Origin of the sequence: Paraburkholderia sp. RHO2, assembly GCF_050955445.1 — a bacterium.
Lineage (GTDB): Bacteria > Actinomycetota > Actinomycetes > Mycobacteriales > Mycobacteriaceae > Prescottella > Prescottella agglutinans_A.
On record NZ_CP162617.1, the window covers coordinates 746,859 to 802,592 of the forward strand.

The following is a 55,734-nucleotide window of genomic DNA, read 5'->3' on the forward strand; positions in this document are numbered from 1 at the left end:
GTGAAGGAGTCGTAGATGACCAGCGCACTCGACATCTCCGTCGGAGACAAGCTGCCGGGCCTGTCGATCTACGGGGACCCCACGTTCATCGTTTCTACGGCGTTGGCCACCAGGGACTTCCAGGACGTCCACCACGACCGGGACAAGGCGCAGCAGCGCGGGTCCAAGGACATCTTCGTCAACATCCTCACCGACACCGGGCTGGTGCAGCGGTTCGTCACCGACTGGGCGGGCCCGCGGGCACGGATCACGTCGATCAAGCTGCGCCTGGGTGTGCCGTGGTACGCCTACGACACGCTGAACCTGTCCGGTGAGGTCGTCGCCACTGAGGACGGCCTGGTGACCATCAAGGTGGTCGGCACCGACAGCCTGGGCGACCACATCACGTCCACGGTCACTCTCGTCATGAACGGAGACGGCGCATGAGCGGGCTGTCCGGCAAGGCCGCGATCGTCGGCATCGGTGCCACCGACTTCTCGAAGGACTCGGGACGCAGCGAACTGCGACTCGCCGCCGAGGCCGTCCAGGCGGCGCTCGACGACGCGGGACTGAAGCCGTCGGACGTCGACGGTCTCACGTCGTTCACGATGGACACCAACACCGAAGCGGCGGTTGCCCGTTCGGTGGGCATCCCGAACCTGAAGTTCTTCAGCCGGATCCACTACGGGGGCGGCGCGGCGTGCGCCACCATCCAGCAGGCCGCGATGGCCGTCGCGACCGGTGTCGCCGACGTGGTGGTGGCGTACCGGGCGTTCAACGAGCGCTCGGGCGCCCGCTTCGGCCAGGTCAATGCCGGGCTGGTGCAGCAGGTCAACTCGTCGGGCACCGACAACGCGTTCTCGTACCCGCACGGGCTGGGCACGCCGGCGTCGTTCGTGGCGATGGTCGCCCAGCGGTACATGCACGTGTACGGCGCCACCAGTGAGGACTTCGGCCGCGTCGCCGTCGCCGACCGCAAGCACGCCGCCACCAACCCCAAGGCGTTCTTCTACGGCAAGCCGATCACCCTCGAGGACCACCAGAACTCACGGTTCATCGCCGAACCGCTGCACCTGCTGGACTGCTGCCAGGAGTCCGACGGCGGCATCGCGATCGTGGTGACGTCGCCCGAGCGGGCCAAGGATCTGCCGAACAAGCCGGCGATCATCGCGGCGGCCGCGCAGGGCAGCGGGGTGGACCAGTACATCATGACCAGCTACTACCGCGACGGCCTGACCGGTCTGCCGGAGATGGGGCTGGTCGGCGATCAGCTGTGGGAGCAGTCCGGGCTGCGGCCGTCGGACATGCAGACCGCGGTGCTGTACGACCACTTCACCCCGTACGTGCTCATGCAGCTGGAGGAACTCGGCTTCTGCGGTCGCGGCGAGGCCCGGGACTTCATCGCCGACGGCGCCATCGAGCTGGGTGGACGGCTGCCGATCAACACCCACGGCGGCCAGCTGGGCGAGGCGTACATCCACGGCATGAACGGCATCGCCGAGGGCGTGCGGCAGATCCGCGGCACCTCCGTCAACCAGGTGCCGGACGTCGAGAACGTCCTCGTCACCGCCGGAACCGGTGTTCCCACTTCGGGACTGGTGCTGAGGGCATAAGGCGCCGGCAACGCCCGTGCGCCTTTCTGGTGGTCCCCACTAGGCGGATTCATGCGGTCGTTGCAACGAGGGCCTCGTCGAGACGCTCGGCTGGAGTATGCCAGTCGAGCGTCTTGCGGGGCCGTTCGTTGAGTTCGTCGGCGACGAACTGCAGGCGCTCGGCGGTGTGAACGGCCAGGTCGGTGCCCTTGGGGAAGTACTGGCGCAGCAGTCCGTTGGTGTTCTCGTTCGAGCCGCGCTGCCAGGGTGAGCGGGGGTCGCAGAAGTAGACCTGGACGCCGGTGTCGACGGTGAACTGGGCGTGCCGGGTCATCTCGGTGCCCTGGTCCCAGGTGATCGAGCGGGCCAGTGCAGCGGGCAGTTCCCGGATCTTGGCGGCCATCGCGACGTTGACGTGTTCGGCGGAGTGACCGTCGGGCAGGTGCAGCAGCATCACGAACCGGGTGGAACGTTCGACCAGGGTGCCGATCGCGGACCGGTTGCCGGCACCCATGATCAGATCGCCCTCCCAGTGGCCGGGCACGGCCCGGTCCCCGGCCTCGGCGGGACGCTCGGAAATGTTGATCATGTCGGGGATCCGGCCCCGCCGCTCGTCGGGCTTGCGGCTACCCTGACGCAACACCCTTCCGGTCCGAAGATGCTGTGTCAGTTCCCGTTTGAGTCCTCCGCGGGCCTGGACATAGAGCGAGAGGTAGATCGTTTCGTGGGACACACGCATCTCCGGATCGTCGGGGAACTCACGCACCAAGGCGCGTGAGATCTGCTCCGGAGAATGATTCTTCCCGAGCCGGGACTGCACGAACGTCCGCAGCCGCTCGCACGAGTTCAGCTTCGCTGGTTTCGGTCGTTTCGCCCGCGCTTGGGCGGCCCGGTGCGCTGTGGAGGCGATGTAGTAGCCACGCTTGTTCGTGCCCCGGGCGATCTCTCGGCTGATCGTCGACGGGGACCGCCCCAACGCCGCGGCGATCTCGTGTTGCTTCTTTCCGGCCTGCAGCAGTTCGGAGAGCGTCTCACGATCCTCGAGGGACAGGTACCGGCCCGACGGTGGTGGCGTCCGGCGGGGACGAACCCCACCGGACGCCACCAGCCACCGCTGCGCCGTCGAATACGCCACCGATGCCGCACCCGCGGCCGCTGCCGTCGACGCGCCCTCGCTACGGCACTGCCAGAACTTCAGCCGAGCATGCGCCGGCGCCGGCGGCCGACCGATCCACACCATCTGCAACACCCTCCAGGATCAGGGATGTTGCAACGACCGATTGAACTCGCCCTACCGAAAGGCGCACGGGCGCGTAGCGCCTAGTGCGTCGCCAGCGCGACTCGCCGCCGCTCGTCGGCCGTCTCCGGGCGGTCCTCGCCCGGCAGATCGATGCGGACGTGGTGCAGGCGTCCGGTGAACGCGAACCGGCCCACGATGTCGTCGCACACCGGGCTGCCGCGATTGACGCCGATGTCGAGTTGCTCGTTCATACTGAAGATCGCGCGCGTGGTCTGTTCGATGCGGGCGCTGCCCACCTCGACCCCGTCGACGGACAGGCGGGCCGTGCCTCCGAGTCCGATTCCTCCTCCGTCGTAATCGAATTCGAGGCGAACCTCACGGGTGTCCGCGGTCACTTCCACGTCCGGCCGCACGAACGTCTGCCCGCCGCCGCTGAAGTTGTAGCAGAACACCGGCTTCGAATCGGTGACGTACAGCGCGAGGCCGCCGAAACGGCCACCGAGACTTGCCAGGATTCCCTCGCACGGACTGCCGCCGGTCTCGAGCGACGCGGTGATCACGTACGACCGGTTGAAGAACGGCGGCGCCGCCTTCTCCGGCAGGCCGTGCATGTGCGGGTACAGAGTGATGCTCGTGCGTCCCCGAAGCGGATGCGGCGGACGATCATGCGGCGCAGCGTTTCTCGTCACCGTGCGGTCGTCGAGCGGCAGCACCTGGTACCGGGCGGCCTCGACCAGGAACTTCTGCTTCAGCTCCTCGAGCTTCTCGGGGAACTCTGCGGCGAGGTCGCGGGCCTGCGACCAGTCGACACTCGTGTCGTACAGCTCCCACCGATCTTCGTCGAACGTCGGCAGATTCACGTTGTACGCTGCCACCAGCCACGGCGCCCGGTGCAGAGTCACTGCGGTCCACCCGTGATCGTAGATTCCGCGGTTGCCGAAGATCTCGAAGTACTGGGTGGTATGCCGGTCGACGGCGTCGGCATCGGCGAACGTGTAGTTCATCGCGACACCCTCCATCGGCTTCTGTGGCACACCATCGACGGTGCCCGGCGCCGGGACGCCCGCCGCCTCCAGGATCGTCGGCGTGATGTCCACGCAGTGATGCCACTGGTGCCGGAGGCCGGTGTCGGTGATTCCCTTGGGCCAGTGCGCGATCAGGCCGTTGCGGGTGCCGCCGTAGTGGGACGCCGCCTGCTTGGTCCACTGATAGGGGGTGTCGAGCGCCATCGCCCACGATGCCGGATAGTGCGGGTAGCTCGTCGACGTGCCGAGTTCGTCGAAACGCTCGAGCATCTCTGTGGTCGTCTGCTTGTAGCCGTTGAGCCCGGCGAGGTAGTTGAACGAGCCCTCCATGCCGCCCTCTGCGGAGGCGCCGTTGTCGCCGAGCATGTAGAGCACGAGCGTGTTGTCGAGCGCGCCCAGCTCCTGCAGCCGGTCGACGAGCCGTCCGACCTGGTCGTCGGTGTGCTCGAGGAACGCCGCGTACAACTCCATCAGGCGAGCGGAGACCGTCTTCTGGTTGTCGTCCAGCGTGTCCCAGTGCGGCAGATCCGGGGCCCACGGGGCGAGTTCGGTCTCCGGCGGGACCACCCCGAGCTGCTTCTGCTTGTCGAGGGTGATCTCCCGCTGCCGGTCCCAGCCGTGGTCGAATTCGCCCCGGTACTTGTCGAGGTAGCTGTCGGGCACCTGCAGCGGCGCGTGGCAGGCGCCGAACGGCAGGTAGCAGAACCACGGCTTGTCCGGGTCCATGGTGCCGACCGACTCGATCCACTCGATCGCGCGGTCGACCAGGTCCTCCGACATGTGGTAGCCCTGCTCGGGTGACCGGGGCGGATCGACGACGGTGAAGTCCTGGTAGAGGACCGGTGAGAACTGGTCCGACTCGGCGCCGAGGAAGCCGTAGAAGCGGTCGAAGCCCTCACGGGTGGGCCAGCGGTCGAACGGCCCGGCCTCGCTGATCTCCCACGTCGGTGTCTGGTGCATCTTCCCGAAGGCGCCCGTCGCGTAGCCGTTGCCCTGCAGGACGCGGGCCACCGTCGCCGCCGAGTCGGGACGGGTACCGTTGTAACCCGCTGCAGCCGTGGCCTGTTCGGCGATCACTCCGAAGCCGACGCTGTGATGGTTACGTCCCGTGAGCGTCGCGGCCCGAGTCGGCGAGCACAGGGCGGTGGTGTGGAAGCGCGTGAACTTGACGCCGTAGGCGGCCAGCCGCTCGGCGGTGGGGGTGCGGCACGGGCCGCCGAACGCGGACGGGGCGCCGAAGCCGACGTCGTCGAGCATCACGAGCAGGACGTTCGGTGCGCCGGCCGGCGGCCGGACCGGTTGCGGTCGGGTGAACGGTTCCTTCTGGTTGCGGTAGTCGACCGCAGTCGAGACCGATGGTTCGGTGCGGACGATGGGGATCGTATGACGGTTCACGGTGCACCTCTCTGGGCGGTGGAACGGGGTGGGTACAGGCTGCGCCTTGACCCTTAAAGCGCTGCCTTACTAGTCTCTCGGCGTGTCGAACCCTGGAAACGCGAAAAGCGCCATGATCGAAGCCGCCGAGCGGATGTTTGCCGAGCGCGGCATCGACGCCGTGTCGATGCGCGACGTCGCGGCCGCCGCCGGCCAGAAGAACAATTCGGCCGTGCAGTACCACTTCGGGGGGCGGGAGGGCCTCGTTCTCGAGGTCTTCCGGAGGCGGATGCGGGATATCAACGCGACTCGGTCCGCGTACCTCGAGCGGTTGGACGAGGAAGATCGCGGGCACGACGTGCGGGCGCTGGTCGAGGCGGTGGTCGTGCCGCTCGCGGACTACCTCCGGACCTCGGGAACCGACTCGTACTATGCGCAGTTCATCGCTCGCGTCTCCCCGTCGGTCGACATCGTGAGCTCCGATCTGTCGGAGGTTACAGAGTCCAGTCGCGAGGTGTCCGCCCGGTTGATCCGGGCGCTCGATCATCTGCCGCGTCGGGTCGCGGTCATCCGCGTGGACCTGATGCTGAACATGGCAGTCTCGGCGCTCGCCGCCTTCGAGCAGCGGCGCAACAGCGGGAACTCGCTGGTGGACGCGAACTTCGACGAGACTGTGCGTCATCTGGTGGACATGTCGGTGGGAGCGTTGGAGGCCCCGGCCTCGGCCTCGGACTGACCGCCGTCCGATATCGAGGACTCCAGTCCCCCCGTTGCTGGCCTGCGGCCGTGCTTCATCGCGAGCGCGACCGCGATGCCGACGAGTCCGACCGCGCCGGCGTAGAGGAAACCGCGCGTGATCGCCTCGTCCGCATAGAGGACCGCGTGCGTCTGCGGGTTGACCGCCAGGACGTAATGCGACATCACCAGGCCGGTGACCGTCACGGCGATCGCCGTGCACAGCTGCATCGCCACGCCCGCGATCGCGGTGCCCACACCGCTCGACTCGGGCGGCAGCGCGTCCTGCACCAGGTTGGCGTTTGACGAGTGCAAGAAGCCCACCGCGAATCCGGCGATCGCGCTCAGCAAGGCCACCTGCCACTGCAACGTGAGGAATTGGCTACCGAGGAACATCGTCATCAGGAAGAAGGCTCCGGAAGCGAGCAGAACCTGGCGCGCCCCGATCCGCTTGGCGAGGTAACCGCCCAGCGGCCCAGAGAACATCGCCGTGATGCCGAGCGGGCAGGTCCACAGCGCCCACTGAAGAGCGGAAAGTCCTGCACCGTAGGAGATTCCGGGCAATCCCGCGGGAGTCTGCAGCATGGTCGGCATCAGGATCGAGTAAGCATTCATCATGTAGGTCAGTCCGGCGACCGCCAGCAACGTGGGACCGAACTTGCGACCGAAGAGGATCTTCAGGTCGATGAGCGGGTGCGGAGCCACGCGCTGCCACACGACAAACGCCACGAGCATCGCCACGCCGAGCAGGAGGAGACCGCGAGTGCTCGTCGCCGACCAACCCCATTCGCCGCCCTTCGTGATACCCAGGAGCAGAACCGCGACGCCGGGGCCGAGAAGCGTGGTGCCGAGGTAATCCACCGGGCGGTCGGTACGCACCGAACTCTCCGGCACCACTGCCCAGTACAGGGGGATCAGCACGGCGAGGTAGATCGCCATGAACCAGAAGACCCCGTGGAACCCGAAGCCGTCGATCAGCCAGCCGGCGATGAACGACCCTGCCACCGCCGACATGCCGATGCCGGTCGCGACCATGCCGAGCGCGACTGGCACGAAGTCGCGGGGCATGATGTCGCGTACGAGGCTGTACGAAAGCGCGACGATCCCGACCAGCACACCCTGCATTGCGCGACCCGCGAGCAGGACGGCGAACGTGGTCGCGGTCGCGCACACGAGACTGCCGAGCACGAAGACGACGGCCAGGCAGAGGATCACGCGTTTCTTGCCGAGCTTGTCCGATGCCTTTCCGATGAGTGGCATGAGCGTCGCGCCGGTGAGCGTGACGATCGAGACCACCCAGGCGATGTTCAACGTCTGGAAGGCCACCGCCATGTGCGGCATCGCCGGGTACACCATGAGGATCTCGAAGGTCGCGATCTCCGAGAAGAAGATGATCACGGCGAGTACTGCGAAGATTCGGGCTCGTGGAACCTTGCCTCGAACCGGGGTGAGGGTGAGCGCCATCGTTGTCCTTTGCTCGTGTGGCGATCGACGAGTACTGCAGGGAGTCTGCCTCCCAGCGTGTTTCGTCGGAGAATGGGAGATGCCTGGCGGGGGCGCGGTCGACGAAGTCGGGGGAGGGCGGGAAGCCCGCCCCGGTAGCGAGACGGTAGTCACACGCCCCGCTTCAATGTGACGCGGATCCCACTCAGCGGAACGTATCACTTCGTCGGCCCTGGGGGTCGACTCTTTCAATCATCCTATCGGGCAGGGGATTACGTGCTTTAAGTCAGTGTCTTGACGATTTAAGTCACTGACTGATATCTTCCCGAAGACGTTCTCGACGCCTGCATCGGGTCGCGAGGGCGTCGGGCGGTGGCGCGTTCGGAGCGGGATCTCTCGAAAGCAGGAGGCGTGCATGGCAACACTGACCAATAGTCGAACGGTCGACATCGGTAGCCATTCGATCGAGTTCGGTCCCCGTGGAATGCGAAGGTGCGCTGATGGATTCGAGTCGCGCCCGTACGAACAGTTCGAGGTGCGGCCGGTGACGCCGTACATCGGGGCGGAGATCCACGGTGTCGACCTCCGCGATCCGAGCGACGAGGTCGTCGAGGAACTCCGCCGCGCACTGCTCGAATGGAAGGTCGTGTTCTTCCGCGATCAGCGGATCACGGGTGCTCAGCACCGGGACTTCGCCAGGCACTGGGGGGAACTCGAGGTCCACCCACTCCTGCCGCAGGGGGACGTGCCCGAGGTGGTCCACTTCGACCGCGGCGAGGACAACCCGGGCACCGAGAACATCTGGCACGTCGACGTGACGTGGCAGAAGCGGCCGCCGCTCGGATCGGTGCTGCGCGCGTTGGAGGTCCCGCCGGCTGGTGGCGACACGCTGTGGGCCGACATGGGCAACGCATACGACTGCTTGTCCGACGAGGTCAAGGAGAAGATCGACGGGCGCGTTGCGGTGCACGACTTCGTGCCGTCGTTCGGGCGTTCGATGGGTCCCGAGAAGCTGGCCGCGATGAAGGAGCAGTACCCGCCGGTCGAGCACCCGATCGTCCGGATCCATCCCGAGACCGGACGCCGGACGCTGTTCGTCAACAGCCTGTTCACCACCCACATCCCGGACATGGATCCCGTCGAGGCCGAGGCGTTGCTGCGCCACCTCTTCGATCAGGCCAAGGTGCCGGACTTCCAGTGCCGGTTCCGGTGGCAGCCCGACTCGATCGCGTTCTGGGACAACCGCGCCACGCAGCACTACGCGGCGAGCGACTACTTTCCGCACCGGCGAGTGATGGAGCGCGTCGCCATTCTCGGTGACGTTCCGGACTGACCAACGGTCGAACACCCGGCCGGTGCGGGAGGCCCACACTCGTCGCGACCTTGGGTACCGGCGGAATCACGTTGCAGCACAACGAAGTGCCCGAAGTGATCGTCGGACCGGACGGCCGGGCCGCGTCTCGATCGAACGGGCAGACGGCATGTTCCGGTGCATCTACCGCCGGTGGCTCGCGTCGCCCGGCGATCTTCCGGCGCCGACCGTGCGTAAGGTGAGGTTCACAGATGCTGTGCTGAGGCGTTACGTCTGTCGAATGGATCGACGAGCAAGGAGGACCGGGCGCGGTGACGATGCGAGGGTGGCGACCGAAGGCGTTCCGGGAAGGGGACGATCCGGACCCGCGGTTCACGCTCGCCAACGAGCGGACCTTCCTCGCGTGGGTTCGCACCGGGCTCGGATTGATCGCGGCGGCGGTCGGACTCGAGGCGTTCGGGACCGACGTCGTCGGACCCGAGGTCCACACCGTCCTCGTCGTCGGTCTGCTCGTCGGCGCGGTCCTGCTCGTCATCTTCGCGTTCGCCCGGTGGATGGCGGTCGAGGCGGCGATGCGCAAGGGGCGTAGCCTGCCGGTGCCCGCCATCGCGGCGCTGCTGTCGTGTCTGATCGCCGGCGCCGGCGTCACCCTGCTCATCGTGGTGGTGCGCTGACCGTGGCCGCCCCGGCCCACCAGGACCCGGGACTGCAGCCCGAGCGCACGACACTCGCGTGGGTGCGCACCGCCGCGAGCCTGGCCGCGGTCGCCTTCCTGTGCCTGCGGTACGTGCCGGGATCGTCGGTCGTGGTGCAGGTGATCGGGATGTGGGCGATAGCGTCGGCGTCGGTGGTCGTGGTGACCGCGCGCCGCCGGTACGAACGGGCCAGTGAGCATTTCGGCGCCGGCCGCGTCGTGTACCCGTTCGTGATCATGCTCGGCCTGACCGTCACGGTGATCGCCCTCGCCGCGGTGTCGGCGGTCGTCATTCTCGTCGTCGGTCGGTGACGTTCGCGTCGCATTCCCCAACGGGACCGTCAATTGTGGTTCCGTGGGGGCGCGCAAACTTCCCGCTGGCCGGGACCTGTGTCCGGTGTCACACCCTGGGCGGGTAGTGATAGATGCGGACCCCGTGTGTCGTCACGGTCCCCGATCTCGAGGAGAGCAGCAGCATGGAGGAGTTCGAAGGCAAGGTCGCACTGATCACGGGCGCAGCCCGGGGGCAGGGCCGCTCGCACGCCGTGGCATTCGCCGAGCGCGGCGCCGACATCGTCATCTGTGACCGGTGCGAGGACAGCGATTCGGTGTTCTACCCGCTCGGCACCGAGGAGGACATGGCGGAGACCGTCCGTCTCGTGGAGGCGACCGGCCGCAAGTGCATCGCGGTCAAGGCGGACACTGCCGATCGCGGGGCGATGGACGACCTCGTCAAGCGCGCCGAGTCCGAATTCGGCCGCGTCGACATCGCGGTCGCGAATGCGGGCGTCTCGGTGGCAGCCCCGGTGCAGTCGATGACGTCGGCGCAGTGGGACGAGGCGATCGGGAGCAACCTCACCGGCGTCTTCAACACGATCGGTGCGGTGTCGCCCGGCATGATCGAGCGCGGCTACGGCCGGATCGTCACGATCTCCTCGATGCTCGGTCGCGCCGGCAACACCAACATGGTGGCCTACGCCGCGTCCAAGTGGGGCGTCATCGGCATGACGAAGAGCGCCGCACTGGATCTCGCGCGGAACGGCATCACCGTCAACGCCATTGCGCCGGGGAACATCTCGACCGGGATGATCCATAACAAGGCGCTGTACTCGATGATGCGTCCCGACCTGGAAGCGCCGACGATGGACGACGTCGCCCCGGTCTTCCAGTCCCTGCACGCGCAGCCGGTTCCGTGGCTCGACCCCTTCGAGATCACCCGCGCCGTGCTCTTCTTCGCCGCCGAGGCCAGTGCGCACATCAGCGGCACCGTGCTCCCGATCGACGCTGGTAATGCCGCCCGCGTGACCGGGTGATCACCGACCCGTCGCCCGCTCCGCGCACCGCGCGGAGCGGGCTCGTCATCTGGCGTTCGGCACGGATACTCCCTCGTTCACGGGGGAGAGGAAGCGCCCTCGGCCAACAGCGTCAACAGCCTGGTTCGGGCGGTCGGCACGTCGTCCGCGAGTGCCGTGGGCGCTGCCGTCCTGGCCTCGTCGACCGTGATGGTCAGGCGGTCGCCGTGCCGGCGACAACCGGGCGGGATCGGCTCTTCTGGTTGGGAGCGGTGGTCCCGGTGCGGTGAGTGCCTACCAGTCCATCGGTCCGTGGCGGTGCCAGTTGTCGTCGTAGCCGCCGTGCGAGATCCACACCGCCGCCATGACGATGTAGGCGATCGCGACCAGCACGAGGATTCCGCCGAGGATCCACAGCGACAACTGACCGAGCTTGCGGACCCGATCGGACGCGTACTGGGCACCGGCGTAGTCGCCGCGGGCCCACCTCGGGTACACCTCGAACGCGTTGCTGAATGCCGCGAATGCCAGCGGCCAGAACGCGACCAGCGCGGCGACCGCCCAGCCGGCATTGCTCGACGGCGGGCCCGGCGCCTGCTGCGGGGCGGCCGGTGGTGGCGGAGGGGGCGGAGGCGGAGCGGGTTCCGTCGGGCCGGAAGAAGACTGGGGAGGAACGGGGTCCGGATTGCTCGATGTCATCTGATGTTTGGCGCGGATACTCCCTCGTTTCCAGGGGAATGGAAGCGCCGTCCCCCTTTCTGTCGGTGGTCTCGGTTAGGTTGCCGCGTGTGGAGGAAGTGGTGCGGTACACGCATCGTCTGCGCCCGGGGGCGCGGGCGCGGCGGGTGCTGGCCGACGAATGGCATCGGTGCCGGTTTTTGTGGAACGAGGCTGTCCATCAGCAGCAGTCGGGTGGCAGGCCGTCGTTCGGGCGATTGTCGAAGCTGTTGACGGCAGCGCGGTCCCACAATGCGTGGTTGCGGGACGGGTCGCAGGTTGCGCAGCAGCAGACGTTGCGGACGTACGCCCAAGCGTTGGACCAGTCGTTCGCGGTGAAGGGTCGGGGCCGGCCGGCGTTCAAGTCCCGCAAGAAGGCACTGTTGTCGTTGGAGTTCACGCGCCGTGGGTTCCAGATCCGTGACGGCCGACTGCTGCTGCCGAAGAGCGTTTCTGTGGCAGCGGTGTGGTCGCGGGAGTTGCCGTCGGAGCCGACCAGTGTCCGGATCATCCGGGATGCGCTGGGGCACTGGGCCACCACGACGGATGAGGCGTTCGATTTGCCGTATCTTGGCCACCGTAAACGGTGCGCTGCGGAACTCGGCAAAGCGCAGCGGAAGATGGCTCGCCGTCGCACCGGCAAGCGTGGCCCGCAGTCGCGGGGTTACGGGCGTGCGCGGCGGGAGGCGGCGAGGCTGCACAGGAAGGCGGCCCGACAGAGCCGGCACGACACCCGTGTGTGGGCGAAACGCGTCGTCGGGCGCCACGGCCTGATCGCGGTCGAGGACTTCAAGCCGCATCGTGGTGTGCGGGCCGGCCGGAGGGTGATGTTGGTGCGGCCCGCCTACACGACGATGACGTGTTCGAGGTGTTTCGCGAGAGCCAAGCAGCACCTCGGACTCGCCGAACGAACCTTCCGATGTCCCGGCTGCGGTTTCGCCGACGCTCGGGATCGGAACGCTGCCAGGGTGATCCTGGCTGTGGCAGAACGCGGTCACACGAGTGTCGACGACGTCAGACAATCTGATCACCCCCTCCAGGGTGGATGTCCGGTTGCGGTCTGAGCTTGAAATCTCCTACCTCTAGGCAGGAGAAGCGTTAAGAAAGCTCCCTCGTTCGCGTCTGTCACCGATCACTCTCGACGGTACGCCGACGGCGGGTCGCGCGTGGATACGACGACGCCGGTGGCGCGTGCGCTTCGTGTGCGCGGCGCCACCGGCGTCGGTACCAGGATCTGCCCGGGTTACGGGAGCAGCTGATCCATGAAGGTGTTCGAGAAGATGCGGTGCGGGTCGAGCTGGTTGTACCGCGCCCGCGCGGTGTCCCAGTTGTCCGTCGTGGGAACGCCCTCACGGTAGGTGGCGGGCATCTTGTTCGTGATGATGTCGGTGTCGGTGTACGGGTTGGGGCCGAACGCCCAGCCCTTCGACCACTCGGGGCGGAACGTGGCGGTGTTGTTGTTGTAGTGCGACCGCATCCACTGCTCCATCTCCTGGTAGAACTCGAACATGCCGGGGGTGCCCGGGACGCCGAGAACGTTCAGCCAGATGGCGACGTCCCAGTCGGGATGATCGGGACGCGGACGGGTGGCCGCGATGGTCGGCGAGCCGGCCGACGCCACCTTGACGTCCGAGGGCTCGTCGAGGCCGCAGCAGCGGATCTCGACCGGACCGTTGAGCGGGAACTTGCCCTGGGCGCGGTAGAACTCGATGCGCTCGTGGAACCACTGCGTGAAGTCGTGGATCACCGTCGCGATGTTGGCGCGGCTCGTCACGACGGCGCCGCCGCCCTCGGTGAGACGCAGCGTCGTCGCCTTGATGTAGAACTGGACGTCCTTCGACCAGCCCCAGATGTCGCTGGAGTTCGTCGCGGCCAGGCCCAGCTTGGTGATCTCGTACATCGACGGACCGAACTGCTGTGCGATGGCCGGGTTTCCGGCGTTCATCGCGGCGATCATGTCGGTGATCGGCTCCGGCAGGTTGTCGGAGAACACGTAGTTGTACGGACCGGTGACCTCGCGCGATCCCGCAGGCTTGCCCGCGAGCGAGCCCAACGAGCCCAGCGAGCCCAGCGAGCCGGAGCTACCGCTCCCGCCCTCCGGCTTGTCCGGCGTGACCGTCCACACCTTCATCCAGGGCTTGTCGGTGAAGGGGTACCAGATCGCCTCGGCGCGACCGGACTCGGCGACGTACTTCTCGAACGTCCGGCCCGAGGCGCCCTTCGCGGCGAACAGCTCCTCCCACGGGATGTCGGTGAAGCTCTGGCACCGCATGCGCACGTTGGGGCCGGCCTGCATCGTCACCGAGGTCAGGAAGCAGCGGCCCAGGTTGGTGAGCATCGGCAGGATGCCGGGATCGTTGCGCTGGTAGGTCTTCAGCGCGTACTTGTTGCCGTCCCACACCACCGCGGTGAGCTCGGTGACGAGGTTGCTCAGCGAGCCGAAGGTGGCGCCGGGCAGCGTCTGTTCACCATCGGCGGGCAGCGCCGCGCCGTGCGCGTTGACCGCGAGCGCACCACCGATGGACAGCACACCCGGAGCCGGCAGGTTGGCCCATCCCAGGCCGTGCTTCTGCAGCTCAGTCACGATCGCGTCGAGGGTGGCGCCGGCACCCGCGGTGACGGTGGCCGGCGACCCGCCCGTGTTCACGCTGACGCTGTTCAGGTGCGTCATGGTGTCCGCGAGGATCACCTTTTCGACGTTGGAGCCGTTGACGACCGTCAGCGGCGTCCAGCCGTGCATCGCGCCGCGGGGACGGATCTTGTAGCCGTTCTCGTGCGCCCAGTTGACGAGCCGCACGACGTCCTCCGGCGTCTTCGGCGAGCAGACCCAGGTTGCGTCCAGCATGATCTCCTTGGACCAGTTCTGGTACGCCTGCTGGAAGAGCGAGATGTCTTCCGGGAAGTTCGGCGGAGTGGGCAGCTGGGTGGCCCCGCCGAGGGATCCGAGGGAGCCCGAGGATCCGGCGCCGAGGGATCCGAGGGATCCGGCCGGGACCGCGAACGCGGGGGTCCAGCCGCCGACCACTGCGCCGGCTGCCAGCGCGCCGGCGCCTGCCGCGAGGAATCCTCGCCGCGACAGCCGAGGCTGCTCGTCGATTGACGTCATTCGTGTACTCCATGGTGTCGAGGGGGAAACAGCAAAGGGTGCAGTTATGTCCGGTCGGGTCGACGAGCACGTCGACCCGACCGGTACAGCTGTTCGGGCGTGCGCCCGCTACGCAACGGTGAGCACGACGTCCGCCAGGGCCGGCGAATCGTCGCGCTCGGGGACCGTTGCCGAAAGCAGCAGTCGGTCGCCGTCGCGCCAGATCCGGGTCCGAAGCGTCTCGCCGGGGTAGACCACACCGGCGAACCGGGCCCGAAATCCCTTGACCCGGTCGGCATCACCGTCGAGGACGGTGTCGGTTGCCGCCTTGCACACGATCCCGTATGTGCACAGCCCATGAAGGATAGGCGCAGGGAAGCCTGCCGCGGAGGCGAATTCGGGATCCGAATGGAGAGGATTGCGATCTCCGCACATGCGGTAGAGCAGCGCCTGCTGCGGGAGGACGGGCGAGAGCACCTCCGCGTCGGGCGCACGGTCGGGGAGCGCGACGGACTCCGACGGTCCGCGTTCGCCCCCGAACCCGCCCTCGCCGCGCGCGAAGATCGACGACCGCGCCGTCCACAGCGGCGATCCGTCGAGCGTCACCGTCGAGGACTCCTGCACGATCACCGCGGCCTTGCCCTTGTCCCACACCTCCACGATGCGGGTGGTGGTCCGCGCCGACCCGCTGGCCGGAATGGGCTGGTGCACGGTCACTTCCTGGCTGCCGTGGACGACCTTTGCCAGGTCGATCTCGACACCGGGGAACGACACGCGCGGGGCCTCGGTCGCATGGATGTTCGCGACGACCGTCGCGAACGTCGGCAGCACCTGTGGCTTGGCGTCGTCGAGGTAGCGCAGCTCCTGGGACTCGAGTGGGCGGGCTCCCGCGCCGATCCCGAGGTGGTAGAGCTGCACGTCCGACGGGGTCCAGGAGAACTCCTGGGCGGGGAGCTCGGCTCCGATCGCGATGGACGGATCGATAGGCACTGGTGTATCTCCTGTCAGTTCGCCACGGATTCCGCAGCGGCACGGGCGCGGTCGGCGATGTCGAGCACGGCGAGGTACGCGAACGTCATCGCGGGACCGATCGTCGCGCCGGGGCCGGCGTAGGTGTGTCCCATGACCGGGGAGCTGCAGTTGCCCGCGGCGTAGAGGCCCGCGATCACGGAGCCGTCCTCGCGGAGCGCGCGGCCGTTGACGTCGGTCACGATGCCGCCCTTGGTGCCGAGGTCGCCCGGGACCATCTTGATCGCGTAGAACGGCGCCTTGCTGATCTCGGCGAGGCTGGGGTTCTTCAGGCGCGGATCGCCGTAGTAGTGGTCGTATCCGCTGTCGCCGCGGCCGAAGTCCTCGTCCTTGCCGTTGCGGGCGAAGCCGTTGAACCGCTCCACCGTCTCGGTGAGGGCGTCGACGGGCAGCCCGGTCTTCTCCGCGAGTTCGGCGATCGTGCCGGCCTTGACGATGATTCCGGCCTTGAGCCAGCGGCCCGGGAACGGCGAACGCGGGGTGATGCCGGCGAAGGTGTACCGGTTGCGGTAGCGCTGGTCGAGGATCATCCAGGTGGGGATGTTCTCGCCAGGGCCCTCGCCCTGGCCGTACTCGCCGCCGTACATCGTGTGGACGGCTTCGACGTACGGGGCGGCCTCGTTGCCGAAGCGCTTGCCGCGGGTGTTGACCATGATGCAGCCGGGCAGTGTGCGCTCGGACAGCGCGAACCAGGGGCCGCCGGTGAGCGGAATCGACGGACCCCACCACGCGTCGTCCATGAAGTCGACTGCCGCGCCGAGCTTCTGACCGGCGACGATTCCTTCGCCGGTGTTGGCCTTGGCACCCACGGTCCACTCCGTGCCGATCGGTGCGCGCTGGTACTTCTTGCGCATCTCGTCGTTGTGCTCGAAGCCGCCCGAGCCCAGGACCACACCGTGGCGGGCGTGGATGATCTGCTCCTCACCGTCGACGAGCACCTTGACGCCGCGCACGACGTCACCCTCCGTGTAGAGCTCGGTGAGCGGGGTGTTCAGCAGGATGGGGACACCGGCGTCGCGCAGACCGATCCGCAGACCGGCCATCAGGGCCTGGCCGCGCACGAGCAGATCCTTGCCACGTGCCTTCGCGGCCAGGAAGCGCATGCCGACCTTCATCGCGCGCACCGGGCCACGGCGGTTGCGCATCAGCAGGTTGAGCCAGCGGTAGTCGGCCTGGGTGATGACGAAGTTCTTGGGCGCCTTCACGTAGTCCGGCTCGAGGTTCTTGCGGTCGTCGCCGAGACGGTTGCCGTCGAACGGGGTCGGCTCGACCGAGCGCCCGCCGAGGCGTCCGCCGGGTGCCTCCGGGTAGTAGTCCGAGTAGTTCGGCACCCACTGCAGTTCCAGCGCGCTGTTCTTCAGCACGAACGAGAGCATCTCCGGGCCGCGGTCGATGTAGGTGTCGATCTTCTGGGGGTCGACGACGTCGCCGATGATGCTGTGCAGATAGGTGCGTGCCGCGTCGGTGGTGTCGGTGACGCCGTCACGCTGGAGCACCTCGTTGTTCGGGATCCAGACACCTCCGCCCGACCGCGCGGACGAGCCGCCGTAGTGGGCCGCCTTCTCGACGACGACCACGCTCAGGCCCTGGTGTGCGGCGGTCAGGGCGGCGGTCATACCGGCAGCACCACTGCCGACGACGACGATGTCGTATTCCTGCTTGCTCATGTAGAACACGTTATAGAATGGGGGGGCTGCCAGTCCATGCTTTCTGCCAGTAAGTATGGCTGGAGGCATCCGACCGTGGCGTTGGCAAACGAACACGCGTTGCAGTCTCGTTCGTGGTGTCGGTGTTCGTCTGGGCTCGTCGCGGAATCCTGCGGTTCGAGTAGGAGTTCACATGACGAAGGCAAGTGTCGCGATCGTGGGTTCCGGCAACATCAGCACGGACCTGCTCTACAAGTTGCAGCGATCCCAGTGGCTCGAGCCGCGCTGGATGATCGGCATCGATCCTGCCAGCGAGGGACTCGCGCGGGCCCGCACGATGGGGCTCGAGGCGTCGGCCGAGGGCGTCGGCTGGTTGCTGGGCCAGTCCGAGAAGCCCGACATGATCTTCGAGGCGACGTCCGCGTACGTCCACCGCGACGCCGCCCCCAAGTACGCCGAACACGGGATCCGCGCAATCGATCTCACCCCGGCGGCGGTCGGCCCGGCCGTCGTGCCGCCGGCGAACCTGCGCGAGCACCTCGACGCCCCGAACGTCAACATGATCACGTGCGGGGGTCAGGCCACGATTCCGATCGTGTACGCGGTCTCCCGCGTCGTCGACGTGCCGTACGCGGAGATCGTCGCGTCGGTCGCGTCGGTGTCCGCCGGTCCCGGCACGCGCGCGAACATCGACGAGTTCACCAAGACCACCAGCCGTGGCGTCGAGGTGATCGGCGGTGCCCGTCGGGGCAAGGCCATCATCATCCTGAACCCGGCGGATCCGCCGATGATCATGCGCGACACCATCTTCTGCGCCATCCCGGAGGACGCGGACCGCGGCGCGATCACCGAGTCGATCCACCGGGTGGTCGCGGACATCCAGCAGTACGTGCCCGGCTACCGACTGCTCAACGAACCGCAGTTCGCCGACCCGACCGTCGTGTCGGGCGGGCACGCCACCGTCACCACCTTCGTCGAGGTCGAAGGTGCGGGCGACTTCCTGCCGCCGTACGCCGGCAACCTCGACATCATGACCGCGGCGGCAACCAAGGTGGGCGAAGAGATAGCCCAGCAGCTTCTGAGTGTGGAGGCATGAGCGACATGAGCGACAGCGGCGGCAAGACCGCGAACCGGCCGGGCGACATCCACTTCGACGGCGCATGGGACATTCGGATCACCGACACCTCGCTCCGCGACGGATCGCACCACAAGCGGCACCAGTTCACCGGTGCGGAGGTGCGCGACATCGTCACCGCCCTCGATGGGGCCGGCGTGCCGGTCATCGAGGTCACCCACGGCGACGGTCTCGGTGGCTCGTCGTTCAACTACGGCTTCTCGAGGACCCCCGAGCAGGAACTGATCAGGATCGCCGTCGACACGGCGAAGCGGGCGAAGATCGCGTTCCTCATGCTGCCCGGCGTCGGCGTCAAGGAAGACATCGTCGAGGCGCAGGGCAACGGTGCGTCGATCTGTCGGATCGCAACGCACTGCACCGAGGCCGACGTCTCCGTCCAGCACTTCGGCCTGGCCCGAGACCGTGGTCTCGAGACGGTCGGCTTCCTGATGATGGCGCACACCGTGTCGCCGGAAAAGCTGGCCGAGCAGGCCCGCATCATGGCCGACGCCGGCTGCCAGTGCGTGTACGTCGTCGACTCGGCGGGAGCGCTCGTTCTCGAGCAGGTCGCCGAGCGTGTCGAGGCTCTGGTCCAGGAACTCGGCGGCGATGCGCAGGTGGGCTTCCACGGGCACGAGAACATGGGTCTGGGCGTGGCGAACTCGATTGCCGCCGTCCGGGCCGGCGCCAGGCAGATCGACGGCAGCACTCGCCGTTTCGGGGCCGGCGCCGGCAACGCCCCGGTCGAGGCGCTCGTCGCGGTGTGCGACAAGATCGGGGTCAAGACCGGCATCGACTTCTTCGCGATCGCCGAGGCCGCGGAGAACGTCGTCCGTCCCACGATGCCGGCCGAGTGCCTGCTCGACCGGCAGGCCCTCATGATGGGGTACGCGGGCGTGTACTCGAGCTTCCTCAAGCACGCCGAACTGCAGGCCGAGCGCTACGGCGTCTCGGCCGCGGAGATGCTGGTGCGCGCCGGCAAGCGCAAGCTCGTCGGCGGCCAGGAAGACCAGCTCATCGACATCGCGCTCGAGCTGCAGCGCGAGTCCGCGAGCAGCTAGTTCCGCACCCGGAACGAGAAGGAAGGGGCGCGCATCCGCTCGGATGCGCGCCCCTTCCTTCTACCGCCCCCCACACCTACTACGACTGGGTGTCGCGCACCTCGAGGATGCCCTCCATCACCGCGTGGTTGATGCTGTTCAGCAGACGTGGGCAGGTCTGCCGCGACCCGGTCCGGCCGCCGGATCCGGTGAATTCCGGACACACCTTCGCCGGGTCGTCCTGCCACTGGATGCTGGTGTGCTTGTAGCTGTTCTTGCGAACGAGCACGCACGTCCCGCACGTGCGGCACTCCACCTCGTCGAGTCCCTCCTCGAGGTACGAGTGCAGATCGGCTGCGGTCTGTGCGCGGACGGCCTCGACCCGGGCCGGGCTGTCTGCGTAGTTCGGGGCCTTGGCCCAGGTCGAGGTCATGTCACACCCCCGTCTTGTGCTCGGCGGCCTCGGCGGCAGCCTTCTCAGCGGCCTGGCGCGCCAGGTTCTCGTCGACCTCGCGCTGCCACGCCTCGACGGCCTTGGTGGTGTCGATCTCGAACTCGAAGCGCTGCGTCGACTTCTCGTCGATGTCCGCGACGTCGACGTAGAACTGGTCGTACCAGCGACGCAGCTGGTAGACCGGGCCGTCCTCCTCGCACAGGAGCGGGTTCTCGATCTTGGTCTTGTTCTTCCAGATCGCGACGTCCTGCTCGAAGCCCATGGCCACGCCCTCGGTGAACTTGGTCGCCAGCTTGTCGCTGGTGGCGTCGTCCAGGCCCTTGGGCTTCTCCACGCTCACGCCGTACATGAGCACGAACGAGTCCTGCGTGACCGGGTAGTGGCAGTTGATCAGCAGGCTCTCGACCTTGTACCCGCTGTAGTTGTTGTGCAGCCAGTTCACCATGTAGGACGGACCGAAGTACGACGCCTCGGAGTCCAGGACCGACTCGCCGTACTGGGTGCCCATGTTCCCGACGTCGGGACGGCCGTGGTTCTGCAGGTACTGCGTTGCGACGTGGCCCTCGAAGACGTTCTTGAAGTACTTCGGGAACCCGAAGTGGACGTAGAAGAAGTGCGCCATGTCCACGACGTTGTCGACGATCTCGCGGCAGTTGGAGCCCTTGACGAGGATCCGGTTCCACTTCCAGTCGGTCCACTCGTCGGTGAAGACCTGCGGCAGATGCGGGATCGTGACGTCTTCCGGCGGCGGGTTGCCCTCGGGGTCGTTCCACACGAACAGCTGCTTGTTCTCCTGCAGCGTGATCCACGAGCGGGTTCGCGCGATCGGCGGCACGCGACGGGCGTAGGGGATGTCGGTGCACTTGCCGTTGCCGCCCCAGCGCCAGTCGTGGAACGGGCACGCGACCGAGTCGCCCTTGATCTCGCCCTGGCTCAGATCGCCGCCCATGTGCCGGCAGTACGCGTCGAGCACATGGAGCTTGTTCTGGCTGTCGGCGAACACGACGAGCTTGGTGCCGAACGCCTCCACGGCGTGCGGCTTGCCGTCGAGGAATTCGCTCTCCAGGCCGATGCAGTGCCAACCGCGTGCGAAACGCGTCTGCGGAGCTCCCACATCGATCTCACGAATCTGCGCCATCAGTACCTCACATCCCTTCTAGCTGTTGGTAGAACACGTTATAGAACTTCGCTCGATTCCGCTAGATTTCGCGTGCCTGGTATCCGCACCGACTACCGATTACCTGTGGAATTCAGGTTTTCTCGACATGGAAGAGAACGTGTTCTAGTCTCAGGAACAAGTGAACATCGATTACAGACGGGAGCGTCCAGTGGGTGACCATGACAGCCGCGAGGTGATGCAGCGGATCGACGCGCTACTGCCGGTGCTGCGTGAACGCGCGCAGGAGACCGAGGATCTTCGCCGCATCCCCGACGAGTCCATCAAGGCTCTGCAGGAGACCGGTTTCTTCCGGTTGGTGCAGCCCAAGCAGTGGGGAGGCATCGAGGCCGATCCCGTCACCTTCTACACCGCGGTGCGCAACATCGCGAGCGCGTGTGGATCCACCGGTTGGGTCGCGGGCATCCTCGGCATCCACAACTGGCATCTGGCGCTGTTCGACCAGCAGGCACAGGAGGACGTCTGGGGCAAGGACACCGACGTCCGGATCTCGTCCTCGTACGCGCCGATGGGCGCCGGCGAGGTCGTCGACGGCGGCTACAAGGTCAACGGTGCCTGGGCCTGGTCGTCGGGCAGCGACCACGCGACGTGGGTCGTCGTCGGCGGACCGGTCATCAAGGACGGCCGCCCGGTCGACTTCGGCAGCTTCCTGATCCCCCGCGAGGATTACAAGATCGACGACGTGTGGAACGTCGTCGGCCTGCGCGGCACCGGTAGCAACACGGTCGTCGTCAAGGACGTGTTCGTGCCGCGGCACCGCTTCCTGAGCTTCAAGGCGATGAGCGACCTCACCGCTCCGGGCCTGCAGCAGAACACCGCACCGCTGTACAAGATGCCGTGGGGCACCATCCATCCCACGACGATTTCCACTCCGATCGTCGGCATGGCGTACGGCGCGTACGACGCGCACGTCGAGCACCAGGGCAAGCGTGTGCGGGCGGCCTACGCCGGCGAGAAGGCCAAGGACGACCCGTTCGCCAAGATCCGTATCGCCGAGGCGTCCAGCGACATCGACGCCGCGTGGCGTCAACTGTCGGGCAACGTCGCCGACGAGTACGCGCATCTCCTTGCCGGCGAGGACATTCCGATGGAGCTGCGCCTGCGCGCTCGTCGCGACCAGGTGCGTGCCACCGGGCGCGCCATCGCGTCGATCGACCTGCTGTTCGAGAACTCGGGTGCCACGGCACTCGCGAACGGCACTCCGATCCAGCGGTTCTGGCGTGACGCGCACGCCGGCCGGGTCCATGCGGCCAACGACGCCGAGCGCGCCTACGTGATGTTCGGTGGCGCCGAGTTCGGCCTGCCGCTGACCGACACGATGGTCTAGGGGCAGCGCATGACGACAACCGAGGAAATCACGTACGAGTCGACGTCGCGCTTCGCGCAGGTCCGCCCGGACCTGAAGCTGCACTACCACGAGGCGGGCGTCGGCAACGGGCCGACGATCGTGCTGCTGCACGGCGGTGGTCCGGGTGCGTCGTCGTGGTCGAACTTCGCGAAGAACATTCCCGTTCTGGCACGGCAGTTCCACGTGCTCGCGGTCGACCAGCCCGGCTACGGGCGGTCCGACAAGCCGACCGAGCATCCGCAGTACTTCCGGCACAGCGCGTCGGCGCTCAAGGACCTGCTGGACACGATCGGTATCACCGAGCGCGTTCACCTGCTGGGCAATTCGCTCGGCGGCGGCGCGGCCGTGCGGTTCGCGCTGGACTACCCGGACCGGGCCGGCCGGCTCGTGCTCATGGGACCGGGTGGCCTGAGCGTCAACCTGTTCGCGCCGGACCCCACCGAGGGCGTCAGGAATCTCGGCAAGTTCGCCTACCAGCCGACGCGCGAGAACCTCGAGGCGTTCCTGCGCATCATGGTGTTCGACCAGAATCTCATCACCGACGAGCTGATCGACGAGCGGTTCGCCGCGGCCAGCAGCCCGGAGTCGCTCGCGGCGGCAAAGGCCATGGGCAAGTCGTTCTCGAGCTCCGAGTTCGAGCTGGGCATGCTCTGGCGCGACGCCTACAAGCTGCGGCAGCGGGTGCTGCTGATCTGGGGCCGAGAGGACCGCGTCAACCCGATCGACGGTGCCCTGGTGGCGCTCAAGATGATTCCGCGGGTGCAGCTGCACGTGTTCGGTGGCTGCGGGCACTGGGCACAGCTCGAGAAGTTCGACGAGTTCAACCGCCTGGCAAGCGACTTCCTTCTGGACGGGAGCAACCGATGAGTATCCGTTCACTGGCCTACCTGCGCATCGAGGCGACCGACATGGCCGCCTGGCGCGAGTACGGGCTCAAGGTCCTCGGCATGATCGAGGGCAAGGGCGCCAACCCCGACAACCTGTACCTGCGCATGGACGACTACCCGGCGCGCCTCGTCATCGTTCCGGGTGAGCGCGACGGTCTCTACGCCGCCGGCTGGGAATGCGCGAATGCCGAAGGTCTGCAGGAGATTCGCGAGCGCTTGGTCAAGGCCGACTGGGAGTTCGAGGAGGGCACCAAGGAGGAGGCGGCCGAACGCAACGTCGTCGAGTTCATCACGTGCCGCGACGCCTCCGGCGCTCGCCTCGAGATCTTCCACACCATCGCCCTGCAGCACCGCCGCATCGTGAGCCCCTACGGGCACAAGTTCGTCACCGGCGAGCAGGGTCTCGGCCACGTGGTGCTCGCGACCAAGGACGACGTGGCGGACCTCGAGTTCTACCGTGACGTGCTCGGCTTCAAGCTGCGCGACTCGATGCGACTGCCCCCGCAGGTCGTCGGCCGTCCGGCGGACGGTGAACCGGCCTGGCTGCGCTTCCTGGGCTGCAACCCGCGCCACCACAGCCTCGCGTTCGCGCCGCTGCCGAACCCCTCGGGGATCGTGCACCTGATGGTCGAGGTCGAGAACTCCGACGACGTCGGACTGTGCCTCGACCGCGCGCTGCGCAAGAACGTGAAGATGTCGGCGACGCTCGGCCGCCACGTGAACGACCTGATGCTGTCGTTCTACATGAAGACCCCGGGTGGATTCGACGTCGAATTCGGTTGCGAGGGTCTCGAGGTCGAGGACGACAAGTGGATCGCGAAGGAGAGCACCGCGGTGAGTCTCTGGGGACACGACTTCACGGTGGGGTTCAAGTAATGTCCGCGCACGAGACGTCCGAGGTGGGAACCGGCGCGGAGATCGATCCGCGCCAGTTCCGCAACGTCCTCGGGCAGTTCTGCACCGGCGTCACGATCATCACGACGGTCGAAGACGGCGCACCCGTCGGGTTCGCGTGTCAGTCGTTCGCGGCGCTGTCGCTCGAGCCGCCGCTCGTGTTGTTCTGCCCCACGAAGGCGTCGCGGTCGTGGGCGGCGATCGAGCGCTCGGGCCGGTTCTGCGTCAACGTCCTCGCCGAGGAGCAGCAGGCCACCTGCGCGCGGTTCGGTTCTCGTGAGCCCGACAAGTTCGCCGGGATCGACTGGACGCCTTCACCGTTGGGTTCACCGATCCTCGACGGTTCGCTCGCGCACATGGATTGCACGGTGGAGACCGTGCATGACGGCGGCGACCACTTCGTGGTGTTCGGCCGGGTCCACTCGATGAGTGAGGTCAAGACCGAACGGCCACTGCTGTTCTACCGCGGTCAGTACACCGGCATCGAGCCGGACAAGACCGTGCCGGCGAAGTGGCGGGACGACCTCGAGGCGTTCCTCACCACCGCCAGCGAGGACACCTGGCTGTAATAGATCTGCCCCGGGGGAGGGGAAGGCTGAAGGGCCCCTTCACGCGCATGCCAGCGTGTGAAGGGGCCCTTCTTCTAAGGGGACCTTCTTCTGTTGTGGGGAACAACTCAAGCCATCAGTGCGGTGAACTCCCAATCCAGTACCGGTCGTTCGGCCCCCGCGATCCCGTGCGCGTGCACCAGGGAGCGCAACTGCACAGCCCACGCGTCACCGATCGGGTCGGCGCGCACAACCCGCAGCGTGCTGGTGAGAATGTCGCCTTCCTGGACCGGTCCGGTGTGATCGCATGACCGCCAACCGAGTACCGTCACCACGTTCGGAAGGGCCCGAGTCGCCTGCGCGAGTGCGATTCCGATCGTGTGCCCGCCGTACACCAGACGGGATCCGGCAATGCGCTCGTCGTGGTGGACGGCGGCGATGTTCAGGCTCAGCCGCGCCAGTTCGGGTGCACTGGTGACAACGTCACCGCTGCTGGCGAACTCCGTACCCACGAGGTCGGGGGAGTAGTGCTGACCGGCGGCCCTTTCCCGATAGGCGGTCAGGTCCCAGCCCTCCGGGACCGACCACGCGGGGGCGTCGGACGGCCCGATCGACGACAGGTCGGCGACGTGAACGACACGTCCCGGGTCGGGAGCGTCGCTCAACGGCAACATCGCGCACCGATAGAAGTCGAGGACGGTCCGCCCTTCCTGGTCGGTTGTCGTCATCCGGAGCGCTGCGAGGCCGGTGGGCCGCCGACCCGGACGCTCCGAGTTCTCGCGTAGACCCACGACCTCCGTCCGCGTGTACAAGGTGTCGGCCAGATGCGGGAACCGGTGGAAGCGGAGCCCTCGATAGAAGAGGTTGGCCTTCACATGGTGCGTCGCCAGTGTCGACTGTCCGATTGCGATGTCGCACACCAGGCCCGGATTCGCGACCGCAGTCGGGGCTCCGGTGACCGCGCGCGACAGGTGGGCGTCGAGAGCCAGGCGCATCCGGTCGCCGAGAATCGCCTGATGCGCGGCGGAGAGTCCGTCGGTGAGGGTGACGCCGGGCGCGGTGTCGAACACCGTGCCGAGGGTCAACTCGTCGAAGTAGGGTCCCCCGACGAAAAGTGGTCCGGTCATGTCGTCAGTCTCCGATCTGTGCCAGTACCCGTCGAGCGGCGACCGCGACCGCCTCGTCGAGCATCTGACCGTCGAGTTGGGCGGCTCCAGCCCCGGCGGTCTCGGCCTCGACCATGGCATCGAGAACGCGGCGGGCGTGTTCGACGGCCGCCTTTGTGGGCGTGAAGATCTCGGTAGCCGCTCCGATCTGCTGGGGATGGATGACCCACTTCCCGTCGAATCCGAGATCGCGGGTCCACTGCGCCGCCGCCCGGAAGCCGGCGTCGTCGGCGACGGACAGGTGCGGTCCGTCGATCGCCTGGATGCCGGCGGCGCGGGCGGCGATCAGGACACGATCCTGAACGTGGAGCCAACGCGCGGGCACATACCCGTCACCTCGTCCGAGGGCGGCGCCCAGATCGGCGTACCCGATCACGACGGTCTCGAGTCTGTCGGTGGCGCTGCAGATCTCGTCGATCGAGCGCACTCCCTGCGGGGTCTCGATCAGTGCCTGCAACCGGGCGGTCGAGCCGAGTTCGGTGAGCAGTCGGTCGGCGGTGATCAGGTCATCGGCGGTGTCGACCTTCGGCAGCACGATTCCGACGCCGTCGAGCACACCGACAGTCCTGAGGTCGTCCAGCGCCCACGCCGTGTCGAGACCGTTGACGCGGACGGTGACCGTTGGATCGGTCCGATGTTCCCCGACGATCCGGCACACGAGGGCACGCGCCTCGGCCTTGCGTGCAGTGATGACGGCGTCTTCCAGGTCGAGCACCACCTCGTCGGCGTCCGATTCCAGGGCCTTGACGATCTTGCGTTCGTCCGAGCCTGGGGCGACCAGCGCGCATCGGCGTCGGATCGGTGTCGTGTTGTTGCTCATGTCGTCTCCGGCTTCCCGAGAATGCCCGCGGCGACGAGGGCGTCGATGGCACTGGCGCCCAGTCCGGCGGCCGCGGCGACCTCCCTGGTGTGTGCTCCGGACACCGGCGCCGGCGCGGCATCTGCGTACGCACCGAACCAGCGGAGCGGGGAACGCGAGGTCAGCATGGGTCCGATGCCCGGCTGGTCGACCTCCTGCACGACCACGTCGCCCGCCACGTTGCGGACATCGGCGGCAACCTCGGCGAGCGTGCGGTACGCGCTCCACAGAACACGCGCCCCGGCGAAGTCGGTCGCGATCTGTTCGAGCGTGCGGGCCTCGAACCAGGGGCGCAGGACCGCGGTGATCGCGTCCCGGGCCGCGTACCGATCGGCCTCCACGCTCAGATCGAGCCCGCGGTGGCGTTCGAGTGCGCAGAAGATGTCGGCGGTGTCGGTGACGTCGACGAGGGCCCGCCACTGACCGGCAGTCAGGCCCACAACCATGACGGCGCGGCCGTCGGCGGTGGGAAAGTCGGCGCCGTAGCTACCGAACAGGGCGTTGCCCTGACGTGCGCGCCCGGTGCCCCGCCGGTCGGCCTCCGCGACCCACCCCATGCTGGCCACCGCGGACAGCGCGACATCACTCAGTGCCAGTTGCAGATACGCGCCCTCCCCGGTCTGCTCGCGACGGCGCAGCGCCGTCACGAGCCCGAGAGCGGCGTACAGCCCGGTCAGCAGATCCCACGCGGGCAGAACATGATTGACAGGGGTGTCGGTACCCTCAGGGCCCGTCATGAGCGGCAACCCGACCCCGGCGTTGACGGTGTAGTCGACGGCGGGGCCGCCGTCGGCGTGGCCCTCGATGTGCAGATGGATCAGACCGGGACAGCGCTGGGCGAGGACGTCGTTGTCCAGCCACCGCGCGTGTGCTGCGTTCTCCAGCAGGATCCCGGCCTCGGCGACCAGGCCGGTGACGAAATCGCGACCGGCCTCGCTGCGCAGGTTCACGGTCACCGATTTCTTCGCCTGGTTGAGGCCCGCCCAATAGAGGCTGACGCCGTCGTCGGTGACGGGCCAGCGGGCGCCGTCGACGGCACCGGAGATCGGATCGACCCGGATCACCTCGGCGCCGAGCTCGGCGAGGACGCGTCCGGCGGTGGGGCCGGCGACGAACGACGACATGTCGACGACGCGGATATCGGCCAGTGGCCGTGCGGCGGTCATGACACCCTCTCGAAGATCGCCGTCAGTCCCTGCCCACCACCGATGCACATCGTCTCGAGGCCGTAACGCGCATCGCGGCGCTGCATCTCACGCAACAGTGTGGTGAGGATGCGCACGCCGGTGGCCCCGACCGGGTGCCCCAGTGAGATGCCCGATCCGTTGACATTGGTGCGCTCGTGGTCGGCGGCACCAAAGTTCCACTCTCGCATGCACGCGAGGGCCTGTGCCGCGAACGCCTCGTTGAGTTCGATCAGATCGATTCGCGACAGGTCCAGTCCGGCCCGCTCGAGTGCACGCGCCGTCGACGGCACCGGACCGATGCCCATCATCGACGGCTGGACACCCGCGACCGCCCACGTGACCAGCCGAGCGAGCGGATTCAAACCCAGTCGCTCCGCCGTCGCGCGCGTCGTCACGAGACAGGCTGCCGCGCCGTCGTTCTGGCCGCTGGAGTTGCCCGCGGTGACGGTGGCCTCCGGGTCGGTCCTCGCCATGACCGGACGCAGGCGGGCGAGCGACTCGACGGTGGTGTCGGCGCGGGGGTGCTCGTCCCGCGTGATCGTGGCGGTGCCGCCGCCCTTGACCGGGACGTCGACGGGCACGATCTCCTCCGCGAACACCCCCGCCTCGATCGCCGCCACCGCACGTCGATGGGACGTCACGGCCAGCTCGTCCTGCTCCTGCCGGCTGATGCCGTAGGCGCGGCGCAGGTTCTCGGCGGTCTCGAGCATGCCCCCGGGGACCGGATGGTTCCGGCCGCCGGCGGTGACGCGTCCGCGGGCCAGACGGTCGTGCAGCGCCGCGGGGGCACCCTTGGCTCCCCAGCGCATGTCCTCGGTGTAATACTCTGCGCGGCTCATGGATTCGACGCCGCCCGCGAGGATCAGATCGGCGACACCGGTCTGGACGCGCATGGCCGCGTCGAGGACCGCCTGCAGACCCGAGCCGCAGCGTCGGTCCAACTGCTGGCCGGGCACGGTGACCGGCAGTCCGGCGTCGAGCGCGGCCACTCGGCCGATCGCCGGGGCCTCGCCGTTCGGGTAGCACTGGCCGAAGATGACATCGTCGATCGACTCGGGGGCAACCCCTGTGCGTCGCACCAGCTCCGAGATGACCCGGGCACCGAGGTCGGCGGCGGGAACGTCGCGGAAGACCCCGCCGTACCGCCCGACGGGGGTTCGCAGCGGCTCGCAGACGACGATATCGGTTGCTGACGGTGAGTTACTCACTGCGGAAATCCCTTTCACGATCGGTCCACTGCTGCGCCCACTCGCGCAGTTCGACGGCTCGGATCTTGGTGCCATTGCCGCCCACGGTGGTCGGCATCTTCGCGATGACGTGTACGGCCGACGGCACCTTGAATGCCGCCAGTGAGTTCGCACACCACTGCCTGAGGTCGGCAGCCGTGACCGCCGCGTCCTCGGAGGGGACGACGAACCCGACAGCCTGGGCGTAACCTCCGGGCCCGGTGATCCCCACGACCTTTGCAGTCTGTACGTCGGCGTGTGCGGCGAGACGGGTCTCGATTTCGGCGGGGTCGACGAGGAATCCCCGCAGCCGCAGGGCGTCCCCGGCGCGGCACACGTACGTGAACCCACCATCGCCGGTCGCGATCGCAAGATCGCCGCTGCGGAACCAGCCGTCCGCCGTGAACGCCTGTGCCGCGGCCTCGGGATTGCCCAGGTATGCGTCCACGACGTTCGGTCCCCGGACCTGCAGTTCGCCCTGTTCACCGTCGGGCATCACGGAGTCGTCGTACGGGTCGGCTATGCGTACCGAGATCTCCGGGCTCACGGGCCGACCGCCGCCGTTCCACCGCACCGATTCCGCATCGTCCGCGTTCCAGAAGAGCATGAGCGAGAACACCTCCGACGATCCGAACACCCCGGTGGTGAGGGCGTCGAACTCGTCCCGCGCCCAGCGCGCGATCTCGTGCGAGCGACCGAGGAAGTCCGCGATGCCGAGCCACTTCAGCGACGACAGGTCCCCGCGGACGTCTCGCCATGTGTCGTGAAGCCTGCCGTAGAGATCGTCACCACCGACGACGTGTGACACCCGTTCGGCCTCCATGGCGCGCAGTGTCGCGACGGGATCGAACACCGGAACCATGAGGACCGCGCCGCCGCCCGCCAGTGTCGCCATCGCGGTGTTGAAGCCGAACACCCCGGACAGCGGCAGCACGCACAGCGTCACGTCGCCGGGGACGATGCCCATTCCGGCAGCGTCGGCACGGGCATGCCTCACCACCGCCGATTCCCGGTGGGCGGCCAGCTTCGGGGTGCCGGTCGACCCCGAGGTGGTGAAGGCGACGGCCAACGGGTCGTCGGGAGCACCGAGGGCGCCCGCCGCGGTTGCGGTCGCGGTCGCGGGCGTGCGAGGCGCAGCCGCGGCGTGGGTGTCGCCACTGCCGGCGTGCCATGATCCGGAGCCGAGATCGAATGCTGCGGAGTCGAAATCGGCAGTCGTCGGGGTCGAGTCACCGGGTGCCTGCACCACTGCGACGGTCGGGGGATCGACGTCGCCGTCGGTGGCCGACAGCGCCTGGCCGAGCATGCCGAACAGGTCGAGACCGTGGAAGTTGTCGGCAACCGCCACCACGGCGGGCCGTGCGGAGCGGAGAACGTGCTCGACCTCGCCGATGTTGTAGCGGGTGTTGATGCCGATGACGTGGGCTCCGAGCGCCGACGCCGCGAACTGCCAGACGAGGGTGTCGGACCAGTTGGGCAGGAACACCGCGACGCACTGGCCACGCTCGAGTCCGACCTGGGCCAATTCGGCCTCGAGGACTCGTACCCGCTCCTGCAGCCGAGCCCGGGTGCTTGTGACGGTGCGCGTGCCGATCAGGTCGATCGCCGCCGTCGCCTCCGGAGCCGCGGCGACGAACTCGTCGAGGAACGACGCGAGGGTTGCACGGGTCATGATGCGGCCTCCACTCGTGCTGCTGACGCCAGTTCGTTCAGCCACGCAGCCGCAAGGTCGGCGAAGTCCTCGACCTCCTCCATCGGATAGTGGCCGATCCCGCTCAACAGTGTGAAGCGGGCGCCGCGGACGCGGGACGCGTCGGCCTTGACGGTCTCCGGCGTGATCCACGGGTCCTGTTCTCCCGCAACCATGTGCACCGGGCAGGTCGTCAGGCACAGGCGGTCGCGAACGTCGTGGCTACCCCAGCCGATCAGGTCGGAGGACGAGATGACCGGATCCTCGCGACGGTGCATGGTGGCGATCAGCCGGGCTCGGTCGGCAGGGACGGTGTCGCCGACCGACGCCAGGGTGCCGAGGTACGTGCGTTCACCGCGGGACGGTCCGGCGACGTCCTCGAGTTCCCGTCGCAGGCCGGACACGTTCACCCGGCCCGGCCCGGCCTCGGCGGCCATCGCGATCGCGCCGGCCAGGGGGCGCTCCGGCCGCGTGGCGAGGTCGAGCGTCAGCTTCCCCCCGATCGAGCACCCGATCACGAACGGGCGCTCGACGTCGAGTGCGTCGAGGAGTTTCCACAGCCAGTTGCTGTACACCGCGAGATCGACGACCGGACCATCGACGGCCGGCTCCGAGCGGCCGTGGCCGGGCAGGTCGGGCACGATCACCCGGTACCCCTTGTCGGCGAGGGCGGAAGCGACGTGACGCCACTGCACACCGTTCTGGCCGGCCGTGTGGATGCACAGCACAGTCGGGGCGTCAGCATCAGCATCGGCCCGGACGGTCGGATGGACGATCTCGACGAAGCCCAGAGCAGAGTCGATCGTCAGGTAGCGGGCTTCGATCACGGGCGTGCCTCCTGAGCGATCGCGCGAGCGTGCGCGATGACGATGTCGAGTGGCTTGGTGAGCCGTAGGTACTCGTATCCATTTCCAGCGGAGGAGAATTCGCCTGTGATGGCGCGGCGCATGAAGTCGTTGCGCTCACCGAGAATCAGGTCGACCCACGTGTGCCCGGGCGCGATGAACGTGAACGTCGCGCCGCCCGGGGTCCGCCGGGTGACGTCGATGATCCGGCCGCGGTAGACGCGCAGGTGGATCTCGCGATCGTCGCAGCGCAGTCCGATCGTCCCGTCCCACGTCGCGAGGGACGACGCGAAGTCGGGGTCTGCGGCGAGGGAGTCACGCACGAGCATCCCCCATCGGTCGGTGCAAAAGTCGGTGGCGGGCACGGTGAGAGCGAGGTCGCCATAGCGCAGCCGCCACGTCTCGACTGCCTCTTCGCGCAGGGTATTCACATTGTCTCGCAGGACAACCCGACGTACCACCACGGTTGTGTCGCCGTCCGCTGCTACCCGCGTGATCACCGACTCGGTGCGGACGCTGTCGTCGGGCTCGACGGGATCGTGCGTGCGCCATGCGAGGCACTCGCGCACCGCCGACGTGGAGCCGGGCAGCGGCGTCAGCAGTTCGGCGACGGTCGGACCCAGGAGCGAGCTGCCTGTGGGCAACCCGATGCCGGACTCGGCGAGCAGTGCGTCGACCCGTGCGTACCGGCTCTGCGTCCGCTGACCGACGCGGAGCGCGGCGCGTGCGGTTGTGTCGACGCTCATGAGGTGGCCCGACCCAGCAGCTCGTCGGAGATGATCCGCATCTGGATTTCGCTGGTGCCCTCGAAGATCCTCGTCAGACGCGCATCCCGCCAGTGCCGCTCGACCTGGAAGTCAGTGGTGTAACCGGCGCCGCCGTGGATCTGCACGGCCTCGCTGGTGACCTGCTCGGCCATCTCGGTGGCGATGAGCTTGGCCATCGACGCCTCGAGGGAACAGCGTCGACCGGTATCGATGTCGGTGGCGACGGAGTACATGAGCTGGCGCGCCGCCTCGATGTCGGCGGCCATCTTGGCGATCTTGAACCGCAGGTGCTGGAAATCGCCGATCGGCTTGCCGAACTGACGCCGGGTGTGGACGTACTCGATCGAGTCCTCGAGGGCGGCCCGGGCCAGTCCGATCGCGCGAGCTGCGGTGTGCGCGCGGCCCACCTCGAGACCGCTGACGGCGAGGTAGAAGCCCTTGCCTTCCTCACCGAGCATCTTGTCGGCCGGAACCCGGAAGTTGTCGAATGCCAACTCCCATGTGCTCCAGCCGAAGTAGCCGATCTTGCGGACCTTGTTCCCCGAAATACCGTCGGGGAACGAGCCGCGATCCTTCTCGATCAGGAACGCACTGATGCCGCGATGCGGCTTTGCGGGATCCTTGTTCGGGTCCGTACGCGCGAACAACACGAGGTAGTCGGCGTCGTCGGCGTACGTGCACCACATCTTGGTCCCGTTCACGACCCACTCGTCACCGTCGCGAACCGCGCGACACGAGATGTTCGCGACGTCCGATCCGGCTTCGGCCTCCGACAGCGCATAGGCGCCGAGGTACTCGCCGCGCGCGACGCGGGGCAGTAGGGCGGCTTCCTGCTCGGCGGTGAAACCGCCACCCATCCCGTTGCCGCGGGCGAGCAGGCCCGACACGCTCATCCAAGCGCGTGAAAGTTCCTCGGCGACAAGGCAATATTCGAACACGCCCAGGCCCAAGCCGCCGTGCTCCTCCGGGATCATGATCCCGAAGAAGCCGATGTCGGCCATTGCTTGCTTGAGCGAGTCGGGAATCGTGCCCTGTACCGGATCGAGCTCGTTGGCAACCGGCAGTACCTGCTTCATCGCGAATTCCCGCGCCAGGTCCCGGATGGCCAGGCGTTCATCGGTGAGGTACCGCGGGGAATCGGCACGCGGCTGTGAAGGTCGGTGAGTCATGCGCTCTCCTAGCAAAGATTAACGCTTGTTAACCTAGTAGAGCACGAGGTCGAGTTGAACGTCAACGGAACCGGTGTCGGGTGAACGCGGCAGGGGGCGCGCGTGCGCCCTCAGTCCGGCCGGTATCCGACCAGGTTGAGGGCATAAATGCCGTGTGTGTCGGCGACTTCCTGGGCCGACAGTGCGCCGTCTGGACGGAACCACAGTGCGATTCCCGCGCACATGGTCAGTACGGCGGTCACCGCTTGGTGAACGTGTGGAACATCGAATACCCCCTGGGCGACACCTTCCTCGGCGATCGTCACGAACAGGTGCTCCTGGGCGTCGCGGGACCCCACCACGCGTTTGCGGTCGATCTCTTCGAGATAACGCAGTTCGGTGTTTGCGACGAGGCAGGCTCGCTGGTGGCGGGCGGTGTACAGCGCATGGGCGGTGACGGCCGCCCGCCACTGCTCGGCCGGCTCGGAACCGGCTTTGCGCAGAGCATTGCGTGTGGCGGTGAACTGTTCGTCGCTGGCGGCCCGCAGGATCTCGACCAGTAGTTCGGCCTTGTTCTCGAAGTGGTTGTAGACGTTGGCGGCGCTGCAGCCGGCGTTGGTGGCGATGTTCCGCATCGTTGCGCCGTGGAAACCGGCCGCATAGAACTCGTCGAGCGCGGTCTCGAGGATGCGTTCGCGGACGCCCTCGTTTGCCGCGCTTCGCGTCCGGGTCAGGGCCTTCGCGCCCGATCGAGTGTTCATGTCTCGGAGGGTAGAGCGGCCCAGCCCCGCTGATCAAGGACGATCCTCGGGGGCTTGACCAGTTCGACGCCGGCGACTTATGGTCTGCCTCACATGAACGTGCGTTAACCAATGCGCCGCCGAATCTTCCCCTCCCACTGCTCATACCCCTCACGAGGAGGCTTATCCCCATGAGCACTTTCGAAGACCGACTCGAAGACCGGATCCGTCGACTGGAGGACATCGAAGCCATCCGGCAACTCGACGCCCGGTACTGCCGTCACCTCGACGACGGCAACTGGGACGAACTGATGGCCCTGTTCACCGAGGACGGCGAGTTCGACGGACTCTCACACCCGAAGGGCCGCGCCGCCATGCGGGATTTCTTCGCCGGGCTGGCGGAGGGAGGTCTCACGTCGTTCTGGCACTTCATCACCAACATGGAGATCGAGCTCGACGGCGACCGTGCCACCGTCCGGTCCTTCCTGTGGCAGCCGTGCGTCACCCACGGCGCACCGTCGATCGCCGCTGGCCGTTACGAGGATGAGGTGGTCAGGGTCGACGGCCGCTGGCTCTATCGCACCAAGCAGGTACGTTTCCACTTCTTCGGCCCACTCGCCGACGGTTGGGACGAGAACCTCTTCGCGCTGGACACTGCCCGGCGTGCGGCGGTCAACCCGTGAGCGCGCCGGCTCACGAGGGCCGCCCGGGTTCGGCCGGGAACGTGCGGTGGTCGGACATGCTCACCTTCGCCGAGTTCGTCGAACTGCGACGGCGCCGGCGGGTGGTGACCAACAGTCTCGGTACCGCGGCAATTCTGCTGCTCGCGTCCTTCCTGCTGGGCTTCGCGTACTTCCCGGACCAGCTCGGCCGCACCGCGGTGGCAGGCATCCCCCTGTCTCTGTGGTTGATGTTCTCGCAGTTCGCCGGCACGTGGGTGCTGGTCTACTTGTACTTCCGCCTTGCCCGTACGTACATCCAGCCCGCGGCCGACGCAGCGCTCGCGGCCATCGACGACTACCGACAGGAGCACGTGGCATGACCGGCGAACCCGACTTCCTCGCCATCGCCATCTGCGCGGCGGTGATCTCCCTGACACTGTGGGTGACGTTCGCGGCATCGCGTCGGAGCCGCAGTGCCGACGGCTTCTTCGCCGCCGGCCGCTCGATCACCGGATGGCAGAACGGCTTTGCGATCGCCGGTGAGTTCATCTCGGCTGGAAGCTTTCTCGGAACAACTGGCCTGATCTTCTACAAGGGCGTCGACGGCACGGTAATCCTGTGTGCGTCGGTGGTCTCCTTCTTGCCTGTGCTGTTCCTGCTGGCGGAGAAGATGCGCAACGTCGGTAAATACACGCTTGCCGACGTGCTCGTGTTTCGCACCCAGGCGCGGCGCGTGCGAGTGGTCGTCGCAATCAGCACCATCGCGACAGGCATGTTCGTACTGCTTGCGCAGCTCGTGGCGGCCGGTGTACTGCTCGAGTCCGTCTCGGGGATTCCGTTCTGGCTGTCGGTGATCGTTGCTGGAAGCCTCATGGGTATTTACGTTTTCGTCGGAGGCATGCTCGCCACCACCTGGGTCCAGGTGATCAAGTCGTCGATCCTCTCGGTGCTGGCGCTGATCGTCGGTCTGGGCATCCTGTCGAAGTTCGGTTTCAGCTTCCCGAAGGTGCTGTCGAACGCTACCGAGCACGCCGTTGCGGGCGACGCCGTACTGTCTCCAGGGCTGATCTTCGCGTCGGGTGGCGCTGCCAACCTCATCTCGTATGGCCTCACCTTCGCGCTCGGCACAGCCGGCATGGCGCACATCTTGATTCGATTCTTCACCGTGCCCGAGGCAGCGACGGCTCGGCGCTCGCTGGGTTGGACCGTTGCACTCTGCAGCGGCTTCTACCTCATCGTCGTTCTCATGGGGTTCGGTGCCGCGGCTCTGCTCGGTGACAGCGGCGCCGAACGTGTCGGTGCCGGAGGAAATCTCGCCGCACCAGTGCTGGTGACCGAGCTCGGCGGGGGCATCGGAACGGTCGGCGGTTCGATCGCGCTGGCACTGGTGTCGGCGGTCGCGTTCGCCAGCATCGTGGCGGTGGTCGCCGGTGTGGTCATCTCGGCCGCCGGTACCTTCGCACACGACGTGTGGCCGACGCTGATCCGCCGCGACCGTAGATACACAACGGATGCCGCTCAGGATATCGCCGTCGACGACGTGCAGGAGGCGAAGGTCGCGAGATTCGGCGCAGTCGGGTTCAGCGTCATCGCGATTCTGCTGACCATGGCAATCGGCGACAGTACGAATATCACGTACTTCATGGGTATGGCGTTCATGGTCGCGGCCAGCGCTCACCTGCCGAGCCTGCTGTTGAGCCTGAACTGGCGACGGTTCAACAGCACCGGTGCAGTGTGGGGCATCGTCATCGGACTGGTGTCGACGATCGTGAGTTTGATGTTCACCGAAGCACTGTGGATGGGTAGTGGCCCGGCGCCGCTGCAGATCCAACTGCCGGTGATCATCACGTTGCCCCTCGGCCTCGTGGCCTGCGTCGTGGGCTCGCTGCTGGGGGAGCGGCGGATCGAGGTACAGGAGGACTCCGAGGAGAAGTTCGCGGAGATGTTGGTCCGCGCGGAGACCGGGATCGGCGCCGAGATGGCGGTCTCCCACTGAACTGATTCACCGAAGGTTGGAGGGTCCCTTCACGCGCTCCACACGCACGAAGGGGCCCTCCAGTCGACCGGAGGCCTTCAGTTGGCTCGGATCCGGGGCTAGGATCGGTACTGGTACACGCAGGTCAGCTCGCTGAGCGCCGCGTGATCCGGCGGTCAGCGCATCCTTTGGATCGTATGCCTACCGCGAATCATATTGCCCGAGTGCCGAATCGGCGCGGGTGCGCGCATCGCTTGCGTGACGCGTCGACTGTCGCCTCTAGTCAGAGGGTGTGATATCCATGGCCAGAACGCTCAAAACGAGCGAGTCGATCGTCATTGATCGACCGGTGTCCGAGGTCTTCCGATACATGTGCAATCCGGACAAGCTTCCTGAATGGAGTAGCAACGTAGTCGAGTACAAGGTTCTCTCCGGGGCGCCGGACGAGGTCGGCGCGGTTATGGATGTGACCGCGCGAGTGGCGGGTGTGCGGGTCCACGCGACCGAGGAGCTCACCGATTACCAGGAGAACAAGGTGCTCCGGATCCGATCGAAGGAATCGAAGATCGGATACGACCGCGAACTCGATTTCGAGAGTGACGGGGACGGTGCGACCAAGGTGACATTCCGGCAGGAGGCCGACGCGGGGACCGGCCTCTTCAAGTTCGCCGACCCCGTCGTGGTCAAGATGTACGCGCGCGACGTGCGCAGCAACTTGGAGAACGCCAAGACGATTCTCGAGACCCGATAAGGGCTGATGCGGTGTCGCATTCGTCCCTCGTTCCCCGGTATCCGATTGTGGTGGAACGTAAGTGGTGTGGCGCCGCCGAAACCTCCGACTGAGGATGTGAGATCCATGGCCAAGACTCTCAGAACGCGTGAATCGATTGTCATCAATCGCCCTGTTCCAGAGGTGTTCGAGTACCTGTCCGATCCCGAGAATGGGCCCGAATGGGCCAGTAACGTAGTCGATTACGAACTCGTATCAGGTTCTCGGGACGAGGTCGGCTCCGTCTTCTCGTTGACGGCTCGCGTGGCAGGCGCGCGTATCAAGGCGACCGAGGAGATGGTCGACTACGAGGCGAACAAGCGGATCCGGATGGAATCTCGGGAATCGAAGATCGGGTACACGCGTGAGCTCGATTTCGACAGCGATGGGGACGGCGCCACGAAGGTGACGTTCGTGCAGGACGGCGAGACCGGAACGGGAGTCTTCAAGTTTGCCGATGCCATCGTGCAGAAGCTGTACGCGCGCGACGTACGCAGTGATCTGGAGAACGCCAAGACGATCCTCGAAGCGTCGAACGGCTGAAGGGTCCCTTCACACGCGCTGTCCGCGCATGAAGGGACCCTTCAGTTCCGACGGTCAGCGGACGGTGAACTCCGCTGACGTGCCGGTGAGGGGGAACACTTCGCCGGCGGGGTTCTTCCAATTGCCGTAGTGCTGGATCCGGTACGTGCCCGAGGCGGTGCCTGCGGGGACGTCCCACGTGATGCGGGCGACGGAGGCGTTGAGGCCCTCGCGGCGCCACCGGTACTTGGTGGCCCAGTCGCCGTCATCGGCGTGCCGGACCCAGCGGTCGCCGTCACGCCGCTGCACCTCGAAATACGTTCCACGACGGTGCAGGTCGTTCTTGGGATGTCCGGTGACGAACTCGACCGCCACCTGCTCTCCCGTGCCGGCGCTGCCCGCGGGCTGGACGACGACATCGCCGAAGTTACGTCCGGGCAGCGGCGCGTCGAACGGGAACTCGCGCCCGAACCCGGGCTGGAAGCCGGACAGGTCGCGCGGTGCCGGTCCACGCGGGACGTCGGCGCCCGTCTTCATCGCGGCGGCGAGTGCCGCGAAGCCCTGCTGGTAGGCGGGAAGGGTGTTGCGGCCGAACAGTGTGGAGCCACCCTCGTACTGCTGCGCGTCGTACTCCTCGGGCGTGGTGCAGTAGCTCGAGTACGCGTTGGCGTAGCCCTGGAAGATGACGTTCTCGAGCGGTACGCCCAACTCCTCGGCGACCGTGCGGCGGATGCGTAGGCCGGAGACGATGGTGAACTCGGCCGGCCCTCCGACGACGTAGACGTCGCCGATGCGGATGATCTGGATCTTGAGCACGTGCGGCACCCAGCCGTCCGGGGGCAGCAGGCCGACGGGCACCAGCACCAGCTTGGGCGCCTGCGCGTCCGCCAGCCACTGCGGTGTCTCGGCGTCGATGCCGCCGAGCGCGTCGATCACCGGGTTGTGCGTGCCCTCGGTGAAGATCTCGATCGCGGGCCCGTCCTCGGTGCTGCCGGCGGCCATCGCGGCGCCGATGCAGGCCGGAGCGGTGCGGCGCGGCTGACCGTCGGAGGTGTACTTGCCATCGACCAGCTGATTCGCCATGTCCAGATACATGATTCGACTGTCGACCGTCGTCGACTGCAGGGGTGTCGCCTGCGTGAACGCCTCCCGGGCCGCGGCGACCTGGCGTTCGCCGATGATCCGGGTGTTCTCGAAGTCGTCGGCGGTGGGGCCGTGGCCCGGCTCGAGGTCGAGGTTGGGGGACATGTCGCCGGTGTTGGTCTGCGGGAAGCACGCGACGAATCCGGGCTTGCCGTCGAGGTAGCGCACGCCGGCGACGTCGTGTTCCCAGAAGTACGCGGCGGCACCCTTGTTGTCACCGGAGATCAGGTGGTTCTTGTTGGTGAGCGACGCGCCGTGCGTGGGGAACCAGCCGATGCCGCCGACGTTCGTATCGCCCTGACTGATCCTGAGCACCCGCATCGAGGTGTCGATGCCGAGCGGGTAGTAGTCCTTGTCGCGCTGCGGGTTCCGATCGAATGCGGCGCGGGAACGGTTGACGCTGGCATCCTTCAGTTCACTGCGACCGTACGCGACGGTTCCCGCCGCGAGGTCGTCGTGCGCGGCGCTGATGGCCTCGACCATGCCGTCGACCTCGGCGTCGAACACCTGGGGCTGGAAGCCCAGCGTCGCGAGGCTGTACGCGTAGTCCTGCGACGCGCCGCCGCACGCCGCGTGCGAGTGCACGGCCGTGAGCATTACGTTCTTCTCGGTGTACAGGTCGCCGTACTGGGCGGCCAGCCGGGCGAGGACGGCGTCGTGCACGGCCTGGAAGACCATGCAGGTGTCGGCGCACGTGTAGACGACGCGGTTGTCGTCGGCGTCGGCGAAGATGTACGCACGCACCCGGGTCCGCTGGTGCAGGCCCTCGGCCCGTTGATCGAACTGCGAGTAGCCCATCATGCCGTTCTCGGCGATGGGTCCGGTCATGTCCGAGAGGCCGACGCCGACGCGGAATCCCTGCGCGGATCCGGTGCGGCGGGCGGGGGCGGAAGCGGAGCGGGGCTGAGCTGAAGCGGTGGAACCGGCTGCGTTGGCTATGGCTGCGAGCGCCGGTGCGGCCGCGGCTCCGGCCAGCACACTGCGTCGACTGATCGTCAAGACGTAATCCTTTGCGCGAGGTGGAGAACCGAAGTTGATCAAATGTCCAAGTCTTCAGCACACACCAGTTGGTCTGGATACGCAAGGGGCGGGGCGTCGAATCCCGAAGCGGATCAGACGGCTGCCGCGTCGCCGAACGTCATCCGCAGATCCGGGATCGTGGTCGTCATCAGGGCTCGGCGGGGCAGACCGAGCGAGCGCAGCTCGTCGGCGATCGGATGGCTCCCCAGGCGCAGTTCGGCGCCGCCGATCCGGGTGCGGACGCCAGTGGGATTCATGTCCCACGCGGTGTGGCGGGTGACGCCGTCGAGGTGCGAGTACGCCTCCACGGAGGTGTTGGTGCCCGCACCGGGGGTGGGGACGCCCTGCTTGACGGTCAGTTCCGCGATGAGCCGGCCGTCCTGGCTGACCGCCCCGCGTCGGACCGTGCTGACGTGGTCGGCCTCGAAGTCGGCCAGGGTCTTCGGGAAGCCCCAGATGCCGCGACCCGCGGCGAGCGTGAACTCGCCGTCGACGGGGAGCCGATGGATCAGCGCCCCTGCGGTGCCCTTGGCCAGCGACCGCAGGTCACCGAGCACCGACGCCCGTCCGCGCTCGCGGTGGTTGCGGACCATGAAGGTGACGCCGAATTCGTTGTACGGGCCGAGGTCGCCGTCGACGTAGTCGACGAACACCAGTCCGCACAGTCCGCGTCCGGGTCGATACTGCAGGATCTCGAGCCCGGTGTGCTCGATCAACCGCTGTGCCGCCGCCGTCGGGACGGAGTACATGGCCATGAACGCCGAGGCGGTCCGGATCTCGACCGGCATGTCGACCTGCTTGCCGAGCACCATGTGCGAGCTCACTGCGACACCACCCCGCGTAGACCGTCGGCGCCGTAGACCTGTTCGAGCATGGACCGGAAGTCCGGCCCGCGGCGGAGCATCTGGCCGCCGTCCACATTGATGATCTGCCCGGTGATCCACGAGGACCGCGGACCGAGGAGGAAGGCGGCGAGCGCGGCGACGTCCTCGACCTCGCCGACCCGGCCCAGCGGAGTGCACGCCATGTAGTCGTCGAGGATCGGTCCGCCGTCGGTGATCAGCGCGACCAGGTCGGTGCGGGTGAGTCCGGGTCGGATGCCGTTGACGCGAACATTGCTGGCACCCAGTTCGTCCGCGGCGAGCTGCACCAGGTGGTCGACACCGGACTTCGAGACGCCGTACGCACCGAACCAGCGGTGGGTGTTGCTGGCCGCGATCGACGAGATCGCGACGATCGAGCCGCCGCCGGCCGCGACGAGGGCCCGCGCGCCGTGCTTGATCGTGAGCATCGTGCCGGTGACATTGAGGTCGACCGTGCGGCGCCACGCGTCGGTGTCGAGCTGCGTGACGGGCGCGATGGTCTCGTTGCCGCCGGCGCATGCGACGACGCCGTCGAGTCGTCCGGTGGTCTCGATCGCCCGCGCGACGGCGCGTTCGACATCCGGCTCGATCGTGACGTCGGTCGCGACGGTCGTGACCGATCCGCCGGCCGCGTACGCCCCCGACGCGGCGATCTTCTCGGCGGCCGCCGCGAGCTTGTCGGCGCTGCGGCCGCAGATCGTGACGTGTGCACCGTCGGCGACGAGGGCCTGCGCGATGCCGAGTCCGATGCCGCTGCCGCCGCCCGTCACCAGGACCGATCTGCCCGCAAACGCTCCGGAGTTCGCGTCCGACGTCATCCCGTCTCCCCTCGTCGGTCCGATACCCCGCCGATAGTAGGAACAAGTTCTACGATCGGGACAGGTTTGGCAGATTCTCGAGGCTTTCGGATGTGTCGGTGCGAGACCGAGGAGCATGCGGAATGACGATCGTGAACGAGACCGATCTGCTCGACGGCCGCTTCTACGCCGGTGAGTTCGGTGATCCGCGCGAGGCGTACGCGTGGATGCGGGCGCATCGGCCGGTGTTCCGGGACCGCAACGGTGTGGCGGCGGCGTCGACGTACGAGGCGCTGGTCGCGGCCGAACGCGATCCCGGGCTGTTCTCCAACGCCGGGGGCATCCGCCCGGAGACCGGCCCGTTGCCGCAGATGATCGACATGGACGACCCCGCGCATCTGCAGCGGCGCCGACTGGTCAACACCGGCTTCACCCGGAAGAAGGTGGAGGCGAAGATCGGACGGATTCGCGAGATCTGTGATCAGTTGATCGACGCGGTGTGCGAGAAGGGTGAGTGCGACTTCGTCGCCGACCTCGCAGCGCCGCTGCCGATGGCGGTGATCGGGGACATGCTCGGGGTGCGCCCGGAACAGCGGGAGACGTTCCTGCAGTGGTCGGACGATCTGGTGAAAGCGTTGGGCAGCAACGCCACCGAGGAACAGCTGAAGGCGATGATGGACGCGTACGTCGCGTTCAACGAGTTCACGTTCCGCACCGTCGCCGAGCGGCGGAAGGACCCGTCCGACGACCTGATCAGCATCCTCGTGCACGCCGAGATCGACGGACAGCGCCTCGACGACCAGGAGATCGTCAACGAGTCGCTGCTGATCCTCATCGGCGGCGACGAGACCACCCGGCACGTGCTCAGCGGTGGCATGGAGCAGTTGATGCGTCACGAGGATGAGCGGGATCGACTGGTGGCGGATCGGTCGGGCATCCCGCTGGCCGTCGAGGAGATGCTGCGGTGGGCGTCGCCCATCAAGAACATGGCGCGCACCGTCACGCGCAACACCACGTTCTTCGGAACGGAACTCGAGCGGGGCGAGAAGATGCTGCTGCTGTTCGAGTCCGCGAACTTCGACGAGACCGTCTTCGACGAACCCAACCGCTTCGACACCCGACGATCCCCGAACCCGCACGTGGCGTTCGGTTTCGGCACCCACTTCTGCCTGGGCAACCAACTCGCCCGGCTCGAGGGCGCAGTGATGTTCGAGCGGCTGCTCGCACGCCTACCCGACATGGCCCTGGCCACGGGCGTTCCGCTGCCGCGGCGCCCGGCGAACTTCGTCTCCGGGTTGGACAGGATGCCGGTGAAGTTCACCGCAGCGACCCCGAACGGTTGAGGTCGCGACCCACCCGACGGTGTGGTCGTCGGCGACAACGGCCCCCCAGTCGCCTTCGCAGATGCAAGCAACCCCACGAAGATCCTCGAAGCCCCCATGGCGGGCACCCTACTCGCCGGCCGGCGCCGGGACGTCCTTCGCGAGCGGGCCTACTAGGCGCCCTTCGCCGGCCCCTCGGCCCACATGTGCGACAGGAACTCGAAGCTGGGGATGTCATCGAGCGAGATGATCGACTCGTAGATGCGGTCGTACGCCGTCCGCGTGATGCGCCACCGGCCGTCGTCGTCGCGGCGGTAGCTGTCCCGGTAGTAGCCGGCGCCCCGGATCAGGCGGCGGGCGTCGGGGACGATGACCGTGTCTTCGAAGGCCCACGAGCCCTCGGCGGTGGAGCCGTCGACGGTGATCTCGGGATGGTGCGCGAGGTGTACCGACGTGATCGCCGGACCGAGGGCCTTCTGCATGAAGCCGGCCAGAGCGTCGCGGCTCTCGAAGACGAGCGGTTCGCGCAGCGCGTGTGTTCCGTACTCGGCGACGATGTCCTCCGCGAGCGTGTCCGCGAACTCGTCCCACCGCTTGAGGTCCAGGGTCCGGAAGTATCGGTACTTGAGCTGCCGGAGATCCTCCAGGGCGCTGAGTTCCTCGCTGGATCTGGTCATTCGCGGAGCATCACACAGCAGGCCTTGCTGCGGGACCGCTTCCGTCGATTTCGTTTCGGTGCACAGACTCCCGGTGGACGGGCGCGCGGAGCCGATCCGGGCGGGAGGCTCCTCGGCGACAGCTGCGATCATCGACAGGTGACGCGAATCAGACTGGTGGCCTCCGACCTCGACGGGACCCTGCTGCGTGCCGACCGATCGGTCTCGCCGCGCACCGCCCGAGCGATGGCCGATGCCCGTGCCGCCGGCATCGAGGTGGTGTGGGCGACGGCCCGCGCGCGGCACTCGGTGGACGCGCTGGCGCGTTCGTGCGGCTTCCGCGGGGAGGCGATCTGCGCCAACGGTGCGGTCACGCTCGACCTGGCGGACGGCACCCCCGAGATCACCGGCACGATCTCGATCGAGGTCACCGAGGCCCTCGCGGCGATGGAGCGTGTGCGCACGCTGGTGCCGGGTGTGGTGTTCGCCAACGTCGGCCCGACGACGTTCGTGGCCGAACCCGAGTACGCGGCGCTGTGCGACTACGCCGACCACCATCGGACCCTGGACGAGATGATTCTCGAGGAACGGTTGCCGCGGATGGGGGAGCCGATGGTCAAGATCGTCGCCCGCCACCCCGAGGTTTCCAGTCGCGAGTTGTACCGTCTCGCCGTCGACGCCGGTGTGGACGGGGTGGAGTTGACGCACTCGGGGGCCCCGTACGTCGAGATGGCGGCGTCGGGGGTCTCGAAGGCCACCGCTCTCGCTCGGCTGTGCGCATCGAGAGGTATTGCGGCGCAGGAGGTTGCCGTGATCGGAGACGCGGTCAACGACATCCCGATGCTGATGTGGGGCGGCACCGCGCTGTGTCCGGACAATGCACTGCCGGAGGTGCGCGCGCTTGCGCACCGGGTGCTGCCGTCGAACGAGGACGACGGCGTCGCACAGTACCTCGAGGAGCTCGTGGCCTGACTCGGCCGGCGGCGCGGCACGGGGGCCAGCCCCGCGAATCTGTGCTTTGGATCACAGTTCGGTTTACGTTATCGCCCATTTCGAAGAGGCGCGAAAACTGCGGCTGGAACGGTAAAGCTGGCCGGTCGGCCGGTATGTGAACAGGAAACTTCCGCGAGTCGGTCCAATCATGCTGTGCTGCTTGATCGGTTCCCGGCCGATGCGCTTGTCGTCGGCGCGGGCCGTCGTGGGGCGGATCGACGGGTCGTTTCGGCACGGCCGATCGGCCGCCTGGACGGTGAGGTCAGGCAGTGGGAAGCCTCTGGCCCGATTCGTTGCAATCGGCAATGATGCAACCCGTTGGACAATCGAGACGAAGGGTGCGGCTGGATGCTCAAGCAGGAGCGGGCGGTGATCACGCGGAACCAGATCGTCAAGGGTGCCGCCGTGATGTTCGACCGCGCAGGGTACGAGCGAGCCAGTCTGGCAGAGATCGTCGACCTTTCCGGAATCACCAAAGGGGCGTTGTACTTCCACTTCAAGTCGAAGGACGAACTTGCCGGTGTCGTCATCGACGAACAACATGCCATCTCGATGAATGCTGTGCTGGCGATCGCGGAGACGGGTGCTCCAGCGCTCGAGCAACTGGTCATGGCCTGCTACGAGATGGGCCGGCAGATCATCGAGGACCCGATCGTGCGGGCAGGGATTCGGCTGACGCTGGAGATGAGTGCGGCGGGCGGCCCCCGAGAGCCGTACGTCGACTGGATCGACAGCGTCGCACGGCTCGCGCACGCCGCGCGCGAACAGGGGGACGTCGTCGACACGGTCGTCCCCGACGAACTCGGTCGTTTCGTCGTCTCGGCCTTCACCGGCGTGCAACTGGTTTCGAACGTGCTGACCAGGCGGATCGATCTCTACGAGCGCATCGACCAGATGCTGAAGCTGCTGCTTCCGGGCATCGTGCCGCCGCGGCGACGACACAAGATCGACCGGATCCTCGCGGCCCGCTGGACACCGACGGGGAGCTGAGGCAACCGACCAGACAGACGCCGAGGGCCGGCCCGGAACGAATCCCGGTCCGGCCCTCGCGTCGGGGACGGATCAGGCGGGCAGGCCCGCGAGCGTCTCCATCTCCTTGAAGAACTCCTCCGGCTGGCCGAGCAGCTGCGCGCTGCCGTGGGCCCGCTTGAAGAACAGGTGCGCGTCGTGCTCCCACGTGATCGCGATGCCGCCGTGCAGCTGGATGGCATCACCGGTGACCGCGAGGAATGCCTCCGAGCAGTACGCCTTCGCGACCAGGGCGTCCGCGGCGGCCGTCGGCAGGCCCTCGGTCAGCGAGTGCACGGCCGCGTACGACGCCGAGCGTGCGGTCTCCACCAGGAAGTACAGATCCGCCATGCGGTGCTTGAGCGCCTGGAAGCTGCCGATCGCGCGACCGAACTGGACGCGATCCTTGCTGTAGTCCACCGTCATCTGCAGGCAGCGCTCGGCGGCGCCGACCTGCTCGGCCGACAGTGCGACGATCGCGATGGTGCGGACCTTCTCGAGTGCCGCGGTCGCGTCGTCGGCGGTGAGCCGCACGGCCGGGGCGGAATCGAACTCCACCAACGACATCGGACGGATGAGGTCCATCGTCGGCAGCTGGCGGCGGGCGACGCCGGCAGCGGTGGGGTCGACCTCGAACAAACCGATGACGCCGTCTGTGCCCTCCACGACTGCCGCCACGATCAGCACGTCGGCGTGCGCGCCGTCGAGCACGTAGTGGGCGGCACCGGAGACGGTGTAGCCGTCGGCGTCGCTGCCGGCGGCCGTGCACGCGACCTCGTCACTGCGCCAGTGGCCCTCGGGACCCACCCAGCACAGTGCGGCGATCGACGACCCCTCCGCGATGCCGGGCAGCAGGCGCTCGCACGCCTCGTCGTTGCCGGTCGCCAGGATCGCCTGCGCGGCGAGGACCGCGGAACCGAACATCGGCGACGGCGTCAGCGCGGCGCCGAGTTCCTCGAGCACCAGATGCTGCTCGACGAGCGTGGCGCCGAAGCCACCGAACTCCTCCGGGATCGCGAGCGCCGCGACACCGACCTGCTGGCACAGCACGTCCCACAGGCCGCGGTCGAACGCCTCGCCCGACTTGAGCGTCTTGCGCAGCGCGGCCGCGTCGGCGCGCTTGGCCAGCAGCTGGGCAACCGTCTTGCGGAGTTCGATCTGCTCCTCCGCGAACACTCCGACCCCGCTCACAGCGCGCTCGCAATCCGTGCGCGGTGTGCCGAGGCGGTGCCCCACGCGGACTGCAGAGCCCGCACCTTGGTCAGCCACAGCGACAGGTCGCACTCGAGGGTGTAACCGATCGCACCGTGGACCTGCAGCGCCTTGCGCGAGGCCACATACGCGGCGTTCGCGGCGGCAACCTTCGCGGCCGAGACATCGCGAGCGATCGTGTCGGACCCCTCGGCGATGGAGATCGCCGCGCCGTAGACCAGCGGCGTCGCCATCTCGACGGCCACGAGCGCGTCGGACATGTGGTGCTTGACGGCCTGGAAGCTGCCGATCACGCGACCGAACTGCGAACGGTTCTTGGCGTACTCGGTGGCTGTTTCGATCATCGCGTGGCCGGCACCGATCAGCTGCGCCGACGCGGCCAGCACCGCGAGGTCGTAGGCCTTCTCCGCGGCGGCGGCGACGTCCGCGCCCTGCGCGAGCGTCTCGACCGACTCGACCTCGAACAGGCGGCGGGCCGGGTCGACCGACTCGAGCTGCGTGGTCGGTCGGACCAGCTCGAGGGTGTCGCCCGAGACCCGCAGGACCGGCTCGGCGACATCGGCGTCGAGGGCGCGCGGCGTGGACGGCTCGAGCACCAGCGACGCGAGGGTGCCCTCGGCGATGCCGGGCAGGAAGCGCTTGGCCAGCTGCTGGTCGTTCAGCGCCGACAGCAGCGCCGGGACGGCGGCGGCCGTCTCCAGGATCGGGCCGGGAACCGCGGCGCGGCCCAGCTCGATGAACGCGACAGCCAGATCGGCCGGGTGCGCACCGATACCGTCGAACTCCTCCGGCACGGCGAGCGCGGTCACGCCGGTCTCGGCGAGCTGCTGCAGCAGTGCCAGGCCCGGAGCGGTGTCGTTCTCACCCCACGACCGGACGACGGCCGGGGTGTTGGCGTTGGCGAGCAGGCCGCGGAGGCTCTCCGCGAAATCGCGCTGCTCGGTGGACAGGGAGAATTTCATCGATCCGCCTTCGGGAGTCCGAGCATCCGCTCGGCAACGATGTTGCGCTGAATTTCGTTGGTGCCGGCGTAGATCGGGCCGGACAGCGAGAACAGGTAGCCGTCCTGCCACTTGCCGGCGAGCTCGCCGTCGGCGCCCATCAGGTCGAGCGCCGTCTCGTGGATGCGGACGTCGAGCTCGGACCAGAAGATCTTGTTGATCGAGCCCTCGACGCCGAGGGGCACACCCTCGAGCATGCGGGTGACGGTGCCCCACGTGTGCAGGCGGTACGCCTCGGCGCCGATCCACGCGTCGACGACGCGGTCGCGGGCGGCGGTGTCGGTCTCGTCCGCGTTCGCCTTCCACACCTCGATCACGCGGTTGACCGCGGAGATGAAGCGGCCGGGGCTGCGCAGCGACAGGCCACGCTCGTTCGACGCGGTGCTCATCGCGACGCGCCAGCCGTTGTTGACCTCACCGACGACGTCGGTGTCCGGGACGAAGACGTCCTCGAAGAAGATCTCCGCGAAGCCGGGCTCGCCGTCCAGCTGCGGGATGGCGCGCACGGTGACGCCGTCCTGGTTCAGCGGGAACATGAAGTACGTCAGGCCCTTGTGGCGCTGCGCCTCCGGGTCGGTGCGGAACATGCCGAAGCCCCAGTCCGCGTACACGGCGCGCGAGCTCCAGGTCTTCTGACCGTTGAGGATCCAGCCGCCCTCGGTGCGGCGGGCCGTCGACCGGATGCCCGCCAGGTCGCTACCGGCCTCCGGCTCCGACCAGGCCTGGGCCCAGATGTCGTCGGCGCGGGACATGCGCGGCATGATGCGCGCGAGCTGCTCCTCGGTGCCGTGCTCGAAGAGCGTCGGCGCGAAGAGGAAGATGCCGTTCTGGCTGACGCGGCCGGGGGCGCCGGCCTTGTAGTACTCCTCCTCGAAGAGGACCCACTCGATCATCGACGCGTCGCGGCCGCCGAACTCCTCCGGCCACGCGACCGTCGACAGGCGGGCATCGGCGAGCTTGTGCTCCCACTCGCGGTGGGCCTCGAATCCCTCCGCGGTGTCCATCGACGGCAGCGGCTGCGCCGGGACGTTGGCAGCGAGCCATTCGCGCACTTCCAGCTGGAAGGCGCGGGCCTTCTCATCCAGTTCGAGATCCACTATTTCGCCTTCGCTTTCATACTGTTGACGTCCATTCCACCCAGCGAGTCCCTGCCCACCTCGGCATTGTGTGCGTGGGCGAAGTGGTGCAGGCCGAACACCGAATCCATACCGGCGCGCTGACCCATGAGGTCCTCGCACTGGTTGACGGCCTTCTTGGTGAGCGCCAGCCCGAACCGCGGCATCTCCGCGATCCGTGCGGCCAGCGCGAGCGTCTCGGTCTCGAGGTCGGCGCGCGGCACCACCCGATTGACCATGCCCACCTCGTAGGCGCGCTGCGCGGAGAAGCGATCGCCCGTGAAGAGGATCTCCTTCGCGAACCGCGATCCCAGCACCCACGGATGCGCGAAGTACTCGACACCCGGGATGCCCATCCGCACAACGGGATCCGCGAAGAATGCATCCTCCGACGCGACGATCAGGTCGCAGCACCACGCGAGCATGAGGCCACCGGCGATGCAGGCGCCGTGGATCTGGGCGATCATCGGCTTCGGAATCTCCCGCCACCGACGGCACATGCCCAGGTAGACCTCGGTCTCGCGGGCGAAACGCTGGTCACCGCCGGCCTTGCCGAGGTGGTCCCACCACAGCGCGGCCTTGTTCTCGTAGTGCACGTGGTGATCGCGGCCGGGCGTACCGATGTCGTGGCCGGCGCTGAAATGCTCGCCGTTGCCGGCCAGCACGATCACCTTCACGTCGTCGTCCTCGACGGCCCGCTCGAACGCGGCGTCGAGGGCGTACGTCATCACCGAGTTCTGCGCGTTGCGGTAGTCGGGACGGTTCAGCGTCACGAACGCGACGTGGTTCCGCACCTCGTAGGTGACGACTTCCCCCTCGTCAGGAACACCGTGGGGGTCGGTCATGCCTTGCCCTCCCGCAGATCGTTCTTGAGCACCTTGCCCGACGGGTTGCGCGGAAGCGCGCCGACGATCTTCACCTCGCGCGGAATCTTGAAGTTGGCCAGGCGCTCCTTGCAGAACGCGATGACGTCCTCCGCGGTCACGTCGGCGCCGGCCTTCGGCACGATGTATGCGCGGCCGACCTCGCCGGCTCGCTCGTCGGGGATGCCGATGACGGCCGCCTCGACGATGGAGTCCATTCGCGCGAGGGCGTTTTCGATCTCGGCGGGGTAGACGTTGAACCCGTTCGAGATGTACATGTCCTTGAGGCGGTCGGTGATGTCGAGGTAGCCACGCTCGTCGAGCACGCCCACGTCGCCGGTGTGCAGCCAGCCGTCCTCGTCGATCGTCTTCTTCGTCGCTTCGGGGTCGTCGAGGTAGCCGAGCATGACGTTCTCGCCGCGCACCAGGATCTCGCCGTGCTCGCCGATCTTGACCTCCATGCCCGGGATCGCCCGTCCGGACGAGGTCGCCACCGTGACCGGGTCGTCGTCGGTGCGGCACATCGTCACCACGACCGCCTCGGTCTGGCCGTAGGCGGTGATGACGGCGTCGTAGCCGAGTTCGGCCTGCATCCGCTCCACCAGCACGACGGGGATCGCGGCCGCGCCGGTGATCGCGACGCGCAGGCTCGACAGGTCGTAGTCGTCGCGGGTCGGGAAGTCGAGGATCGTCTGGTGGATGGTCGGGGCGCCCGGCAGGACACTGATCTTCTCGTTCGCGATCGTCGTCATGATCGTGGGGACGTCGAAGACGGCAGCGGGCACCATCGTGGCGCCGCGCAGGATGCACACCATGAGTCCGGCCTTGTAGCCGAAGGTGTGGAAGAACGGGTTGATGACCAGGTAGCGGTCGTTCTCGTCGACCTCGGCGCAGTCGGCCCACGCGTCGGCGATACCGACGGTCTGGCGGTGCGCGGTCATGACGCCCTTGCTCTTGCCGGTGGTGCCGGACGTGAACAGGATGTCGGCGACGTCGTCGGGCGAGACCGCGCGAGCGCGAGCGTCGGCCTCCTCCACCGAAACCGGCTCGGCCGCGGCCGCGAGCTGATCCCATTCGAGGATCTCGCCGCCGAGGAACTCGGTGGTGGGGGCGCCGGAGGTCGGGTCGTCCGACGGCGTGCGGAGCACGAGCTGCAGCGACGGGATGCCGCCGGGACCGGCGGCCTTGAGGACATCGGCGAGGCGATCGTTCTTGAGGAACCGGTCCGGCACGACCAGGACCTTGGCTCGGGTGCGCTCGAGCAGGTCCAGGGCCTCGTGCCCGGTGTAGCGGGTGCTGATCGGCACCAGCGTCGCGCCGGCGTACTGCGCGGCGAGGAACGCCTCGATCCAGTGGTGGGTATTGGGTGCCCAGACTGCGACGCGGTCGCCCGCTTCGATGCCCTTGGCCATCAGGGCGCGGGCGGCGAGGCGCACGCGCTCCAGTAGTTCGGTGTAAGTGGTGCGGTCGGATCCGTCCGCAACAGCCTCGTTCGATCCGAATTGTTCAACGGCGCGCCACAGCGCGGCCGGGGTCGTCCGGGGCTCGGTGGTCACATTCGTGCTCACAATCTCTCCTAAGGCGAGGCGGAACCTCTATACAAAGCAAGTGCTTGGTAGGGTACCGTATCGCTGTGGACGTTAGCCAGGGTATTGAGACCAGCGAGCAGGCAGCTGCTGACGAGGCCTTTGCGCGGGAAATTCGCGAATGGCTCGAAGAGAACCTCTCCGGGAAGTTTGCCGAGCTGAAGGGCCTCGGCGGGCCGGGACGGGAACACGAGGCGTTCGAGGAACGCCTCGAATGGGACCGTCACCTGGCTGCCGCCGGCTGGACCTGCCTCGGGTGGCCGAAGGAGTACGGCGGACGCGAGGCGACGCTGAGCCAGCAGATCATCTTCCATCAGGAGTACGCACGCGCGAATGCGCCTGCGCGCGTGAGTCATATCGGTGAGGAGCTGCTGGGCCCGACGCTCATCGCGTTCGGTACCGAGGAGCAGAAGCAGCGCTTCCTGCCGGGGATCAAGACCGTCACCGAACTGTGGTGCCAGGGCTACTCCGAGCCGGGCGCCGGGTCCGACCTCGCGAACGTGTCGACCACCGCGCGTCTCGACGGCGACCAGTGGGTCGTCAACGGCCAGAAGGTCTGGACGTCGCTCGCGCACCTGGCCGACTGGTGCTTTGTCGTCGCGCGCACCGAGCCGGGCTCGTCGCGTCACAAGGGCCTGTCGTACCTGCTGGTTCCCATGAACCAGGCGGGTGTCGAGGTCCGCCCGATCATCCAGCTCACCGGCACGTCCGAGTTCAACGAGGTGTTCTTCGACAACGCCCGCACCGACGCCGACCTGGTCGTCGGTGGCGAGGGCAACGGCTGGGGCACCGCGATGGGCACGCTGACCTTCGAGCGCGGCGTCTCGACCCTCGGGCAGCAGATCGGCTTCGCCCGTGAGCTCGAGTCGATCGTCGAACTGGCGGAGCGCAACGGTGCGGCGCAGGATCCCGCCATCCGCAACAAGATCTCCCGCGCCTGGATGAGCCTGCAGGTCATCCGCGCCCACGCACTGCGCACGCTCGCGAGCGTCGACGCGAGCGCCAACGGTGGCGAGGCGTCGGTCGCGAAGCTGCTGTGGGCCAACTGGCACCGCGGTCTCGGCGAGCTCGCCATGGAGGTTCAGGGTGCGGCCTCGCTGGTCGGCGTCGAGAACACCGAGCCCGGTGAGGAACTGAACGACCTGCAGCGTCTGTGGCTGTTCACCCGCGCCGACACCATCTACGGCGGATCCAACGAGATCCAGCGCAACATCATCGCCGAGCGCGTGCTCGGCCTTCCCCGAGAGGCACGCCCGTGACCGCCACCATCAAGTCCCCGCTGTCCGTCGCCCCCGAGGAGATCGAGGGCCACAACCTGCTCAAGGGCAAGAAGGTCGTCGTGACGGCCGCGGCGGGCACCGGCATCGGCTTCGCCACCGCGCGTCGCGCGCTGCTCGAGGGCGCCGACGTCCTCGTCTCGGACTTCCACGAGCGTCGCCTCGGTGAGACCGTCGAGAAGCTGTCGGCCGAGTTCGGCAGCCAGCAGGTCGAGTCGTTCGTGTGCGACGTCTCGAGCACCGAGCAGGTCGACGCCCTCATCGCCGGCGCCGCCGAGAAGCTCGGCCGCATCGACGTTCTCGTCAACAACGCCGGCCTGGGCGGCGAGACCCCGATCGTCGACATGACCGACGAGCAGTGGGACCGCGTCGTCGACATCACGCTGACGAGCACGTTCCGCGCCACCCGCGCGGCGCTGCGCTACTTCAAGAGCGTGGAACACAACGGCGTGCTGGTGAACAACGCGTCGGTGCTCGGCTGGCGCGCGCAGCACTCGCAGTCGCACTACGCGGCTGCGAAGGCCGGCGTCATGGCGCTCACCCGCTGCTCGGCGATCGAGGCCGCTGAGTACGGTGTCCGCATCAATGCGGTCGCCCCGTCCATCGCGCGTCACCCGTTCCTGGCGAAGGTCACCAGCGACGAGCTGCTCGACAACCTGGCGTCGCGCGAGGCCTACGGCCGCGCCGCCGAGGTGTGGGAGATCGCCGCGACCATCGCGATGCTCGCGAGCGACTACACCACCTACCTCACCGGCGAGATCGTCTCGATCTCCAGCCAGCGCGCGTAGGTAGCCGACAGTGCCTGCGGTGGCCGAATGTCACATCGGTTCAGTTCAACTGCACCGATGTGACATTCGGCCGCTGTGGAAAGCTGTCCACTGGGCGCAATGCGGCGATACCCTAGCAATCGCTTGGTTGGTAGGATGTCCGGCATGACTCCACCCCGAGACGCCGACGAGTCTTCGAACAAGTCCGGGCGTCGCGCCGAGCTCCTCGAACTCGCCGCGGGCCTCTTCGCCGAACGTGGTCTGCGGGCCACCACCGTGCGTGATATCGCCGACGCGGCGGGCATCCTGTCCGGCAGCCTCTACCATCACTTCGACTCCAAGGAGTCCATGGTGGACGAGATCCTGCGCGGCTTCCAGGACGACCTGTTCGGCCGCTACCGAGAGATCGTCGACGCCGGCATGGGCTCGCGCGAGACCTTCGAGGCCCTCGTGATCGCGTCGTTCGAGGCCATCGACGCCTCGCACAGTGCGGTCGCGATCTACCAGGACGAGGTCAAGCACCTCGCCGCCAACGAGAGGTTCGCGTACCTCGCCGAGCGTAACCAGGAGTTCCGCGACCTGTGGGTCGGGGTACTCGAGGCCGGTGTCGCCGACGGGAGCTTCCGCAAGGACCTCGACATCGAAATCGTTTTCCGCTTCATGCGCGACACGGTCTGGGTTGCCGTTCGCTGGTACCGGCCGGGTGGTCCTATGACCGCCGAGGCCGTCGCCAAGCAGTACCTCTCCATCGTTCTGGACGGGCTTGCCAGCCCCGACTCCCACAAGTAATCCGAATCCAGGAGCAGTTATGCCCGAGGTTTACATCGTCGACGCCATCCGCACCCCGATCGGCAAGAAGAACGGCAGCCTGGCGCCCGTTCACCCGATCGACCTGGGCGCGCACGTCATCAAGGCCGTCGTCGAGCGCACCGGCATCGACCCGTCGGACGTCGACGACGTCGTCTTCGGCTGCGTCGACGCGATCGGCGGCCAGGCCGGCAACATCGCGCGCCTGTCGTGGCTGGCAGCAGGCCTGCCTCAGCACGTGCCCGGCGTGACGGTCGACCGCCAGTGCGGTTCGAGCCAGCAGGCCATCCAGTTCGGTGCGCAGGCGATCCTCGCCGGCACCGCCGACCTGATCATCGCCGGCGGCGTCCAGAACATGAGCCAGATCCCGATCTCGGCCGCCATGATCGTCGGCGAGCAGTACGGCTTCACCACCCCCACCGCCGAGTCCAAGGGCTGGACCGAGCGCTACGGCAACGAGGAGGTGTCGCAGTTCCGCGGCGCCGAGATGATCGCCGACAAGTGGGACATCAGCCGCGAGGACCTCGAGAAGTGGGCCCTGCAGAGCCACGAGCGCGCCAAGGCCGCGATCGCCGCGGGACGCTTCGAGAACGAGATAGTGCCCTTCGGTGAGTTCACCACGGACGAGGGCCCGCGCGAGACCAGCCTCGAGAAGATGGCCGGCCTCAACGTGCTGGTCGAGGGTGGCCGCCTGACCGCCGCCGTCGCCAGCCAGATCTCCGACGGCGCCAGCGCGCTGCTGCTCGCGTCGGAGGAGGCCGTGAAGAAGTACGGCCTGAAGCCGCGCGCCCGCATCCACCACATGAGCGCCCGCGGCGACGACCCGATTTTCATGCTGAGCGCGCCGATCCCGGCCACCCAGCATGCGCTGGAGAAGACGGGCCTGACCCTCGACGACATCGACCTGGTCGAGATCAACGAGGCCTTCGCCCCCGTCGTGCTCGCGTGGATCAAGGAACTGGGCGCCGACCCGGCCAAGGTCAACGTCAACGGCGGCGCGATCGCGCTCGGCCACCCGCTCGGTGCGACCGGCACCAAGCTGATGGCGACCCTGCTCAACGAGCTCGAGCGCACGGACGGCCGCTACGGCCTGCTCACCATCTGCGAGGGTGGCGGCACCGCG

At 67.5% G+C, this 55,734-nt stretch carries 54 protein-coding genes (2 of these 54 running past the window's edge); 27 read left to right on the plus strand and 27 right to left on the minus strand.

Annotated features, from left to right (window positions below; all coding sequences use genetic code 11):
- The 3 genes in view from ABTV10_RS03370 to ABTV10_RS03380 are tightly spaced (each overlapping or abutting the next) and all read left to right on the plus strand, a layout consistent with a single transcriptional unit that may run on beyond the window.
- Positions 1 to 15: the 3' end of a bifunctional MaoC family dehydratase N-terminal/OB-fold nucleic acid binding domain-containing protein gene (locus ABTV10_RS03370; protein ID WP_499032537.1), read on the plus strand. It extends 1,005 nt beyond the left edge of the window; 15 of the gene's 1,020 nt are visible here — the last part of the coding sequence; the start codon falls outside the window, past its left edge; the stop codon is at positions 13 to 15.
- Positions 16 to 426, plus strand: a complete 411-nt coding sequence (locus ABTV10_RS03375) for a MaoC family dehydratase (RefSeq protein ID WP_433609793.1) — start codon at positions 16 to 18, stop codon at positions 424 to 426. It begins immediately after the preceding gene.
- Positions 423 to 1,592, plus strand: coding sequence for a lipid-transfer protein (locus ABTV10_RS03380; RefSeq protein WP_499032541.1), 1,170 nt, complete (start codon positions 423 to 425; stop codon positions 1,590 to 1,592). Before ABTV10_RS03375 ends, ABTV10_RS03380 begins: the two co-directional genes overlap by 4 nt.
- 49 nt (positions 1,593 to 1,641) lie before the next feature.
- Here the strand turns inward: ABTV10_RS03380 and ABTV10_RS03385 are convergent, their stop codons facing one another.
- Positions 1,642 to 2,811, minus strand: a complete 1,170-nt coding sequence (locus ABTV10_RS03385) for an IS30 family transposase (RefSeq protein ID WP_499028866.1) — start codon at positions 2,809 to 2,811, stop codon at positions 1,642 to 1,644.
- Between the two features lie 80 nt (positions 2,812 to 2,891).
- Positions 2,892 to 5,231 (minus strand): arylsulfatase, encoded by a 2,340-nt coding sequence (locus tag ABTV10_RS03390; RefSeq protein WP_499032544.1) that lies wholly within the window; start codon positions 5,229 to 5,231, stop codon positions 2,892 to 2,894.
- Positions 5,232 to 5,313: 82 nt separating this feature from the next.
- Here ABTV10_RS03390 and ABTV10_RS03395 point away from each other — a divergent pair, with 82 nt between their 5' ends.
- On the plus strand, positions 5,314 to 5,946 hold the full coding sequence (locus ABTV10_RS03395; RefSeq protein WP_499032546.1) for a TetR/AcrR family transcriptional regulator: 633 nt from the start codon (positions 5,314 to 5,316) through the stop codon (positions 5,944 to 5,946).
- On the opposite strand, the gene ABTV10_RS03400 is transcribed toward ABTV10_RS03395, so the two are convergent.
- Entirely contained in the window at positions 5,889 to 7,409 is a 1,521-nt protein-coding gene (locus ABTV10_RS03400; protein WP_499032548.1) for an MFS transporter, read from the minus strand. The two genes, ABTV10_RS03395 and ABTV10_RS03400, sit on opposite strands and share 58 nt — an antisense overlap.
- A 394-nt stretch (positions 7,410 to 7,803) precedes the next feature.
- Here ABTV10_RS03400 and ABTV10_RS03405 point away from each other — a divergent pair, with 394 nt between their 5' ends.
- From ABTV10_RS03405 to ABTV10_RS03420, 4 genes are all read left to right on the plus strand, one after another.
- Positions 7,804 to 8,721 (plus strand): TauD/TfdA dioxygenase family protein, encoded by a 918-nt coding sequence (locus tag ABTV10_RS03405; protein WP_499032550.1) that lies wholly within the window; start codon positions 7,804 to 7,806, stop codon positions 8,719 to 8,721.
- Between the two features lie 296 nt (positions 8,722 to 9,017).
- Positions 9,018 to 9,374 (plus strand): YidH family protein, encoded by a 357-nt coding sequence (locus ABTV10_RS03410; RefSeq protein ID WP_499035124.1) that lies wholly within the window; start codon positions 9,018 to 9,020, stop codon positions 9,372 to 9,374.
- A gap of 2 nt (positions 9,375 to 9,376) precedes the next feature.
- On the plus strand, positions 9,377 to 9,706 hold the full coding sequence (locus ABTV10_RS03415) for a DUF202 domain-containing protein (protein WP_499032552.1): 330 nt from the start codon (positions 9,377 to 9,379) through the stop codon (positions 9,704 to 9,706).
- Between the two features lie 164 nt (positions 9,707 to 9,870).
- A complete protein-coding gene (locus ABTV10_RS03420; protein WP_499032554.1) occupies positions 9,871 to 10,707 on the plus strand; it encodes a mycofactocin-coupled SDR family oxidoreductase in 837 nt (278 codons plus the stop codon).
- Positions 10,708 to 10,980: 273 nt separating this feature from the next.
- Here ABTV10_RS03420 and ABTV10_RS03425 read toward each other — a convergent pair whose 3' ends face one another.
- Positions 10,981 to 11,385 (minus strand): CD225/dispanin family protein, encoded by a 405-nt coding sequence (locus ABTV10_RS03425; RefSeq protein WP_499032557.1) that lies wholly within the window; start codon positions 11,383 to 11,385, stop codon positions 10,981 to 10,983.
- 89 nt (positions 11,386 to 11,474) lie between these two features.
- On the opposite strand from ABTV10_RS03425, the gene ABTV10_RS03430 reads away from it, so the two are divergent.
- Positions 11,475 to 12,467 (plus strand): RNA-guided endonuclease InsQ/TnpB family protein, encoded by a 993-nt coding sequence (locus tag ABTV10_RS03430; protein WP_499032560.1) that lies wholly within the window; start codon positions 11,475 to 11,477, stop codon positions 12,465 to 12,467.
- 179 nt (positions 12,468 to 12,646) lie between these two features.
- Here the strand turns inward: ABTV10_RS03430 and ABTV10_RS03435 are convergent, their stop codons facing one another.
- The 3 genes from ABTV10_RS03435 to kstD form a co-directional block, all read right to left on the minus strand.
- Positions 12,647 to 14,509 (minus strand): cholesterol oxidase substrate-binding domain-containing protein, encoded by a 1,863-nt coding sequence (locus tag ABTV10_RS03435; protein ID WP_499032562.1) that lies wholly within the window; start codon positions 14,507 to 14,509, stop codon positions 12,647 to 12,649.
- A gap of 108 nt (positions 14,510 to 14,617) precedes the next feature.
- Positions 14,618 to 15,478 (minus strand): enoyl-CoA hydratase ChsH3, encoded by an 861-nt coding sequence (gene chsH3 / locus ABTV10_RS03440; protein WP_499032565.1) that lies wholly within the window; start codon positions 15,476 to 15,478, stop codon positions 14,618 to 14,620.
- A gap of 14 nt (positions 15,479 to 15,492) precedes the next feature.
- Entirely contained in the window at positions 15,493 to 17,184 is a 1,692-nt protein-coding gene (kstD, locus tag ABTV10_RS03445) for a 3-oxosteroid 1-dehydrogenase (protein ID WP_499032567.1), read from the minus strand.
- Positions 17,185 to 17,356: 172 nt separating this feature from the next.
- Between kstD and ABTV10_RS03450 the strand changes: the two genes are divergently transcribed.
- Both ABTV10_RS03450 and dmpG read left to right on the plus strand, forming a co-directional pair.
- Positions 17,357 to 18,259, plus strand: a complete 903-nt coding sequence (locus tag ABTV10_RS03450; RefSeq protein WP_499032570.1) for an acetaldehyde dehydrogenase (acetylating) — start codon at positions 17,357 to 17,359, stop codon at positions 18,257 to 18,259.
- Positions 18,256 to 19,338, plus strand: coding sequence for a 4-hydroxy-2-oxovalerate aldolase (gene dmpG / locus ABTV10_RS03455; RefSeq protein WP_499032572.1), 1,083 nt, complete (start codon positions 18,256 to 18,258; stop codon positions 19,336 to 19,338). The genes ABTV10_RS03450 and dmpG overlap by 4 nt, the downstream gene beginning before the upstream one ends.
- 79 nt (positions 19,339 to 19,417) lie before the next feature.
- Here dmpG and ABTV10_RS03460 read toward each other — a convergent pair whose 3' ends face one another.
- On the minus strand, positions 19,418 to 19,750 hold the full coding sequence (locus tag ABTV10_RS03460; protein WP_433609817.1) for a hypothetical protein: 333 nt from the start codon (positions 19,748 to 19,750) through the stop codon (positions 19,418 to 19,420).
- Between the two features lies 1 nt (position 19,751).
- The gene (locus tag ABTV10_RS03465) at positions 19,752 to 20,909 is read right to left on the minus strand and encodes a 3-ketosteroid-9-alpha-monooxygenase, oxygenase component (protein WP_433609819.1); all 1,158 of its coding nucleotides are present in this window, start codon (positions 20,907 to 20,909) and stop codon (positions 19,752 to 19,754) included.
- A 190-nt stretch (positions 20,910 to 21,099) separates the two neighbouring features.
- On the opposite strand from ABTV10_RS03465, the gene hsaA reads away from it, so the two are divergent.
- From hsaA to hsaB, 4 genes are read left to right on the plus strand one after another with little or no spacing between them, the layout of a single operon-like run.
- The gene (gene hsaA / locus ABTV10_RS03470) at positions 21,100 to 22,275 is read left to right on the plus strand and encodes a 3-hydroxy-9,10-secoandrosta-1,3,5(10)-triene-9,17-dione monooxygenase oxygenase subunit (protein ID WP_499032575.1); all 1,176 of its coding nucleotides are present in this window, start codon (positions 21,100 to 21,102) and stop codon (positions 22,273 to 22,275) included.
- Between the two features lie 9 nt (positions 22,276 to 22,284).
- A complete protein-coding gene (hsaD, locus tag ABTV10_RS03475) occupies positions 22,285 to 23,163 on the plus strand; it encodes a 4,5:9,10-diseco-3-hydroxy-5,9,17-trioxoandrosta-1(10),2-diene-4-oate hydrolase (RefSeq protein WP_433609821.1) in 879 nt (292 codons plus the stop codon).
- On the plus strand, positions 23,160 to 24,059 hold the full coding sequence (hsaC, locus tag ABTV10_RS03480; protein WP_499032578.1) for an iron-dependent extradiol dioxygenase HsaC: 900 nt from the start codon (positions 23,160 to 23,162) through the stop codon (positions 24,057 to 24,059). Before hsaD ends, hsaC begins: the two co-directional genes overlap by 4 nt.
- Positions 24,059 to 24,646, plus strand: a complete 588-nt coding sequence (gene hsaB, locus ABTV10_RS03485; RefSeq protein WP_433609825.1) for a 3-hydroxy-9,10-secoandrosta-1,3,5(10)-triene-9,17-dione monooxygenase reductase subunit — start codon at positions 24,059 to 24,061, stop codon at positions 24,644 to 24,646. The genes hsaC and hsaB overlap by 1 nt, the downstream gene beginning before the upstream one ends.
- Positions 24,647 to 24,753: 107 nt before the next feature.
- Here the strand turns inward: hsaB and ABTV10_RS03490 are convergent, their stop codons facing one another.
- The 9 genes from ABTV10_RS03490 to ABTV10_RS03530 all read right to left on the minus strand — a co-directional run bounded on the left by ABTV10_RS03490 (position 24,754) and on the right by ABTV10_RS03530 (position 34,274).
- Positions 24,754 to 25,752, minus strand: coding sequence for a MaoC family dehydratase (locus ABTV10_RS03490; protein ID WP_499032580.1), 999 nt, complete (start codon positions 25,750 to 25,752; stop codon positions 24,754 to 24,756).
- A 4-nt stretch (positions 25,753 to 25,756) separates the two neighbouring features.
- Positions 25,757 to 26,611: an HpcH/HpaI aldolase/citrate lyase family protein gene (locus tag ABTV10_RS03495; protein ID WP_499032582.1), complete on the minus strand. Its 855-nt coding sequence runs from the start codon at positions 26,609 to 26,611 to the stop codon at positions 25,757 to 25,759.
- Positions 26,608 to 27,816 carry a CoA transferase gene (locus ABTV10_RS03500; protein WP_499032584.1) on the minus strand — a complete coding sequence of 403 codons (1,209 nt, stop codon included), beginning with the start codon at positions 27,814 to 27,816 and terminating at the stop codon, positions 26,608 to 26,610. Before ABTV10_RS03500 ends, ABTV10_RS03495 begins: the two co-directional genes overlap by 4 nt.
- Entirely contained in the window at positions 27,813 to 29,045 is a 1,233-nt protein-coding gene (locus ABTV10_RS03505; RefSeq protein ID WP_499032586.1) for an acetyl-CoA C-acetyltransferase, read from the minus strand. Before ABTV10_RS03505 ends, ABTV10_RS03500 begins: the two co-directional genes overlap by 4 nt.
- Positions 29,038 to 30,735 (minus strand): AMP-binding protein, encoded by a 1,698-nt coding sequence (locus ABTV10_RS03510; RefSeq protein WP_499032588.1) that lies wholly within the window; start codon positions 30,733 to 30,735, stop codon positions 29,038 to 29,040. Before ABTV10_RS03510 ends, ABTV10_RS03505 begins: the two co-directional genes overlap by 8 nt.
- Positions 30,732 to 31,580, minus strand: coding sequence for an alpha/beta fold hydrolase (locus ABTV10_RS03515; protein ID WP_499032590.1), 849 nt, complete (start codon positions 31,578 to 31,580; stop codon positions 30,732 to 30,734). The genes ABTV10_RS03510 and ABTV10_RS03515 overlap by 4 nt, the downstream gene beginning before the upstream one ends.
- Positions 31,577 to 32,344, minus strand: coding sequence for a hypothetical protein (locus tag ABTV10_RS03520; RefSeq protein ID WP_499032592.1), 768 nt, complete (start codon positions 32,342 to 32,344; stop codon positions 31,577 to 31,579). The genes ABTV10_RS03515 and ABTV10_RS03520 overlap by 4 nt, the downstream gene beginning before the upstream one ends.
- Positions 32,341 to 33,534: an acyl-CoA dehydrogenase family protein gene (locus tag ABTV10_RS03525; protein ID WP_499032594.1), complete on the minus strand. Its 1,194-nt coding sequence runs from the start codon at positions 33,532 to 33,534 to the stop codon at positions 32,341 to 32,343. Before ABTV10_RS03525 ends, ABTV10_RS03520 begins: the two co-directional genes overlap by 4 nt.
- Positions 33,535 to 33,644: 110 nt before the next feature.
- Entirely contained in the window at positions 33,645 to 34,274 is a 630-nt protein-coding gene (locus ABTV10_RS03530; RefSeq protein WP_499032596.1) for a TetR/AcrR family transcriptional regulator, read from the minus strand.
- Positions 34,275 to 34,444: 170 nt separating this feature from the next.
- On the opposite strand from ABTV10_RS03530, the gene ABTV10_RS03535 reads away from it, so the two are divergent.
- The 5 genes from ABTV10_RS03535 (at position 34,445) to ABTV10_RS03555 (ending at position 38,202) form a co-directional block, all read left to right on the plus strand.
- Positions 34,445 to 34,936, plus strand: a complete 492-nt coding sequence (locus ABTV10_RS03535; protein WP_499032598.1) for a nuclear transport factor 2 family protein — start codon at positions 34,445 to 34,447, stop codon at positions 34,934 to 34,936.
- Entirely contained in the window at positions 34,933 to 35,295 is a 363-nt protein-coding gene (locus ABTV10_RS03540) for a DUF485 domain-containing protein (protein ID WP_499032600.1), read from the plus strand. The genes ABTV10_RS03535 and ABTV10_RS03540 overlap by 4 nt, the downstream gene beginning before the upstream one ends.
- Positions 35,292 to 36,911, plus strand: a complete 1,620-nt coding sequence (locus tag ABTV10_RS03545) for a solute symporter family protein (RefSeq protein ID WP_499032602.1) — start codon at positions 35,292 to 35,294, stop codon at positions 36,909 to 36,911. Before ABTV10_RS03540 ends, ABTV10_RS03545 begins: the two co-directional genes overlap by 4 nt.
- A 280-nt stretch (positions 36,912 to 37,191) precedes the next feature.
- Positions 37,192 to 37,641, plus strand: coding sequence for an SRPBCC family protein (locus tag ABTV10_RS03550; protein ID WP_499032604.1), 450 nt, complete (start codon positions 37,192 to 37,194; stop codon positions 37,639 to 37,641).
- A gap of 105 nt (positions 37,642 to 37,746) precedes the next feature.
- Entirely contained in the window at positions 37,747 to 38,202 is a 456-nt protein-coding gene (locus ABTV10_RS03555) for an SRPBCC family protein (RefSeq protein ID WP_499032606.1), read from the plus strand.
- A 54-nt stretch (positions 38,203 to 38,256) separates the two neighbouring features.
- Here the strand turns inward: ABTV10_RS03555 and ABTV10_RS03560 are convergent, their stop codons facing one another.
- The 3 genes from ABTV10_RS03560 to ABTV10_RS03570 form a co-directional block, all read right to left on the minus strand.
- Positions 38,257 to 40,323 carry a neutral/alkaline ceramidase gene (locus tag ABTV10_RS03560; protein WP_499032608.1) on the minus strand — a complete coding sequence of 689 codons (2,067 nt, stop codon included), beginning with the start codon at positions 40,321 to 40,323 and terminating at the stop codon, positions 38,257 to 38,259.
- A gap of 113 nt (positions 40,324 to 40,436) precedes the next feature.
- A complete protein-coding gene (locus ABTV10_RS03565; RefSeq protein ID WP_499032610.1) occupies positions 40,437 to 41,168 on the minus strand; it encodes an acetoacetate decarboxylase family protein in 732 nt (243 codons plus the stop codon).
- Positions 41,165 to 42,025: an SDR family oxidoreductase gene (locus ABTV10_RS03570; RefSeq protein ID WP_499032612.1), complete on the minus strand. Its 861-nt coding sequence runs from the start codon at positions 42,023 to 42,025 to the stop codon at positions 41,165 to 41,167. The genes ABTV10_RS03565 and ABTV10_RS03570 overlap by 4 nt, the downstream gene beginning before the upstream one ends.
- Positions 42,026 to 42,147: 122 nt before the next feature.
- On the opposite strand from ABTV10_RS03570, the gene ABTV10_RS03575 reads away from it, so the two are divergent.
- On the plus strand, positions 42,148 to 43,347 hold the full coding sequence (locus tag ABTV10_RS03575) for a cytochrome P450 (protein ID WP_499032615.1): 1,200 nt from the start codon (positions 42,148 to 42,150) through the stop codon (positions 43,345 to 43,347).
- A 152-nt stretch (positions 43,348 to 43,499) separates the two neighbouring features.
- Here the strand turns inward: ABTV10_RS03575 and ABTV10_RS03580 are convergent, their stop codons facing one another.
- The gene (locus ABTV10_RS03580; RefSeq protein ID WP_499032617.1) at positions 43,500 to 44,003 is read right to left on the minus strand and encodes a nuclear transport factor 2 family protein; all 504 of its coding nucleotides are present in this window, start codon (positions 44,001 to 44,003) and stop codon (positions 43,500 to 43,502) included.
- 138 nt (positions 44,004 to 44,141) lie between these two features.
- Between ABTV10_RS03580 and ABTV10_RS03585 the strand changes: the two genes are divergently transcribed.
- Positions 44,142 to 44,954, plus strand: a complete 813-nt coding sequence (locus tag ABTV10_RS03585) for an HAD family hydrolase (RefSeq protein WP_499032620.1) — start codon at positions 44,142 to 44,144, stop codon at positions 44,952 to 44,954.
- 369 nt (positions 44,955 to 45,323) lie between these two features.
- Entirely contained in the window at positions 45,324 to 45,965 is a 642-nt protein-coding gene (locus tag ABTV10_RS03590; protein WP_499032621.1) for a ScbR family autoregulator-binding transcription factor, read from the plus strand.
- Positions 45,966 to 46,037: 72 nt separating this feature from the next.
- Here ABTV10_RS03590 and ABTV10_RS03595 read toward each other — a convergent pair whose 3' ends face one another.
- From ABTV10_RS03595 to ABTV10_RS03615, 5 genes are read right to left on the minus strand one after another with little or no spacing between them, the layout of a single operon-like run.
- The gene (locus ABTV10_RS03595) at positions 46,038 to 47,174 is read right to left on the minus strand and encodes an acyl-CoA dehydrogenase family protein (protein ID WP_499032623.1); all 1,137 of its coding nucleotides are present in this window, start codon (positions 47,172 to 47,174) and stop codon (positions 46,038 to 46,040) included.
- The gene (locus ABTV10_RS03600) at positions 47,171 to 48,157 is read right to left on the minus strand and encodes an acyl-CoA dehydrogenase family protein (protein ID WP_499032626.1); all 987 of its coding nucleotides are present in this window, start codon (positions 48,155 to 48,157) and stop codon (positions 47,171 to 47,173) included. Before ABTV10_RS03600 ends, ABTV10_RS03595 begins: the two co-directional genes overlap by 4 nt.
- Positions 48,154 to 49,293 carry an acyl-CoA dehydrogenase family protein gene (locus tag ABTV10_RS03605; RefSeq protein ID WP_499032628.1) on the minus strand — a complete coding sequence of 380 codons (1,140 nt, stop codon included), beginning with the start codon at positions 49,291 to 49,293 and terminating at the stop codon, positions 48,154 to 48,156. The genes ABTV10_RS03600 and ABTV10_RS03605 overlap by 4 nt, the downstream gene beginning before the upstream one ends.
- Positions 49,293 to 50,156: an enoyl-CoA hydratase gene (locus ABTV10_RS03610; protein ID WP_499032629.1), complete on the minus strand. Its 864-nt coding sequence runs from the start codon at positions 50,154 to 50,156 to the stop codon at positions 49,293 to 49,295. The genes ABTV10_RS03605 and ABTV10_RS03610 overlap by 1 nt, the downstream gene beginning before the upstream one ends.
- Entirely contained in the window at positions 50,153 to 51,742 is a 1,590-nt protein-coding gene (locus ABTV10_RS03615; RefSeq protein ID WP_499032632.1) for a FadD3 family acyl-CoA ligase, read from the minus strand. Before ABTV10_RS03615 ends, ABTV10_RS03610 begins: the two co-directional genes overlap by 4 nt.
- Before the next feature lie 65 nt (positions 51,743 to 51,807).
- Here ABTV10_RS03615 and ABTV10_RS03620 point away from each other — a divergent pair, with 65 nt between their 5' ends.
- From ABTV10_RS03620 to ABTV10_RS03635, 4 genes are all read left to right on the plus strand, one after another.
- On the plus strand, positions 51,808 to 53,019 hold the full coding sequence (locus ABTV10_RS03620) for an acyl-CoA dehydrogenase family protein (RefSeq protein WP_499032633.1): 1,212 nt from the start codon (positions 51,808 to 51,810) through the stop codon (positions 53,017 to 53,019).
- Complete coding sequence (locus ABTV10_RS03625; protein ID WP_499032634.1) at positions 53,016 to 53,825, plus strand: SDR family oxidoreductase; 810 nt, start codon at positions 53,016 to 53,018, stop codon at positions 53,823 to 53,825. Before ABTV10_RS03620 ends, ABTV10_RS03625 begins: the two co-directional genes overlap by 4 nt.
- Before the next feature lie 144 nt (positions 53,826 to 53,969).
- Positions 53,970 to 54,593, plus strand: coding sequence for a TetR/AcrR family transcriptional regulator (locus ABTV10_RS03630; protein ID WP_174908103.1), 624 nt, complete (start codon positions 53,970 to 53,972; stop codon positions 54,591 to 54,593).
- 19 nt (positions 54,594 to 54,612) lie between these two features.
- Positions 54,613 to 55,734: the 5' portion of an acetyl-CoA C-acetyltransferase gene (locus ABTV10_RS03635; RefSeq protein WP_499032636.1), read on the plus strand. Its footprint extends 33 nt past the window's final position; only the first 1,122 of its 1,155 coding nucleotides appear in the window; it begins with the start codon at positions 54,613 to 54,615; its stop codon lies beyond the right edge, outside the window.

What these genes read in the sequence shown, in the direction of transcription:
- ABTV10_RS03495 (WP_499032582.1), bottom strand. Translation starts at nt 26,611, where the DNA reads ATGAGCAACAACACGACACCGATCCGACGCCGATGCGCGCTGGTCGCC.
- ABTV10_RS03525 (WP_499032594.1), bottom strand. Translation starts at nt 33,534, where the DNA reads ATGACTCACCGACCTTCACAGCCGCGTGCCGATTCCCCGCGGTACCTC.
- ABTV10_RS03450 (WP_499032570.1), top strand. Translation starts at nt 17,357, where the DNA reads ATGACGAAGGCAAGTGTCGCGATCGTGGGTTCCGGCAACATCAGCACG.
- ABTV10_RS03550 (WP_499032604.1), top strand. Translation starts at nt 37,192, where the DNA reads ATGGCCAGAACGCTCAAAACGAGCGAGTCGATCGTCATTGATCGACCG.
- ABTV10_RS03555 (WP_499032606.1), top strand. Translation starts at nt 37,747, where the DNA reads ATGGCCAAGACTCTCAGAACGCGTGAATCGATTGTCATCAATCGCCCT.
- ABTV10_RS03420 (WP_499032554.1), top strand. Translation starts at nt 9,871, where the DNA reads ATGGAGGAGTTCGAAGGCAAGGTCGCACTGATCACGGGCGCAGCCCGG.
- ABTV10_RS03610 (WP_499032629.1), bottom strand. Translation starts at nt 50,156, where the DNA reads ATGACCGACCCCCACGGTGTTCCTGACGAGGGGGAAGTCGTCACCTAC.
- ABTV10_RS03435 (WP_499032562.1), bottom strand. Translation starts at nt 14,509, where the DNA reads ATGACGTCAATCGACGAGCAGCCTCGGCTGTCGCGGCGAGGATTCCTC.
- ABTV10_RS03600 (WP_499032626.1), bottom strand. Translation starts at nt 48,157, where the DNA reads ATGAAATTCTCCCTGTCCACCGAGCAGCGCGATTTCGCGGAGAGCCTC.
- ABTV10_RS03375 (WP_433609793.1), top strand. Translation starts at nt 16, where the DNA reads ATGACCAGCGCACTCGACATCTCCGTCGGAGACAAGCTGCCGGGCCTG.
- hsaC (WP_499032578.1), top strand. Translation starts at nt 23,160, where the DNA reads ATGAGTATCCGTTCACTGGCCTACCTGCGCATCGAGGCGACCGACATG.
- ABTV10_RS03425 (WP_499032557.1), bottom strand. Translation starts at nt 11,385, where the DNA reads ATGACATCGAGCAATCCGGACCCCGTTCCTCCCCAGTCTTCTTCCGGC.
- ABTV10_RS03400 (WP_499032548.1), bottom strand. Translation starts at nt 7,409, where the DNA reads ATGGCGCTCACCCTCACCCCGGTTCGAGGCAAGGTTCCACGAGCCCGA.
- ABTV10_RS03590 (WP_499032621.1), top strand. Translation starts at nt 45,324, where the DNA reads ATGCTCAAGCAGGAGCGGGCGGTGATCACGCGGAACCAGATCGTCAAG.
- ABTV10_RS03535 (WP_499032598.1), top strand. Translation starts at nt 34,445, where the DNA reads ATGAGCACTTTCGAAGACCGACTCGAAGACCGGATCCGTCGACTGGAG.
- ABTV10_RS03580 (WP_499032617.1), bottom strand. Translation starts at nt 44,003, where the DNA reads ATGACCAGATCCAGCGAGGAACTCAGCGCCCTGGAGGATCTCCGGCAG.
- ABTV10_RS03460 (WP_433609817.1), bottom strand. Translation starts at nt 19,750, where the DNA reads ATGACCTCGACCTGGGCCAAGGCCCCGAACTACGCAGACAGCCCGGCC.
- ABTV10_RS03630 (WP_174908103.1), top strand. Translation starts at nt 53,970, where the DNA reads ATGACTCCACCCCGAGACGCCGACGAGTCTTCGAACAAGTCCGGGCGT.
- dmpG (WP_499032572.1), top strand. Translation starts at nt 18,256, where the DNA reads ATGAGCGACATGAGCGACAGCGGCGGCAAGACCGCGAACCGGCCGGGC.
- ABTV10_RS03575 (WP_499032615.1), top strand. Translation starts at nt 42,148, where the DNA reads ATGACGATCGTGAACGAGACCGATCTGCTCGACGGCCGCTTCTACGCC.
- ABTV10_RS03405 (WP_499032550.1), top strand. Translation starts at nt 7,804, where the DNA reads ATGGCAACACTGACCAATAGTCGAACGGTCGACATCGGTAGCCATTCG.
- hsaD (WP_433609821.1), top strand. Translation starts at nt 22,285, where the DNA reads ATGACGACAACCGAGGAAATCACGTACGAGTCGACGTCGCGCTTCGCG.
- ABTV10_RS03530 (WP_499032596.1), bottom strand. Translation starts at nt 34,274, where the DNA reads ATGAACACTCGATCGGGCGCGAAGGCCCTGACCCGGACGCGAAGCGCG.
- kstD (WP_499032567.1), bottom strand. Translation starts at nt 17,184, where the DNA reads ATGAGCAAGCAGGAATACGACATCGTCGTCGTCGGCAGTGGTGCTGCC.
- ABTV10_RS03570 (WP_499032612.1), bottom strand. Translation starts at nt 42,025, where the DNA reads ATGACGTCGGACGCGAACTCCGGAGCGTTTGCGGGCAGATCGGTCCTG.
- ABTV10_RS03385 (WP_499028866.1), bottom strand. Translation starts at nt 2,811, where the DNA reads ATGGTGTGGATCGGTCGGCCGCCGGCGCCGGCGCATGCTCGGCTGAAG.
- ABTV10_RS03465 (WP_433609819.1), bottom strand. Translation starts at nt 20,909, where the DNA reads ATGGCGCAGATTCGTGAGATCGATGTGGGAGCTCCGCAGACGCGTTTC.
- ABTV10_RS03545 (WP_499032602.1), top strand. Translation starts at nt 35,292, where the DNA reads ATGACCGGCGAACCCGACTTCCTCGCCATCGCCATCTGCGCGGCGGTG.
- ABTV10_RS03490 (WP_499032580.1), bottom strand. Translation starts at nt 25,752, where the DNA reads ATGACCGGACCACTTTTCGTCGGGGGACCCTACTTCGACGAGTTGACC.
- hsaB (WP_433609825.1), top strand. Translation starts at nt 24,059, where the DNA reads ATGTCCGCGCACGAGACGTCCGAGGTGGGAACCGGCGCGGAGATCGAT.
- ABTV10_RS03410 (WP_499035124.1), top strand. Translation starts at nt 9,018, where the DNA reads ATGCGAGGGTGGCGACCGAAGGCGTTCCGGGAAGGGGACGATCCGGAC.
- ABTV10_RS03380 (WP_499032541.1), top strand. Translation starts at nt 423, where the DNA reads ATGAGCGGGCTGTCCGGCAAGGCCGCGATCGTCGGCATCGGTGCCACC.
- ABTV10_RS03510 (WP_499032588.1), bottom strand. Translation starts at nt 30,735, where the DNA reads ATGACCCGTGCAACCCTCGCGTCGTTCCTCGACGAGTTCGTCGCCGCG.
- ABTV10_RS03500 (WP_499032584.1), bottom strand. Translation starts at nt 27,816, where the DNA reads ATGACCGCCGCACGGCCACTGGCCGATATCCGCGTCGTCGACATGTCG.
- ABTV10_RS03520 (WP_499032592.1), bottom strand. Translation starts at nt 32,344, where the DNA reads ATGAGCGTCGACACAACCGCACGCGCCGCGCTCCGCGTCGGTCAGCGG.